At 53.7% G+C, this 57671-nt stretch carries 52 protein-coding genes and 1 pseudogene (1 of these 53 running past the window's edge); 47 read left to right on the forward strand and 6 right to left on the reverse strand.

The window, feature by feature from the left end:
• Positions 1-77 precede the first annotated feature (77 nt).
• From Q5911_RS01745 to Q5911_RS01775, 7 genes and pseudogenes are all read left to right on the forward strand, one after another.
• Complete coding sequence (locus Q5911_RS01745; RefSeq protein WP_303180512.1) at positions 78-1574, forward strand: Na+/H+ antiporter NhaC family protein; 1497 nt, start codon at positions 78-80, stop codon at positions 1572-1574.
• A gap of 436 nt (positions 1575-2010) precedes the next feature.
• On the forward strand, positions 2011-2544 hold the full coding sequence (locus Q5911_RS01750) for a helix-turn-helix domain-containing protein (RefSeq protein WP_087172956.1): 534 nt from the start codon (positions 2011-2013) through the stop codon (positions 2542-2544).
• Positions 2545-2571: 27 nt separating this feature from the next.
• Positions 2572-3651 (forward strand): annotated as a pseudogene (locus Q5911_RS01755) (ABC transporter ATP-binding protein); the annotation flags it as partial.
• 498 nt (positions 3652-4149) lie between these two features.
• Entirely contained in the window at positions 4150-4992 is an 843-nt protein-coding gene (locus tag Q5911_RS01760) for an ABC transporter permease (protein ID WP_303180515.1), read from the forward strand.
• Complete coding sequence (locus Q5911_RS01765; protein WP_303180516.1) at positions 4989-6884, forward strand: extracellular solute-binding protein; 1896 nt, start codon at positions 4989-4991, stop codon at positions 6882-6884. The genes Q5911_RS01760 and Q5911_RS01765 overlap by 4 nt, the downstream gene beginning before the upstream one ends.
• 30 nt (positions 6885-6914) lie before the next feature.
• Complete coding sequence (locus Q5911_RS01770; RefSeq protein ID WP_191384205.1) at positions 6915-7532, forward strand: flavodoxin family protein; 618 nt, start codon at positions 6915-6917, stop codon at positions 7530-7532.
• 174 nt (positions 7533-7706) lie between these two features.
• Complete coding sequence (locus tag Q5911_RS01775) at positions 7707-7829, forward strand: hypothetical protein (protein ID WP_303180519.1); 123 nt, start codon at positions 7707-7709, stop codon at positions 7827-7829.
• 27 nt (positions 7830-7856) lie between these two features.
• Here the strand turns inward: Q5911_RS01775 and Q5911_RS01780 are convergent, their stop codons facing one another.
• Positions 7857-9236, reverse strand: coding sequence for a vWA domain-containing protein (locus tag Q5911_RS01780; RefSeq protein ID WP_303180520.1), 1380 nt, complete (start codon positions 9234-9236; stop codon positions 7857-7859).
• Between the two features lie 188 nt (positions 9237-9424).
• On the opposite strand from Q5911_RS01780, the gene Q5911_RS01785 reads away from it, so the two are divergent.
• The 5 genes from Q5911_RS01785 to Q5911_RS01805 all read left to right on the forward strand — a co-directional run bounded on the left by Q5911_RS01785 (position 9425) and on the right by Q5911_RS01805 (position 17446).
• The gene (locus Q5911_RS01785) at positions 9425-10765 is read left to right on the forward strand and encodes a replication-associated recombination protein A (protein WP_303180521.1); all 1341 of its coding nucleotides are present in this window, start codon (positions 9425-9427) and stop codon (positions 10763-10765) included.
• Positions 10766-10791: 26 nt separating this feature from the next.
• Complete coding sequence (locus Q5911_RS01790) at positions 10792-11709, forward strand: YitT family protein (RefSeq protein WP_303180522.1); 918 nt, start codon at positions 10792-10794, stop codon at positions 11707-11709.
• Positions 11710-11919: 210 nt separating this feature from the next.
• Positions 11920-13677 carry a diguanylate cyclase gene (locus tag Q5911_RS01795; protein WP_303180523.1) on the forward strand — a complete coding sequence of 586 codons (1758 nt, stop codon included), beginning with the start codon at positions 11920-11922 and terminating at the stop codon, positions 13675-13677.
• 95 nt (positions 13678-13772) lie between these two features.
• The gene (locus tag Q5911_RS01800; RefSeq protein ID WP_303180525.1) at positions 13773-15158 is read left to right on the forward strand and encodes a diguanylate cyclase; all 1386 of its coding nucleotides are present in this window, start codon (positions 13773-13775) and stop codon (positions 15156-15158) included.
• Between the two features lie 23 nt (positions 15159-15181).
• On the forward strand, positions 15182-17446 hold the full coding sequence (locus tag Q5911_RS01805; protein WP_303180527.1) for a bifunctional diguanylate cyclase/phosphodiesterase: 2265 nt from the start codon (positions 15182-15184) through the stop codon (positions 17444-17446).
• 61 nt (positions 17447-17507) lie between these two features.
• Here Q5911_RS01805 and Q5911_RS01810 read toward each other — a convergent pair whose 3' ends face one another.
• A complete protein-coding gene (locus tag Q5911_RS01810) occupies positions 17508-18851 on the reverse strand; it encodes a uracil-xanthine permease family protein (RefSeq protein ID WP_303180530.1) in 1344 nt (447 codons plus the stop codon).
• 182 nt (positions 18852-19033) lie between these two features.
• Between Q5911_RS01810 and Q5911_RS01815 the strand changes: the two genes are divergently transcribed.
• The 4 genes from Q5911_RS01815 (at position 19034) to Q5911_RS01830 (ending at position 22335) form a co-directional block, all read left to right on the forward strand.
• Positions 19034-19906 carry a DegV family protein gene (locus Q5911_RS01815; RefSeq protein WP_303180533.1) on the forward strand — a complete coding sequence of 291 codons (873 nt, stop codon included), beginning with the start codon at positions 19034-19036 and terminating at the stop codon, positions 19904-19906.
• 100 nt (positions 19907-20006) lie between these two features.
• Entirely contained in the window at positions 20007-20138 is a 132-nt protein-coding gene (locus Q5911_RS01820; protein WP_264176825.1) for a hypothetical protein, read from the forward strand.
• Positions 20139-20248: 110 nt separating this feature from the next.
• On the forward strand, positions 20249-21160 hold the full coding sequence (locus Q5911_RS01825) for an EamA family transporter (RefSeq protein ID WP_303180536.1): 912 nt from the start codon (positions 20249-20251) through the stop codon (positions 21158-21160).
• A gap of 50 nt (positions 21161-21210) precedes the next feature.
• Positions 21211-22335 (forward strand): DUF362 domain-containing protein, encoded by a 1125-nt coding sequence (locus tag Q5911_RS01830; RefSeq protein WP_076780860.1) that lies wholly within the window; start codon positions 21211-21213, stop codon positions 22333-22335.
• Positions 22336-22395: 60 nt separating this feature from the next.
• On the opposite strand, the gene Q5911_RS01835 is transcribed toward Q5911_RS01830, so the two are convergent.
• On the reverse strand, positions 22396-24162 hold the full coding sequence (locus tag Q5911_RS01835; RefSeq protein WP_303180539.1) for a hypothetical protein: 1767 nt from the start codon (positions 24160-24162) through the stop codon (positions 22396-22398).
• A 23-nt stretch (positions 24163-24185) separates the two neighbouring features.
• The gene (locus Q5911_RS01840; protein WP_076777526.1) at positions 24186-25091 is read right to left on the reverse strand and encodes an AAA family ATPase; all 906 of its coding nucleotides are present in this window, start codon (positions 25089-25091) and stop codon (positions 24186-24188) included.
• A 208-nt stretch (positions 25092-25299) separates the two neighbouring features.
• On the opposite strand from Q5911_RS01840, the gene Q5911_RS01845 reads away from it, so the two are divergent.
• Positions 25300-26775, forward strand: a complete 1476-nt coding sequence (locus Q5911_RS01845; RefSeq protein ID WP_191384213.1) for a carbon starvation CstA family protein — start codon at positions 25300-25302, stop codon at positions 26773-26775.
• A gap of 159 nt (positions 26776-26934) precedes the next feature.
• Complete coding sequence (locus Q5911_RS01850; protein ID WP_331591400.1) at positions 26935-27135, forward strand: CrcB family protein; 201 nt, start codon at positions 26935-26937, stop codon at positions 27133-27135.
• Here the strand turns inward: Q5911_RS01850 and Q5911_RS01855 are convergent.
• Positions 27074-27955, reverse strand: coding sequence for a MerR family transcriptional regulator (locus tag Q5911_RS01855; protein WP_303180543.1), 882 nt, complete (start codon positions 27953-27955; stop codon positions 27074-27076). The two genes, Q5911_RS01850 and Q5911_RS01855, sit on opposite strands and share 62 nt — an antisense overlap.
• A gap of 219 nt (positions 27956-28174) precedes the next feature.
• Between Q5911_RS01855 and Q5911_RS01860 the strand changes: the two genes are divergently transcribed.
• From Q5911_RS01860 to Q5911_RS01875, 4 genes are all read left to right on the forward strand, one after another.
• Positions 28175-29965, forward strand: a complete 1791-nt coding sequence (locus tag Q5911_RS01860; protein ID WP_303180544.1) for an ABC-F family ATP-binding cassette domain-containing protein — start codon at positions 28175-28177, stop codon at positions 29963-29965.
• An 87-nt stretch (positions 29966-30052) separates the two neighbouring features.
• Positions 30053-30592, forward strand: coding sequence for an acetolactate synthase small subunit (ilvN, locus tag Q5911_RS01865; protein ID WP_076777522.1), 540 nt, complete (start codon positions 30053-30055; stop codon positions 30590-30592).
• Positions 30593-30657: 65 nt separating this feature from the next.
• Positions 30658-31677 carry a ketol-acid reductoisomerase gene (gene ilvC, locus Q5911_RS01870; protein WP_303180546.1) on the forward strand — a complete coding sequence of 340 codons (1020 nt, stop codon included), beginning with the start codon at positions 30658-30660 and terminating at the stop codon, positions 31675-31677.
• 191 nt (positions 31678-31868) lie between these two features.
• Positions 31869-32510: an orotate phosphoribosyltransferase gene (locus tag Q5911_RS01875; RefSeq protein WP_226393978.1), complete on the forward strand. Its 642-nt coding sequence runs from the start codon at positions 31869-31871 to the stop codon at positions 32508-32510.
• A 70-nt stretch (positions 32511-32580) separates the two neighbouring features.
• Here Q5911_RS01875 and rpsT read toward each other — a convergent pair whose 3' ends face one another.
• The gene (gene rpsT, locus Q5911_RS01880; RefSeq protein ID WP_076777518.1) at positions 32581-32844 is read right to left on the reverse strand and encodes a 30S ribosomal protein S20; all 264 of its coding nucleotides are present in this window, start codon (positions 32842-32844) and stop codon (positions 32581-32583) included.
• A 184-nt stretch (positions 32845-33028) separates the two neighbouring features.
• Between rpsT and gpr the strand changes: the two genes are divergently transcribed.
• The 25 genes from gpr to Q5911_RS02005 form a co-directional block, all read left to right on the forward strand.
• The gene (gene gpr, locus Q5911_RS01885; protein WP_281725616.1) at positions 33029-33985 is read left to right on the forward strand and encodes a GPR endopeptidase; all 957 of its coding nucleotides are present in this window, start codon (positions 33029-33031) and stop codon (positions 33983-33985) included.
• 76 nt (positions 33986-34061) lie between these two features.
• Positions 34062-35246, forward strand: a complete 1185-nt coding sequence (locus tag Q5911_RS01890; RefSeq protein WP_303180552.1) for a stage II sporulation protein P — start codon at positions 34062-34064, stop codon at positions 35244-35246.
• A 101-nt stretch (positions 35247-35347) separates the two neighbouring features.
• Positions 35348-37270: a DNA gyrase/topoisomerase IV subunit B gene (locus Q5911_RS01895; protein WP_303180554.1), complete on the forward strand. Its 1923-nt coding sequence runs from the start codon at positions 35348-35350 to the stop codon at positions 37268-37270.
• 16 nt (positions 37271-37286) lie between these two features.
• Positions 37287-39527 carry a DNA gyrase/topoisomerase IV subunit A gene (locus tag Q5911_RS01900; protein ID WP_303180556.1) on the forward strand — a complete coding sequence of 747 codons (2241 nt, stop codon included), beginning with the start codon at positions 37287-37289 and terminating at the stop codon, positions 39525-39527.
• A 218-nt stretch (positions 39528-39745) separates the two neighbouring features.
• Complete coding sequence (gene rimP / locus Q5911_RS01905) at positions 39746-40213, forward strand: ribosome maturation factor RimP (protein ID WP_076777513.1); 468 nt, start codon at positions 39746-39748, stop codon at positions 40211-40213.
• A 17-nt stretch (positions 40214-40230) separates the two neighbouring features.
• On the forward strand, positions 40231-41499 hold the full coding sequence (gene nusA / locus Q5911_RS01910; protein WP_303180557.1) for a transcription termination factor NusA: 1269 nt from the start codon (positions 40231-40233) through the stop codon (positions 41497-41499).
• Between the two features lie 32 nt (positions 41500-41531).
• The gene (gene rnpM, locus Q5911_RS01915; RefSeq protein ID WP_076780855.1) at positions 41532-41786 is read left to right on the forward strand and encodes an RNase P modulator RnpM; all 255 of its coding nucleotides are present in this window, start codon (positions 41532-41534) and stop codon (positions 41784-41786) included.
• Positions 41787-41796: 10 nt separating this feature from the next.
• Entirely contained in the window at positions 41797-42084 is a 288-nt protein-coding gene (locus tag Q5911_RS01920; protein WP_076777511.1) for a ribosomal L7Ae/L30e/S12e/Gadd45 family protein, read from the forward strand.
• A 26-nt stretch (positions 42085-42110) separates the two neighbouring features.
• A complete protein-coding gene (infB, locus tag Q5911_RS01925; protein WP_303180559.1) occupies positions 42111-44873 on the forward strand; it encodes a translation initiation factor IF-2 in 2763 nt (920 codons plus the stop codon).
• A 38-nt stretch (positions 44874-44911) separates the two neighbouring features.
• Positions 44912-45298 (forward strand): 30S ribosome-binding factor RbfA, encoded by a 387-nt coding sequence (rbfA, locus tag Q5911_RS01930; RefSeq protein WP_303180561.1) that lies wholly within the window; start codon positions 44912-44914, stop codon positions 45296-45298.
• A complete protein-coding gene (locus tag Q5911_RS01935) occupies positions 45279-46268 on the forward strand; it encodes a DHH family phosphoesterase (protein ID WP_442913466.1) in 990 nt (329 codons plus the stop codon). The genes rbfA and Q5911_RS01935 overlap by 20 nt, the downstream gene beginning before the upstream one ends.
• Positions 46269-46271: 3 nt before the next feature.
• Entirely contained in the window at positions 46272-47180 is a 909-nt protein-coding gene (truB, locus tag Q5911_RS01940) for a tRNA pseudouridine(55) synthase TruB (protein WP_303180564.1), read from the forward strand.
• A 31-nt stretch (positions 47181-47211) separates the two neighbouring features.
• Positions 47212-48138 carry a bifunctional riboflavin kinase/FAD synthetase gene (locus tag Q5911_RS01945; protein ID WP_281725608.1) on the forward strand — a complete coding sequence of 309 codons (927 nt, stop codon included), beginning with the start codon at positions 47212-47214 and terminating at the stop codon, positions 48136-48138.
• A gap of 132 nt (positions 48139-48270) precedes the next feature.
• The gene (gene rpsO, locus Q5911_RS01950; protein WP_033125523.1) at positions 48271-48537 is read left to right on the forward strand and encodes a 30S ribosomal protein S15; all 267 of its coding nucleotides are present in this window, start codon (positions 48271-48273) and stop codon (positions 48535-48537) included.
• Positions 48538-48741: 204 nt separating this feature from the next.
• Entirely contained in the window at positions 48742-50829 is a 2088-nt protein-coding gene (locus Q5911_RS01955) for a polyribonucleotide nucleotidyltransferase (RefSeq protein WP_303180565.1), read from the forward strand.
• 161 nt (positions 50830-50990) lie between these two features.
• Positions 50991-51908: a stage III sporulation protein AA gene (gene spoIIIAA, locus Q5911_RS01960; protein WP_303180566.1), complete on the forward strand. Its 918-nt coding sequence runs from the start codon at positions 50991-50993 to the stop codon at positions 51906-51908.
• Complete coding sequence (locus tag Q5911_RS01965) at positions 51905-52423, forward strand: stage III sporulation protein AB (protein WP_303180567.1); 519 nt, start codon at positions 51905-51907, stop codon at positions 52421-52423. The genes spoIIIAA and Q5911_RS01965 overlap by 4 nt, the downstream gene beginning before the upstream one ends.
• A 9-nt stretch (positions 52424-52432) precedes the next feature.
• Positions 52433-52627: a stage III sporulation protein AC gene (gene spoIIIAC / locus Q5911_RS01970; protein WP_033125527.1), complete on the forward strand. Its 195-nt coding sequence runs from the start codon at positions 52433-52435 to the stop codon at positions 52625-52627.
• A 53-nt stretch (positions 52628-52680) separates the two neighbouring features.
• The gene (locus Q5911_RS01975; RefSeq protein ID WP_303180570.1) at positions 52681-53067 is read left to right on the forward strand and encodes a SpoIIIAC/SpoIIIAD family protein; all 387 of its coding nucleotides are present in this window, start codon (positions 52681-52683) and stop codon (positions 53065-53067) included.
• Positions 53064-54308: a stage III sporulation protein AE gene (locus Q5911_RS01980; RefSeq protein WP_303180572.1), complete on the forward strand. Its 1245-nt coding sequence runs from the start codon at positions 53064-53066 to the stop codon at positions 54306-54308. The genes Q5911_RS01975 and Q5911_RS01980 overlap by 4 nt, the downstream gene beginning before the upstream one ends.
• A 40-nt stretch (positions 54309-54348) precedes the next feature.
• Positions 54349-54753 (forward strand): stage III sporulation protein AF, encoded by a 405-nt coding sequence (locus tag Q5911_RS01985; RefSeq protein WP_303180574.1) that lies wholly within the window; start codon positions 54349-54351, stop codon positions 54751-54753.
• Positions 54743-55366 (forward strand): stage III sporulation protein AG, encoded by a 624-nt coding sequence (locus tag Q5911_RS01990; RefSeq protein ID WP_303180576.1) that lies wholly within the window; start codon positions 54743-54745, stop codon positions 55364-55366. Before Q5911_RS01985 ends, Q5911_RS01990 begins: the two co-directional genes overlap by 11 nt.
• A gap of 12 nt (positions 55367-55378) precedes the next feature.
• The gene (locus tag Q5911_RS01995) at positions 55379-56035 is read left to right on the forward strand and encodes a SpoIIIAH-like family protein (protein ID WP_303180578.1); all 657 of its coding nucleotides are present in this window, start codon (positions 55379-55381) and stop codon (positions 56033-56035) included.
• 97 nt (positions 56036-56132) lie between these two features.
• Complete coding sequence (locus tag Q5911_RS02000; protein ID WP_303180580.1) at positions 56133-56903, forward strand: lamin tail domain-containing protein; 771 nt, start codon at positions 56133-56135, stop codon at positions 56901-56903.
• A 239-nt stretch (positions 56904-57142) separates the two neighbouring features.
• Positions 57143-57671: the beginning of an ABC transporter substrate-binding protein gene (locus Q5911_RS02005; protein ID WP_303180582.1), read on the forward strand. It continues 785 nt past the right edge of the window; the window shows 529 of its 1314 coding nt (coding positions 1-529); the start codon lies at positions 57143-57145; its stop codon lies beyond the right edge, outside the window.

A 57671-nucleotide genomic window follows, 5' to 3' on the forward strand; every position in this document is an offset into this window, starting at 1 on the left:
CAAGGTAAAACGTAACTTTAACCAATAAAAAGCATGGTAGTTTTGGACACTACCGAGTAAAAGAAGGAGGTATTTTTATGGAGCAGCAGAAGAACACGCAGACAAAAGAAAGACTGGAATTTCGCGGCGGATGGGCCATGGCTTTTCTTCCGGTTGCGATCTTTCTCTTTTTCTGCATCCTCTATTTTGTCGTCTTTAAGGCATTTGAGATGTATGCGCTGGCCATGGGAGCCTTTGTGGGGCTTCTCGCGGGGGCCATGTTTGTGAAAAAAGGACAGTATGACCGTTTCTGGGAGGCTGTCTATGAGGGGGCCAGGGAGGCGGTGCCCATCGGTATCCTCCTTCTCATCATCGGCATGTTTGCATCCATGATAAAGGCGGCTGATATCTCCTCCGGCTTTGTATGGCTGGCAGATTATTTCCATGTGAGCGGCGGGCTCTTTACGGCATTTACCTTTTTTGCCGTCTGCGTCATAGCCACTGCCACCGGCTCCTCCCTGGGGACTATGTTTACCTGCTTCCCCATCTTTTATCCGGCGGGCATCCTGCTGGGGAGCAACGCGCCGGTGCTGGCCGGGGCCATCGTGGGCGGCGCTGTCTTCGGAGACAATCTGGCGCCCATCTCGGACACCACTATCATCTCAGCCGGGACCCAGGAGTACAGGAACCGGCCGGGAACAGCGGATGTGGGAGGATGCGTGTCCACCCGCCTGAAATATTCCCTTGTAGCCGCGGCCTTTTCCTTTGTCCTGTTCTGGGTGTCCGGCGGAGGCGGGACCGCAGGGGCAGGAGGAGAGGAGATACTGGCAGGAAACAGGAACCCGTCTACCCTGATCATGCTCATACCTGTGGCAGTCATGCTGGTGCTTGCGGTGAAGACAAGGAACATCTACAAAGCCATCACAGCCGGCACCCTCCTGGGAACAGCGATCGGCCTGGGGTCCAGGCTCCTCACGTTTGCTGATGTGATCTCTATCCAGGACGGCGTTCCCGCAGGATTTCTGACAGACGGCATCAGCGGCATGATGGCCACGGTGGTGCTGGTGCTCTCCGTGTACGGCATCATGGGTGTGCTCACTGCGGCAGGCGTTCTGGACCGTATCGCGGAGGCAATCCTGTCGAGCCGCCTCGGAAAGAGCGCGAGGGGAGCGGAGGTGGCCATGATGCTTGGCATCTCCGTCACCACCCTTATCTTCGGCGGGGTGACAAGCGCCTCCATGGCGACTTTTGGAAAGATACAAAATGAGATCGGCAGGCGAGCCGGGCTCCATCCCTACCGCCGGGCCAACCTGCTGGACGGCTTCGCCAACGCCATTGTGCTGAATGTTCCCTTCCTCAGCGTGTTTGTATTTATAGGCACCTCCCTGACAGAGGGCTACGACATGGCAGCGCCCCTCACTGTCACACAGGTGGGAGGCAGCATGTTCTACAGCATGATGCTGTTCCTTGTCCTCCTCTTTTCTGTCATCACTGGATGGGGCAGAGATTATGAGGGAGAGAACGGCGAGCCTGTGAGGGGGAAGAAAGAGAGGAAAGAGAAGGCGGCCGGAAGGAAGAGCGTGCTGGAAGCTTAAGAAAGGAAAATGGCTGGACAGCGACAATTAGCCGGTAATCAGCCTGTGGTTTAAGCCGCCACAAAAACGGAATAGAAAACCCCGGAGGTCTGGCACACCTCCGGGGTTTTCGTTTTGCGTGTTCCTCTTGGAATACTTGTATCTTTTAGCCTAATGGCATTATAGTATATGCTTTCTGAGAATGCAATATACATATTGGAAGAGTATACATATGTGATATCTGATTTTGCTACATCTAAATCTACCGTATCCCCGTCAGAGTTGATGAGGGTACGCCCCGCCAGGTCAGGCAGATGGGAAAAATCCTTCACAGTGAGCAGACAGAAAAGATAAAAATTCGTCAAAAGCTATTGCATTTCTGACAGACCTATGTATAATAGAGAAGGTTCATTAATTTTTAACGAAAAGTATAGTATTAGAAAACAGGAGGTGCGGTGTGGATATTGGAAAGAAACTAAAGGAGCTGCGGCTGCAGAACGACCTGACTCTGGGAGACCTGGCCTCCAGGAGCGAGCTGACAAAGGGATTTCTGTCCCAGGTGGAGAGGAACCTGACGACCCCCAGCATTGCCACCCTGGAGGATATCCTGGAAGCCCTGGGCAGCAGTCTGTCTGAATTTTTCCGGGAGGAGGAAGAAAAGCAGATCGTCTTTCCGACAGAGGATTTCTTTGTGGATGAGCAGGAGGACTGCACCATCGAGTGGATCGTCCCCAATGCCCAGAAGAACCAGATGGAACCCATCATCCTGACGCTGCACCCGCGCAAAAAGAGCCAGGTCATGTCCGCCTACCAGGGGCAGGAATTCGGATATGTGCTCAAGGGGAGTGTGACCATTGTACAGGGAGGCAAGAAGTACAGGGTGAAGGCGAAGGAGACCTTCTACCTGGACGGGACCACAAGCCATTATCTGTACAACCACGGCAGCAGTGATGCCAGAGTGCTCTGGATCACTACGCCGCCCATGTTTTAGCATGTTCTTACAGGAAGGAGAAGTGAGATGGAAGAGAAAAAACTGATAGAGTTCCGCAATATTGTAAAGAATTTTGACGGACAGATCGTTCTGAAGGGGATCAACCTTGATATATACGAAAATGAATTTGTCACCCTGCTGGGGCCCAGCGGATGCGGAAAGACTACCCTGCTGCGGATCCTGGGAGGATTTCTGGATGCGGACGAGGGTTCTGTCATCTTTGACGGGGAGGAGATAAGCAAAAAGCCGCCCTACGAGAGGGAGCTGAACACCGTGTTCCAGAAATACGCCCTTTTCCCCCATCTGAGTGTGTATGAAAATATCGCCTTTGGGCTGAAGATCAAGAAGATGAGCAAGGACGTCATCGACCAGAAGGTGATGAAGATGTTGAAGCTCATCGGCCTGGAGGGCTTTGAGGACAAGAATACCACCCTTCTGTCCGGCGGGCAGCAGCAGAGGGTGGCCATCGCCAGGGCCCTTGTAAACGAGCCCAAGGTCCTGCTTCTTGACGAGCCACTGGCAGCCCTGGACTTAAAGCTCCGAAAGGAGATGCAGTACGAGCTGAAAAGGATCCAGCAGGAGGTGGGGATCACCTTCATCTTTGTTACCCACGACCAGGAGGAGGCCCTGACCATGTCTGACAAGATCGTGGTCATGAAGAACGGAGAGATCCAGCAGGTGGGCAGTCCCCAGGATATCTACAACGAGCCTGCCAACCGTTTTGTGGCCAACTTTATCGGGGAGAGCAACATCATCCCGGCAGTCATGCCGGAGGACTACAAGGTGCGCTTTGACGACATCACCTTTGACTGTGTGGATTTTGGCTTCAAGGAGAACGAGCCGGTGGACGTGGTCATCCGTCCCGAGGATATCGACATCGTGGATGTGAAGGACGGCAAGATGACAGGCGAGGTGTTGAGCGTGCTCTTCAAGGGAGTCCACTATGAGATCATGGTGGAGACCGTGCCCGGTACCAGTGTGACAGTCAACATGCGCGTCATAAGGAACCAGGATGTGAAGAGCGAGGACGGCAAGGAGATGATCAGCGCCAACGACTTCTATGTGGATATCGACGATGTGGAGGGACTGGACGACAAGGAGATCATCGCCCTGTCCAACGCCCAGGCCTGGGACCCGGAGACGGACGAGTACATTTCCATCGCAAAGGTGGAGTACAGCCTGGAGAAGGAGGAAGGAAAATATCCGGTCACCTTCACCACATCAGGCGGCACCAGCATCGAGAAGACCATCTACGTGGTGGACCAGCCCTTTGTCAAGAACGAGAAGGCAAACGAGGGCGTCATGGCCTTCAACTTCTTCAAGACTGTGGATGAGATCACAGAGTCCCAGGCTCTGGACACGGACCTGAAGACCTGGGCCGGCGCCCAGGGATGGAAGCTGAGCAACGAGGACGAGTCCGTGGACCTCAGCGTGGACTATGATTTCGAGCCGGAGAACGTGAAGGAGGGCGTCTACCAGATCACCTTCTCCACCACGGGCCGGGAGTTCAAGATACACACCACAGACTACACCCAGGAGGGACAGGAGGTGGGACTCACCTTCTTCCCGGAGGATATCCACGTTATGTCCAGGGAGGTATTTTAGATGAAAAGATTTTCAACACTGGCAGTGCCCTACATTGTGTGGGCCGCGCTGATGCTGGTGCTCCCCATGGCGCTGATCGCCATGTACTCCTTCATGGAACCGGGAAACAGCATCATATCTTTTTCCTTTACACTGGAACACTATGTGAAGTTCTTCACGGATCCGGATTTCCTCCTGATCCTGTGGCGCTCCCTTGTGATCGCTGTGAAGACCACCATCATCTGCCTGATCCTGGGCTATCCTGTGGCGTACTTTATCGCCAGGAGCCGGGAGAAGGTGCAGAACATACTGATCCTGTGCATCACCATTCCCATGTGGATCAACATGCTGGTGAGGACCTACGCCTGGATCGGACTTCTCAGCGAGGGGGGCATCATCCAGCGGATACTGGGCCTCTTCGGCCTCGGGGATGTGGAGCTTCTCTACACGGAAGGGTCCGTGCTCCTTGGCATGGTCTACAATTTTCTGCCCTTTATGATCCTGCAGATCCAGACGTCCCTGTCCAAGATGGACTACTCCCTTCTGGAGGCCAGCGCGGACCTGGGAGCCAGCCCGGTGCAGACCTTCAGGAGGGTGACATTCCCGCTGTCCCTGCCGGGCGTCATCAACGGCATCACCCTGGTGTTCCTGCCGGCGGTCAGCTCCTTCTTTATCCCGAAGCTGCTGGGCGGCGGACAGTATTTCCTCATCGGAAATATGATCGAGAACCAGTTTATCACCGTCGGTGAGTGGAACTTCGGAAGCGCTATCTCCATGATCATGGCCGTGATCATGATGCTGCTCATGATGGCGGTGCGCAAGATAGAGATACACAACCAGGGAGGAAAGGGGGAGAGAGCATGAAAAAGAACAGACGCCCATTTGGGAAGATACTGATGGTCCTCATGATCGCGTTTTTTTATCTCCCCATCCTCTACATGATCGTCTTCTCCTTCAATGAGGGGAAATCGCTGACCAGCTTTACAGGCTTTTCCCTGCGCTGGTATCAGCACATGATGGAATCCAGCGATATGATGACGGCCCTCTACACCACCTTCAGCGTGGCCATCATTGCCACGCTTGTCTCCACGGTGGTGGGCACAGTGGCGGCCATCGGACTTTCCAGCTCAAGGAAGATCGTGCGAAATATCATGGAGCAGGTGAACAACCTGCCCATGATGAACCCGGAGATCGTGACAGCCATCGGTTTCATGCTCCTCTTTATCACCTTTAATGTGGAGAAGGGCTACATGACCATGCTGCTGGCCCACATCGCCTTCTGTATCCCCTATGTCATGCTGTCCGTTATGCCAAAGATCCGGTCTCTGGACCCGAACCTGGCGGACGCGGCCATGGACCTGGGGGCTACCCCATTCAGGGCTCTGACGAAGGTCATCGTGCCTCAGATCACCCCGGGCATCCTTTCCGGCGCCCTCATCGCCTTTACCATGTCTGTGGATGATTTTATCATCTCCTACTTTGTGACCGGCCGGGGCGTGAAGAACCTGAGCATTGTGGTCTACACCATGAGCAAGCGGGTCAATCCAAGCATCAATGCCGTGTCCACCCTTGTGGTGGTGATCATCACCATCGTGCTCATCGTCATCAACGTGGCCCCCGTCCTGGCGGCCAGGAGGAGCAGGAAGGCGGAGCTGGGAAGGCGCAGGAGGTTTGTTCCGGCTGTGGCCGTGTGCTGCGCCCTTGTGATCGGCCTCTTTGCCTTCCGCGCAGGAGGGGGAGCCGGCGGGGATCGGCCCTTTGAGGGACAGACCCTCCACATCTACAACTGGGGAGAGTACACCGGCGAGAATATCATCGGCGATTTTGAGGAGGAGACCGGAGCCACGGTGGTCATGGAGAACTTTGACTCCAATGAGCAGATGTACATCAAGGTGGCAAACGGAGAGTCCTACGATATCCTTGTCCCCAGCGACTACATGATCCAGCGCCTGATACAGGAGGACTACCTGCAGAAGCTGGACAAATCCAAGCTGGACTGCTTTGACAAGCTTTCCGATGAGGTGCTGGGGCTGCCCTATGATCCGAACAATGACTACTCTGTCCCCTATTTCTGGGGTACGGTGGGAATCGTGTACGATAAGACAAAGGTGGATATCGAGGACCTGGAACAGGAGGGATACAACATCTTCCTGGACGAGAAGTACAAGGGAGATGTGTACCTGTACGACTCAGAGAGGGACTCCTTCATGATGGCCCTCAAGGCTCTGGGCTACTCCATGAACACGGAGAACGAGGCGGAGCTGCAGGAGGCCTATGACTGGCTGGTGCAGTGCGTGGAGACCATGGACACGGAGATCGTCACAGATGAGATCATCGACAACATGGCACAGGGAAGGAAGGCACTTGGGCTGATCTACTCCGGAGACGCCACCTATGTCATGGCGGAAAATGAGGACATGGGCTACTACATGCCGGAGACCGGCACAAACCTCTGGTCCGACGCCATGGTCATCCCGAAGAACGCGAAAAATCCGGATCTGGCCCACGCGTTCATCAACTTTGCCAGTGACTACGATGGCGCCTACGACAACTCCAGCTACGTGGGCTACACCTCCGCCAACCAGGAGGTCATGGAGGTGCTGTCCGGGGAGGGCGGGGACTACGAGGGCATCAACGCCTACATCCCCAGAGCGGACAATGAAAACGATGAGGTGTTTGTCTACAACGAGAGCACAAAGAAGATCATCAGCGACCTGTGGAGCCGTGTGAAGATCGCGGCCAGCAACGCGGATTAGCATATGTGGAAAGCGGAGGAAGAGAAGAATATGAAGGTTTTAATGATCAACGGAAGTCCTCACGCCAAGGGCAACACGGCTGCTGCCCTGGAGGAGATGAAGAAGGTATTTGACGCAGAAGGGATGGAGGCGGAGATCCTCCATATCGGAAACAAGGATATAAGAGGCTGCATCGCCTGCCGCTCCTGCCACAACACAGGAAAATGTGTCTTTGACGACTTTGTCAATGAGACGGCGGCGAAATTCGAGGCGTGCGACGGCCTTGTGGTGGGAAGCCCGGTGTACTACGCTTCCGCCAACGCCACCCTCATCGCCTTCCTGGACCGTCTGTTCTACAGCACGCATTTTGACAAGACCATGAAGGTGGGAGCCAGCGTGGTGGTGGCAAGACGGGGAGGCCTGTCCGCCACCTTTGACGAGCTGAACAAGTATTTTACTATCTGCGGCATGCCGGTGGCCTCCAGCCAGTACTGGAACAGCGTCCACGGCCAGATGCCCGGGGAGGCGCTGGAAGATGCAGAGGGATTGCAGACCATGCGGACCCTGGCCAGGAACATGTCCTTCCTCATGAAGAGCATTGCCCTGGGCAAAAAAGAGTACGGGCTGCCGGAGAAGGAAGAGGGACTGCACACCAATTTTGTGCGGTGACAGATTTCCTGCGGCAGCAGAGCAGAAGAACTGTATAGGAATAGAAAACGCCCGGGAGAGGAGAGCGCCTTTCCCGGGCGTTCCTTATGCCTTCCAGGCATTGGAAGGTATGAAGAGCAGGTATTCGACAGGGAAAAGGCAAGGAGGCTATAATGGAGGGCGGGGTGAAATGCTTTGAAACAATTTCTGATGAAGATAACAGAACCAAAGGCCGGCCTTCCGGAAGAGCGAAAGCTTTTCTCCAACCGGGACCTGAAGATACTGATCCTGCCCCTTTTTCTGGCACAGGTTCTGTAAGGGAAGGTGGAAGGAGTTCCAGGTCATCTAGGAGACCACAGAGCCGCAGCACTGGAAGTCTGTGTCGATATTGTGTGCGATGACCCGCACCTTCAGGTTCCTCTGGCTGCAGAGGGAGCCGGGGCAGCCTCCGGAGACGTTCAGATCCTCCGGCAGGACGAATCTGACGCACTTGACTGTCACGTCCCGGCAGGTGGGAGCGTAGTGGGCGGGAATCGTGATGGCCTTCATGCCCCGTGAGTGTTCCTGCCCGTTCGTGTCTGTCTCGGTCAGGATGATGCCGAGGGCCACCCGCTTTCCGGGGCAGACATTTTTGACAGTCACATCCAGCTGGAGGATGCGCCCCTGGGACTCCAGCCAGGTATCTCCCAGGTCCACGGTCAGGGAGTCCTGACAGCTCTCGAAGGCAATGTCTGCCGGCTCGGGACAGGGCTCCGGGTCCACGATGATGCCGCAGCTTACCTCCACAGACGGGTCCGGGAAGGTGACCGCATTCTGCTCTGTGTCCTCGTAGATGATGGACTGGTTCACCAGCTTTGTTCCGGCGCTCAGTGCTGTGTGACGGATATAGAATTCAAGGGAAGCCCCCTCGTTTCCCGCTGCCCCCAGGGCCGGGATCTCCCAGCGCAGGGAAGTCTGGCTGAGCACTGTGGCGGTTCCCTTGGTGGGAAGGCCGATGCTCACAATGGTGAAGTCCGGGTTGACCGTCTCGTTGATGACGATGCTGGTGGCGCCAGGCCTGGAAATGTTGGCGGCCAGGTCGGCAAAAAGGTCCTCCAGGTCCGCGTCATCCGGGGTGACAGCCACGTGGGAGGCGTCCGGGTCAGTGGCCCAGTCATTGAGGACGCTGACGTCGATCCCGTCCGCGCCGATGAGGCCGATGCAGTAGATGATGACTCCCGCGGCCCTGGCGGCAGCGGCCACAGGGGCAGGCGGGGCCCCGGCCGTGGTCTTGCCGTCTGTGAACATGACGATCACCTTGGCGTTCGCGGACAGAGGGTCAAAGAGCGACACCGCCGTTGTGAAGGCGTCCGCGTGGTTGGTGGAGCCTCCGGCTGTCAGGCCGGCCACCGCGTCCTTTAGGTCTGCCACAGAGGTGATGAGCTGCGTGTCCGCTGTGGCCGTGCTGGCGAAGCTGACGATCCCGATCCGGCTTCCGGAGCCGATGGTCCCGTCCCCCGCGCCGTCGGTGGCCTCGTCGATGATATCGATAAATGTGTCCGCCCCTGCCTTCATGTTCTCGAGAGGGCTTCCGGCCATGCTGCCGGACCGGTCCAGCACCAGGACGATATCCGCCGGGTTGGCGGAGATATCCGGGGCCGCCGAGAGGGCCAGAGTGACCTTCAGTGTGCCGTCACAGTCAATCTGTGACAGATTGATCTCTTTGTTGGAATTTGTGATACCCATAGTTGTTCTCCGTTTCTTGTGATGTTGGAAAATCCCCTTCTCTACATCATATGTGCCGGGATGGAGAAAGTGCGCATTTTGTCGAAGGAGAATAAGTCACTGTTGAAACACGAACACATGTTTGATATGATGTGTATAGAGAAGCATCCAAAAAGACAGATGAGAAGATTGGGGTGACAGTTTGTAATATGGAACAGATGACATTGTTTGACCAGAGGGAGGAGATGACGCCTCTGGCCAACCGGCTGCGGCCGGATACGCTGGCTGATTTTGTGGGACAGGAGCACCTGCTTGGACCGGGGAGGATGCTCCGGCAGATCATAGAGAGGGACCAGATCTCCTCCATGATATTCTGGGGCCCTCCGGGTGTGGGAAAGACGACCCTGGCCAGTATCATAGCCGGACGGACCAATGCGGAGTTCATCAATTTCAGCGCAGTCACCAGTGGAATAAAGGAGATACGCTCGGTGATGGAGGCGGCGGAGATGAGCCGCAGGGCAGGCAGGAGGACCCTTCTCTTTGTGGATGAGATCCACAGGTTCAACAAGGCCCAGCAGGACGCCTTCCTCCCCTATGTGGAGAAGGGCAGCATCATCCTCATAGGGGCCACCACGGAAAACCCGTCCTTTGAGATCAACGCCGCTCTTCTGTCCAGATGCCGGGTATTCGTGCTGAAGGCTTTGGAGGAGAAGGACCTGCTGCGGCTCCTTGAAAACGCCCTGAAAAGCCCCAGGGGCTTTGGCGGGCAGAACGTGCAGATCACGACCGGACAGCTCCGGGCCATCGCCGCCTTTGCCGGGGGCGACGCCAGGACGGCGCTGAACACCCTGGAGATGGCGGTATTAAACGGAGAGATAAGAAAGGACGGCATCCTGGTCACCCGGGAGGGGATGGAGCAGTGCATCAGCAGGAAGTCCCTCCTCTACGACAAGACAGGGGAGGAGCACTACAACCTGATCTCCGCCCTCCACAAGTCCATGCGCAACAGTGACCCGGACGCGGCCATTTACTGGATGTGCCGGATGCTGGAGGGAGGGGAAAATCCCCTGTACATTGCAAGGAGACTGATACGCTTTGCCAGCGAGGATGTGGGGATGGCGGACAGCCAGGCCCTGCAGGTGGCGGTAGCCGCCTACCAGGCCTGTCATTTCCTGGGAATGCCGGAGTGTGATGTGCACCTGACCCATGCGGCGGTGTATCTGGCCATGGCACCCAAGTCCAACGCCCTCTATACAGCCTGCGAGGCCTGCAAGAGGGACGTGCGGACGGGGAGGGCGGAGCCGGTGCCCCTGCAGCTCCGCAATGCGCCCACATCCCTCATGAGGGAGCTGGATTACGGGAAGGGCTACGAGTACGCCCACGACAGAGAGGAGAAGCTGACTTCCATGGAGTGCTTCCCTGCGTCCATGAGGGGGACCACCTACTATCATCCCACCGGGGAGGGCCGGGAGAGGCAGGTGGCAGAAAGGCTGGAAAATATCAGGAAATGGAAAAGCGCCCATCTTGACAAAGAGAATGGTTCAGCATAACATGGAAGAAAGGTATATCATTACAGATGAGGAGGAAGGCAGGATGCGGGGGTCCTGCTCAGAGCACCATGAGAAAATCACCGGTTTTTAAAGCGTTTCTTCTGATACTGGGCTGTCTGTGCTGCAGTATCTCTACCAACTGGATCATGATACCCAACGGCCTGGCAGCTCCCGGGATCACAGGTATTTCCATGACCATTGAACATTTCACGGGTATTAACTATGCGCTTATCTACTACGCCATCACCATTATCATCCTGGTCATCACCTGGCTGACCCTGGGAAAGAAGGATGCGTCCAACATTGTCATCCTTTCCATCTTATATCCCATGGTCCTGTGGGTGCTGAGCTTTGTGGACGTGCAGATCATCTTCGAGGAGAAGCTCATCGCCCTGGCGGCGTTCGGGATCCTCTACGGCGTGGGCATCGGCATTCCCTACCGCATCGGATTTTCCTACGGCGGGGACGACACAGTGGCGAAGATACTGAAGAAGACCATATGGAAGTCCACAGAGCTGAAGAAGATCTACTCCTTTGAGGAGGTCATCATCCTTCTTTTCATGACCCTGGCCTTCAGCCTGGACCAGCTGGCCTACGCCTTCGCGGGGCAGCTCATCTATGTGAACAGCATGAACTACGTGGTGTTCAACCTGGGGCCCAAGCTGTACGATGTGCAGATGATCGGAAAGAATATGGAGAAGATAGAGGATTTTGTCATCCATACCATCCACAAGAGCGTGACCATCTACCACGACGCCATGGGGGGCTACTCCAAGGAGCCCAAGGTGCAGATGAGCTGCGTTTGCAATTCCAGGGAGTACGTGCAGCTTCGGGAGTTCATCAAGGAGGGGAACTACGACTGCTTTATCAAGGTCATCCCCCTGATCCACGTGTTTGGGAACAACCGGGATTTCCACAGGCTGGATGACGAGAATATTGAATAAAGTATGAAAGCTAATATGAGCCTTGCGGCCGGGAGGGATCCCGGCCTTTTCTATTGTTTCATCCCGGGAGGAACAAAATGGTCTCTCCTGTCACAATTTTACATTGAAACTCCGCAGGATAAAACTTATAATGAGATAGAGGAATAGGAGCCTGCGGGATAAAAAAGACAGATTTTGTTCCCAAAGAAATGACAACAGGAGGAACCTGGGATGCGGGGGGAAGACAGGGCAATGGAGCTGCTGGACGGAGAGGCGGCCCAAAGGTATATTTCGCAGCATTTAAGGAGTATGGAGGAAAATGACAAGTGTGTCATTTTCCTGATCGATATAGACAATACTGCGGAAATCGTGGAACATTATGGAGAGAAAGAGAAGGAGTGCGTCACACAGCATATGGGCCATATGCTCTCCTCTGTGTTCAGGGCTTCAGATATTGTCAGTCAGGTTGGAAACGATGAATTTATTGTATTTCTCTCCGGCGATTTCACGGAGGAGGAAATTGTCAGGCAGGCGGAAGCGCTGTGTGAAAGCGTACAGTATAGGCCGGAGGAGGCTCCCAAGATCCGGGTGACGGCCTGCATAGGTGTGTATATTGCATACGGAAGGCGGATCAGCTTTGAAAGGCTGTTTGGGCAGGCGGCTGCCGCTCTCTATAAAGCGAAAAAGAGCGGGCGTGGAAGCTTCTATATCCTGACCAACCGGAAAGAGCTTCGGATACAGACCGGCGGATCGGAGGAGGATATTTCCGGGATCTCGGTAAACACTCTCATGGAATATATGGACAGTGGGATCGGACTGCTGGAGATAGGGACTGAGATCCGGCTCATCTATGCCAGCCACGGGCTGTATCAAATGCTGGGAAGGGACAGGGACTCCCTTCCGGTCCCCTGCAGTATCAGAGAGATCGGCATTCACCCGGATTATGAAGCTGACTATGAGGAGGCGCTTCGGGAAGGAGCAAAAAAGGAGGGAGCTACAGACCATATTCATCGGATCTGTGTCGATGGTGATAAATGGGTATGGCGCCATGTGAGGGCTGCGAGGGTGGCCTATCCCGGCAGAGAAAATCCGGTCATGCTGGAGCTGTCCACGGATATCTCGGAGCTGATAAGAACAGAGCGGCAGCTCCGGGTGAGCAATGAACGGCTGCGGGTAGCATTCCGGCAGACCCCCCATGTCCTGTGGGAGGTGGATATAGGAGGACGCACCTTTAATATCTACAATGTGGACGAGCAAAAATGCCAGCAGGATACAGTAGTGACAGATTTTCCACGCTCCTTTCTGGAGAGGAGGATCGTTCATCCCGATTCGGCGGAGGATTTCCGGAAATTTGCCGAGGAGATGATAAGTGGAAGAACGGCGGGGAAGGGGAATTTTATGATGCGGGACTCTGCCAGCCACAGCTATGGATGGGGTTCCATGTCCTACCGTATGACCTACGACGAAGAGGGACGGCCGCTGAAGGCGGTGGGGGTCCAGGCAAAGCTTCCAGGGCTGGCGGGGATTGGCAGCAGCGTGATGAGACGGCGGCCGCTTCCGGAGATCGTCCGGCGGCATCTGCTGATACGCACAAAGGTAAACCTGACAAAGGACGCGGTTGAGGAAATCTGGCTTGGAGGGATTGACCAGACGGCGTGGACATGGGGGAAAACCTACTCACATATTCTGGAAGTTGAAAAACGATATTTGTTTGCCCGGAAGGATGAAAGGAGTTTTCAGGAAAGGTTTTTGAGGGAGAAGCTGATCAGGGAGTATGAAAATGGCGTGCTCTGGTCTGCGGAGGAGTACAGGAATGTGGATGAGGCAGGGCATATCGGGTGGCTCAGAGCTGTCGTAAATCTGGTAAGGAATGTCAATACCGGCGATGTACACATGTATACACTCCGCATCGCTCCCTACAGGACAACAGAGAACAGTATACGCGGGCTTGTTATCACGATCATTGACAGCCTCGGAGCACAGGACTGACCCTGCTAATGGAGACCTGAAGGGTGGATGCCTGCTGTACGACACAGAAAAAATGACAGACAGTCATCAGAACAGGTGTGAAGGAGAGAGAGCGCATGAAAGACATTTTGACAGTCAAAGAGTTGCCGGCGTTTCAGAAGCCGGAGCTGTACCCGGTCCTGGATGAATTTTTTCGTTCCTACTTAGTGGAAAGAGATATAGAGAAGACGCTGGCGTTCGTAACAGAGGATGTGTACAGCATCGGGACCGGAGAGAATGAGGTCGCCGTGGGAAGGGAGCAGCTGGAGGGCCTGCTAAGGATGGAGATTGAAGCAATGCCAGAGCCTATCGCCTATCAGATACTGGAGTACAGAGAGAAGCCTGAGGGTGAGGATGCGGGGACCTGTTTCTGCCAGGTCAGGACTACACCGGAAAAGGGACTTGGAGAGCTGGTATTTTATCAGACTCGTTTTTCTGCCTCCTTCCGGAGAGTGGAGGGCAGATGGCTGGCGAGTGCCATGCACATGTCGGAGGCCAGCAGGTCGCAGGAAAGAGAGGAGTTCTTCCCCCTGCGCTTCCTGTCCAGGCAGGCGGCCAGGTTCAACGAGCGAACCCAGAAGCTTCTCCTGGACATTATGTGTGGAATGATCCCCGGAGGTGTGATTGGCAGATACCTTGAGGAAGGCTTCCCGCTGTATGTTATCAACGATACAATGCTGGAAATGATGGGATATACTTATGAAGAGTTTGTGAATGCCGTGAACAGCAGGGTGGCCAATGCGATCTATGAGGAGGATGCGGACAGAGTTGCGGAGCTCATCCGCAGCAGGATGGAGACAGACGGTGAGTATGTCATGGAATACAGGATCAAAAAGAAAACGGGCGGCTACCTGTGGGTGCAGGATGTAGGGAGGAGGATTGTTACCGAGGACGGCAGGGAGGCAGTCATCAGCGTTCTTGTGGATATTTCGGAGGATGTCCAGAACCGGATCCGCCTTATGGAGGAGTCCTCCCGGGATTTCCTGACAGAGGTCTATAACCGGCGCGGCGGGGAAATACAGATTGCCGAGAGAATGAAAATCCCCATGCCTTACGCCTTCTTCATGATCGACCTGGACAATTTCAAAAAAGTCAATGATCTGTACAGCCACGAGGAGGGAGACCGGATGCTTCATTTTACCGGGAGGATACTCAAGCAGATCTTCCGACAGACAGACGTGGTGATACGCGTGGGAGGGGATGAATTTGCCGTGCTGGCTTATCCCTGTAAGGACATGCAGGCGATCAGGAGAAAGGCCGATGAGGTGATCCGCATGTACGGTGAGGAGGCAGAAAAAAAATATCCCTTGAGCGGCACCTCGGTGTCCATAGGCGGCATATATGGGAGCCGGCCGAGAAGCTTTCTGGAATTATACAAGATGGCAGATCAGGTTCTGTACAGGGTCAAAAAGAAAAAAGGGTACTGTGAAATCTGGGAAGCGGATCAGAAAAACGGCATGTAAAGCATCTGATACAGGAGAGAGACATGAATGAAAGGACTTTAAGAAAACGCCTGAACCGGATGACAGTTGTGGTCATTGCGGTGAGTATTATGATCATTGCAGGGGGAAGTGTAGTGTCCTTCCACCTGCGAGGTATACTGCAAAATGCGCTGACCAGACAGATGGAAAGTAATACTGAACAGTACAAGATTAATATCCAGAGGCAGATCGAGGGGGATCTCCAGACACTGAACACGCTGGCCTGCTTCCTCCAGTTTGGGAAAATGGATACAGATGGATTTATGAGAGGGCTTCTCGCTTCAAAGCAATATACGGAATTTGACCGTATGGGATATTTTGATACCTCCGGGAGGGGGATTAATGTGACGGTGGACTCGATGATCGAAGATGAGCTTTCACTGGAAGACATGGATGAAAATGTGCAGGCTGTGGTGAAGGACGCATGGTGTGGAGAGAATGGGATCTCTAAAATATATCATCCACGGGGCACAGAGAAAAATGTGTTTGCCTATGCGGTCCCGGTATATTCGGGGGAGGAGATTGCGGGGGCTCTTGTTGCCGGAGTAGGTGCGGAGACCTTTGAGGAGCTCCTGCAGGACAGGACAATCCTGAAAGGACAGGGATATATCCATTTGATTTCAGACAACGGCACGATCCTCGTGCGCTCGGAGGACGGAGTGGTCGAGGAGAAAACAGAGAATATTTATGAGGGGGACTATATAGCGCCACAGGAGCAGGAGCGGATCAGGAAGGCTATGGCTGCGGGAGAAGCCTGCGCATCAGAATTCACGTACAGAGACATGACCTATCAGATCCTATTGGAGCCGCTTGAGATAAATGGATGGTATCTGTTCAGCGTACAGATGGCACAGAGCGTGAACAGCAGCATCTATCAGTTTATGACAAGCATGAGGAGTCTGACCGTGGCTGTTCTGCTGGCTCTCCTGCTGTTCATTTTCTATGGCTACCGGCAGATATACCGGAGTAACCACAGACTGATCCGAAGTGCCTGGTATGACCCTGTGACAGGCGCCTGCAATATGGCGAGGTTCGAGCAGGATGCCTCGGAGATCATCGAAGGAACTCAGGAATACAGTCTGATAGCCATGAATGTGCGCCAGTTCAAGTTCTTCAATGAGATTTTTGGGAGCCGGAAAGGGGACCAGCTGCTGTGCCGCATTAAAGAAGCAATAGAGTCTCATATAAAGGACGGAGAATATTTCTGCCGGAGCACAGATGACTTGTTCTACATCCTCCTCCGGGATACGGACAGGAAAGTGATACGTGGAAGACTGGAAGAGATGACAGCCGAGATAAGCGGGTACGTAGTGAGCAATAACGGCAGCTATCAGATCATGCTTTACTGTGGTGGGGTGATCGGAACAGATGTAAAGGATGAGGAGCCCTCTGTGCAGAAAAGCATGACTCATGTGAAATTTGCTTTAAATACTGCCAGACAGTCATTAAAGAAGAGCATATGGTTTTACGACACCAGACTCCACGAGGACGAGATACTGGAAAACTACGTGGAGAGCCACATGGCGACAGCCCTGGAAAGGGAAGAGTTCCACATGTATCTTCAGCCCAAGGTGGATCTGGGCACGGGAAAGGTCTGTGGTGCGGAGGCGCTGGTGAGGTGGATCCCGGAGGACGGGAAGATGATCTATCCCGGCCAGTTTATTCCCGTATTTGAGAGCAATGGCTTCTGCGCCGAGCTGGACATGTATATGGTAGAGAAGGTATGTGCGCAGATCCGGTCCTGGATCGAACAGGGCAAGAAGCCGCTGCCCCTGTCTGTCAATCAGTCAAAGCTTCTGTTTTATGAGGCGGATTATATTGACAAGCTGAAGGCGCTTCTGGAAAAGTACCGAGTTCCGGCCAGCCTCATTACGCTGGAGATACTGGAGGGGCTGGCTATGGAGAATATCGAGGAGCTGAACGAGAGGATCTTCAGGCTGACCAGGATGGGCTTCCGGATTTCCATGGACGATTTTGGAAGTGGATATTCCTCTCTCAACACGCTGGCCAGCCTGAAGATAAACGAGCTGAAGATAGATCGTGAATTTCTGCTGCGGCTGCAGAATCCGAAGGAGGATTACAGGCGTCAGCTTATCATCATGAATAAGGTGGTGGAGCTGACGAAGGATCTGCAGATACAGACCGTGGTAGAGGGGGTGGAGACAGAGGAGGATGAAGGACTGGTGCGGGAGATGGGCTGTGATCAGGGCCAGGGATACTACTACAGCAGGCCCGTGAGTGCGGAGAAATTCTCGGAGATCTATGTGTGAGAGGAGAAAACGCAGGACAGGAAAAGGAGGACACCTTTTGGGAATCCTCCTTCTCTTTTTACTATTCCTTTTTCTCCTCCTTCGGGAGTATGACATTCAGAAGAATGGCCATCAGCGTGGCAACGACAACCGGTGAGCTTCCGAATACAGTGGTCACCCACCCGGGGAAGGCGGCCAGCGACCCGGAGGCCTGGGTGATGCCCATACCGAGGGCAACGGAGAGCCCCACGATGGAGGTGTTGCGGAAGTTCATCTCCTGCTGGAAGATAAGCTTGATGCCGGTCATGGCGATGGAGGCGAACACGGAGATGGTGGCGCCGCCCAGCACGCACTGCGGGATGGTGGTCAGAAGTCCGGAGAACTTGGGCACAAAGCCGGCGATCATAAGGATGATGGCGGCCAGGCCCAGCACGCACCGGTTGATGACCTTCGTGGTGGTGACGATACCTACGTTCTGGCTGTAGGTGGCTGTGGGCAGTCCTCCCAGGAAGGCGCACAGGATGTTGCTGACGCCGTACATGACGATGCCGCCCTGGAGCTCCTTGTTCTCCGGCATCCGGTTCATGCTGCCGGATGTGGTGGCGGAGAAGTCTCCGATGGCCTGAATGGAGTTGATGGCGAACAGAAGTCCGATGGCCACGCAGGCGGAGGGTTCAAAGCTCATGGAGAAATGCATGGGCTGGGGGAGCTGGAAGAGGCCGGCAGACTGAACGCCGGACAGATCCACAAGTCCGAAGGGGATGGCCAGGATGTAGCCCGCCACGATACCCACAAGGATGGAGGCCAGCTTTAAGAAGCCTTTGGCAAAGTGGTTGAGGCCTGTCACAACGGCCAGCGTGAAGAAGGCAACCAGCCAGTTCTGCCAGGAGCCGTAGGAGTCGCTGGAGGTACCGCCCGCCATGTAGTTGACAGCGGTGGGGTACAGGGAAAGGCCGATGGTGAAGACCACGGTCCCCGTCACAAGGGGCGGGAACAGGATGCGGATCTTCCTTATGCAGAAGCCCACGATGATGGCGATGACGCCGCCCACTACCTGGGCTCCCAGGATGGTGGCGATGTCGTAGGTGCCCGCGATGGCCTGCATGCTGGGCACGTAGGCGAAGCTGATGCCCATGATGACAGGCAGGGCGCTCCCGAGCTGGAAATTCCCAAACTTAATAAACGGAAAAAGCTGGAGCAGTGTGCTGATGGCAGAGCAGAACAGGGCTGCCTGTATGAGGATGACCCTGTCGCTGTCACTGATCCCGGCTACACCTGCAACAATGATGGACGGCGTGACACATCCCACGATCATGGCGACTACGTGCTGGAGAGCCAGGGGCAGGGCCTGGCCGAAGGCCGGCACGCCGTTCAGTTCAAATACAGACGCGTGATTTTTTTTGACAGATGGATTTGGACCAGACATAATTTCCTCCTATGTGATGATAGATTTACCTTTTGTCCCTGTACGTCAGCGCGGACAGGAAACTACCATACTACTTTATCACTAAACAGGCAAATTGCAAAGAAGAAAATCAAATCACTGGTAAATTTACCGGCAATGCGATATAATGGGCAAAGCGGTGTTTCGCAAGGAGGTTTTTTACTATGGCAGATTTTGTGATCACAACAGACTCCAATTCAGACGTGCCGGAAGAGCTCCTGGCACAGTATGGCATCCCTGTTATCCCCCAGTATTATATGTTCGGGGAGACGGTGTACGGGGATGAGATCAAGATGGAGCCGTCGGAATTTTACGAGACCATGAGAAAGGGAGAGCTTCCCAAGTCCATGGCAAACAATCCGGAGGTGATCCGTGAGAAATTCACAGAGATCTTGAAGGAGGGAAAGGATATACTCCACATTGCCTTCTCCAGCGCCCTCAGCGGAAGCTGTCAGAATGTCCAGGTGGCGGCCAGGGACCTGATGGAGGAGTATCCGGAGAGAAAAATCCTCGTTTTCGACTCCCTCAACGCATCCCTGGGGGAGGGGGTGTCTGTCATGGGGGCGGCGCGTCTCAAAGAGGAGGGCTGCTCCATGGAGGAAATCTATGACACGCTGGAAGGTGAGAGGGACCACATCAATGTGTATTTTACAGTGGATGACCTTCATCATCTCCAGAGAGGCGGGCGTGTCTCAAAGACAACGGCTGTGGTGGGCAGCATGATCAACATCAAGCCTCTTCTTACGGTGACATCCACCGGGGAACTGAAGTCTGACGGCACTGTGCGGGGCAGAAAAAAGGCTCTCAAAACCCTTGTGACCAGAATGGAGCAGTGTCTGGACACAGAACATTTCGGAAAGGACCGGCCTGTGGCCATTGTCCACGGTGACTGTATAGACGATGCCCTTGCCGTGCAGGAGCATGTAAAAGAACTTGGATTTGAAAATGTAGTGATCAACGACGTGAGCCCCAGTATCGGCACCCACGCGGGTCCCGGGGTAGTCGGGCTGATCTTTTATGGGAAAACTGTAAAATAAAGAAAGCTTTACTTTGATTTGACAAAGGCTTAATCCTTTTGTGACAAAGATGTGCTACTCTTCTTATAGCAACAATTTTAAGACAGCGAGGTTGATAAAGATGCGTAAAGAGAGAAGAAGCCGCAAGAGGATCAAAGCGGATCTGATGAGATCCTACTATACCATGGAGTCAAAAGTGGACCCCAGGGCAAAGGAAGTTTTCAAAAGAAAACCTTACGCTGCGGTGCACTAGAACAGTTGCCGCAATAGCAGACAGGAAAGCATTCCCATATCAGTCCCCGAAAAAAGGGAGATATGGGAATTTTTCTGTTCTGAAAAAATACAGATGAAGAGGCAGATATTATGACGAACATGGAGCGAAGAGAAGCGCTGCGGGGCATGGCTATCGCCCTGATCGGCGGCATTTTCTGGGGACTGGCAGGCGTCTTCGGGCAGTTTCTATTTGAATACAAGGGGACCAATGCCAGGTGGCTTGTCAGCGTGCGTCTTGTGCTGGCGGGCATCCTGCTTCTGTCCACCGTGGTTGTGAAACAGCGGGCTACATTCTGGAAGATCTGGACAGACAGAAAAGACGCCGTCACTCAGATTCTTTTTGGCATTCTGGGTATGGCGGGGTGTCAGCTTTCCTACTATACGGCGGTGGAACTGTCCAACGCGGGGACTGCCACTGTGCTGCAGTACACAGCGCCTGTTCTGATTCTCGGGTATGAGGCTGTCAGGATGAGGCGACGTCCCAGGGGCTTTGAGATCGCGGCTCTCGTCCTGGCACTGGCAGGGACGTTTCTTCTGGCGACTCACGGAAATCCGGGATCCATGTCCCTTTCCGGAAAGGCCCTTGCCTGGGGACTTATGTCGGCGGTGATGATGGCGGTATACAACCTGCTTCCTGCAAAGCTGATGAAAAAGTACGGGACATTCTGCGTCATAGGCTGGGGAATGCTGGTGGGAGGCATTGTCCTGTCCGCGTTCACTCATCCCTGGTATGTTGTGGGGCACTGGGATCTGGAGGCAGTGGGAGCGATGGCCGTGGTGGTCGTGCTGGGGACTGTGCTGTCCTTTTCCTTCTATATGGAGGGCGTGCGCATGATCGGGGCGGCAAAGGCCAGTCTGCTGGCCTCGGTGGAGCCTGTGACAGCCACCATAGCCTCAGCCCTTATAATGCACGTGATGTTTGCCGGGATGGATGTGCTGGGCATCGTCTGTATCCTGGGAGCCGTGCTGCTTCTGTCTGTGCCGGGTCTTAAAAAGGCCTGACCTTAGCTGAAAAGATATAAATAAAAATGATAAATAAAAAGGAGAAAGACATGGAAAAAGCAAAAGTGTATTTCACGGACCTTCGGGCTCTTCCCGGAACGAACCTTCCCGGAAAGCTCCAGAAACTTATCAGAAAGGCGGGCATCGGGGACATTGATTTCGAGAAGAAAATGACGGCCATCAAGATCCATTTTGGCGAGCCGGGCAATCTGTCCTACCTGCGTCCCAACTATGCCAAGGCTGTGGCGGATGTCATCAAAGAGCTGGGAGGGCGCCCCTTCCTTACAGACTGCAACACGCTGTACGTGGGCAGAAGAAAGGATGCCCTGGAGCATTTGAGTGCAGCCTTTGAGAACGGGTTCAACATGCTCTCCACAGGCTGTCACATCATCATTGCAGACGGTCTGAAAGGAACAGACGAGGCCTATGTACCCGTGAAAGGCGGGGAACTTGTGAAGGAGGCCAAGATCGGCCGGGCCATCATGGACGCGGACGTCTTTATCAGTCTGAACCACTTCAAAGGGCACGAGGCCACCGGATTTGGCGGCGCGCTGAAGAATATCGGTATGGGCTGCGGCAGCCGGGCCGGAAAGATGGAGCAGCACAACAGCGGAAAACCTACCGTGGACCAGGAACATTGCGTGGGCTGCACTGTCTGTTCAAAGAATTGCGCCCACGGCGCCATCTCCTTCCACGAGAAGAAGGCCAGCATTGACCACAGTAAATGTGTGGGCTGCGGACGGTGTCTGGGGGCCTGCAACTTTGACGCTATCTACAATGAAAACAGCTCAGCTGTGAAAGATCTGGACATGAAGATCGCCGAGTACTCCAAGGCGGTGCTGGACGGAAGACCCAGCTTCCACATCAATCTTGTCATCGATGTGTCTCCGTACTGTGACTGCCATGCGGAGAATGATCTTCCCATCCTGCCGGATGTGGGCATGTTCGCAAGCTTTGATCCGGTGGCCCTAGACCAGGCCTGCGCGGACGCCTGCAATGCACAGCAGCCCATCCCGGGCAGCCTTCTTGACGACCGGATGCACGAGCATGATTTCTGCGATCACCACGACCACTTTGTCAACACCACGCCGGAGAGCGAGTGGGAGACCTGCCTGGCTCACGCGGAGAAGATCGGCATCGGCACACGGGAATATGAACTAATTGAAGTAAAATAAAGAGTCTGGAACAAGAGTTTCAGCATGAAAAAAAGCTGGCCATGTCCGGGATCCCATTCCCTAGTGCATGGTCAGCTTTTGTATCTGTCTTTGTATGAGCACGCCGGCGGCCTCGCTGAAGCGCTCCATCTTTTCTATGCGGACAAACTCGGTGCCGAAGATTTCCCTGGCGGCTTTTGTGTCTCCGTCTGTCCCTGTCAGTATCCCGCACACGTGCACGCCCTTTTTGCGGAGAGCACGGACTTCGGCGGCGGTATCCTTCACGCCGGCGCGGCCGGAGTAATCCTGGCTGACAAGCCTTCTGGCGGCCGGATCCGGGGGAATGCGGCGGTCATCGTTGGGGCTGGCGTCCGTCAGAATGATAAGAAGCCGGTTCTTTGCCGGGGAACCCTCCATAAGATGGCCGGCGCCTCGAAGGGCAAGTCCGTCCCTGTTCCAGCCAGCGGCGAAATATCGGAAAATCTGCTCCGCACAGCCTTCGCCTGTCCCGTCATAGTCCACAAACCTCTGCATAACCGTGCATCCCCGGACGCTTAAAAAGGAAAAGACCTGCACCGGGATCCGGTTGAGCTGCAGGCTTCTGGCTATGACGTAGCCCTGGGCGGCGATGATCTCCTGGCTTTCCAGTCTCGACGCGGAGGCATCCAGCATCAGATCCACGGAAAAGTCTGCCTCCGCCTCGTTCAGCGTGTCCATGAAGACCCGGGGATCATGCAGATACAGCCCTCTCCAAATCTGGGAGGGATAGAGCCTTCCGGAGCGGCTGCGGACACGGATGGGCTGGGGGTAGACAAGGAGACAGTTCCGGATCCGCTGGGAAAGCCGGGTGATGCTTCCCTTGTAGAGCCGGTATCCGCCCTGGAAGTGGGCTTTGTTTTTGTGCATCTGCTCCCTGGCGTCCCGGCGCACTTTCTGGATGGCCGGATCCGGAGAGGGGGCAGGGCTCTGCTTTCCGTCTGTAAAATAGAGGTGGGAGTCCGCGTGGGCGCCTGTACAGAGCAGATCTTCCACCAGATGATGCTCTTCATCAGACAGGAGCGGCCTGCCAAAGCATCCTTCAATATAGAGCCGGTCAGCCCTCTGTGCCGCGGGACTGCGGCGCCTGGCATCCAGGCCCCGGCGTCCTTCCGCCACCCGGCCATTTGCGGCGGCGGTTCCGGTCATGAGAAGGGTGTCTGTGCGCACCAGGCGGGAGGGCAGTTTTTTCAGAAGGAACTGGTGCATTTTATTTCGCATTTTCCCGAGAATGGAAAGGCGGCCAGGTCCGGAGGAGAAGCCGGCGTGGAAGAAACGGCGGAATACCTGGATGGTCCTGTCCGCGATCTCCCGGGAGGTCAGGGAACCGTCGTACTGAAGAGCCAGAAAAAGGCTGCGCTCCCAGGGATTGGCAAGGCCCATGTCCTTTCCCAGCACGAGGCGGCACCGGGCAGCCTGCAGCGCGTAGACAAGGCTGTTCTGGGCCATCCACTGCTGACGGGAACGTGTCAGCTCGCAGGCGAAGAATTCTTCTGCGTGACGGCGCCGCAGCTCCGTCAGGACCGGGCGGTCTGCCACCTCCTTTTCGTAGACGCAGTTTTCCAGAGCCACCCACAAAAGGCCGTCCAGCGTCTCGCTGAAAGCGGAGCCGCTGATGCGGTCAAAGAGATCATTCATAATGTCCGGGTCATACCATTTATGCACATATCCGATGATGGAATTCATGTAGAAATCCGGCTCTCCGTCCTGGGTGAAAGCTGTAAAGGCGGGCGTGAAAGAGTAGTCGCCGGCGGCGGTCCAGATAATGTTCAGCGCCCTCCTTTCCGGGCGGGGCAGCTTCTTTGTTTCCATGATATATGTATCCTGCCTTCCTTTTACACTGTGAAGATGGTATCCCTGTCGGCCTTTCTGGAGATCCGGGAGGAGATGATGTCCCGCACAAGAGACTGCTCGTAATCATCGGCAGTTTTGTTTGTGATGCCCATGTCCAGCGCCTGGCAGGGGGCAAGGCCGCCCTCCATCATCCGCAGGGCTCCGGTGAGTCCCCGCAGATCCAGGACTTTCTCCGTCAGCTCCCCGCTTCTGCATTTATCCCTTATATCAATGAACAGGGAAGTGAACTGCTTTACATACTCCGGCTTCATGGATGGAAATTCTTTTTCCAGAAGCCGGGACAGATCCTCCTTTGCAATCTCCGGCATGGCAAGGACCATGAAGCGGGAGGAGAGTGCCTCGTTGAGCTCCCTCGTGCCCGCATATCCGTAGTTCATGGTGGCGATGAAGCGGGAAGCCGGATGTATCCGGATCTTCTGATAGCCGGGGATCTGGATGCTGCGGCGGAAGTCCAGGACAGAGTGGAGCACGGCCAGGGCTTCGTTTCTGGCCATGTTGATCTCGTCCAGCACGCAGAAACCACCCTCCGTGGCAGCTTCGCAGACCGGGCCGGGGCGGAAACTCACCTCCCCGTCTTTAAATGTGTCAGTTCCCAGCATGGAGGCGGCGTCGGCGTTGATATGAAGAGACACATTGTACACCGGGCGGCCGAAAGCGGCGGCCAGATTTTCTGCCAGTACGTTTTTTCCTGTGGCTTTGGCCCCTGCAAGAAGCAGGTTTTCCCCTGCAAGAAGAGCCTGGGCAGCCTGTTCCCAGACTTCTTTTCCGTAATAAAAATAGCGGGGCAGCACAGTGTCGTCTGCCTCCGGTACAAACCTGCGGCGGAATTCTCTGATCCCTTCAATGACCCGCGGATCGATCTGTTCTTCCTCTAAAAATTTCAGCACATTGGTTCCTCGCTTCCTCGTAAAATGACAGATACATTATAGCACCCGGCACGGAAAATGAGAAGATAAGTCAGAATATTGCGAAAAAGATTAAAAAAGATCAAGGTATGTTGATTAAAATAGTTCATTTACATTTGAAATTCACGCTGTTACACTAAAGTGGTGCATAAAAGTGTAACATATGGAATGAGAAAAAGGAGGGAAACATATGGCAACTTTTATTATCGGTCTCGCCATTTTGTTCGTCGGCGCTGCGCTGTACGGCAAATTTTGCGAGCATGTTTTTGGTCCTGATGACAGGAAGACTCCTGCCTACACAAAACAGGACGGTCTTGATTACGTTCCCATGAGAGAGTGGAAGAACAGTCTGATCAACCTGCTGAACATTGCAGGTACTGGTCCTATCCTTGGACCTATCCAGGGTATTCTGTTCGGACCTATCGCGTTTATTACGATTCCTATCGGAAATATTATCGGCGGTGCCATGCACGATTATTTTTCCGGTATGATCTGTCTGCGTGACGGCGGAACACAGATGCCGGATATGATCCGCAGGTACAGCAATAAGGGTGTGTACACGTTCTACCAGATTTTCTGCAGCCTGCTGCTTCTCCTGGTAGGAGCTGTTTTTATCTATACACCTGGCGATATCGCAGCTACACAGGTATTCGGATTTGATGGATCAGCTACATCCGTATCCACATGGGTGATCTACGGTGTGATCTTTGTTTACTATCTGGTGGCTACTGTATTCCCTATTGACAAGATCATTGGACGCATCTACCCGATTTTCGGAGCAATCCTTCTGTTCTCTGCTATCGGTGTGTTTATCGGCCTCTTCGTGAAGGGCTATCCGCTGATCAACCTCTGGGACAGCTGGAACGGCGCGCTTGTATCCTACGGTGACTACTTCAGCGCGAACCACTTTATCCCGATCTTCTTCATCACGGTTGCGTGCGGTATCCTGTCTGGATTCCATTCCACCCAGACAGCCATCATCTCCCGTACAATGAAGAGTGAGCGTCAGGGACGCATGACATTCTACAACATGATGGTCCTGGAGGGCTTCATCGCTATGGTGTGGGCTGCCGGCGCCATGGGTGTCTACAACCTGGGCCTGCAGGCTGCTGACGCGGGACTGGCTACAGCTACCATTGGCGTTGTCTGCAAGGATATCCTTGGACCTGTGGGCGGCGTTATCGCCCTTCTGGGTGTTATCGTGCTTCCCATCACATCCGGCGACACGGCGCTCCGCTCCCTTCGTATGGCGGTTTCTGATGCCCTTCATATTGACCAGAAGAATGTGAAGAAACGTCTGGGACTGGCTGCTGTCATCTTTATCCTTGTGGCTGTGATCCTCGTGTTCGCGAAGAGCAACGCGGAAGGATTCAACATCCTGTGGAGATACTTTGCATGGTCCAACCAGACCCTGTCCCTGTTCGCGTTCATCGCCATCTCTGTCTGGATGTTTGAGAACGGAAAAGCGAGATTTGTCTGGATGCCTCTGATCCCGGGCGCATGGTATGCGTTTGTCACCATCACATACATTGTCAATGCCAAGATTGGCTTCAATGTACCGTGGGGCGCAGCCTACGTGATTGGTATCGTAGCGGCGGCTGTCTATGTGGGCCTCATTCTCTGGTACGGCAAAAAGCGTGCGGCGCGCAAAGCACAGAAAGCGTAAATTCTAACAAAACCATATACACTTTAAGACTTATAAAGGACAGGAACCTGTTTTGGGCCCTGTCCTTTGGTGTGTTATAATGGTATGGTGCGCACTGTAAATACGCATTGTAAAATTGTAAGAAGAGGTTAAAGAATATGCAGATGACAGGTTTTGTTTTTGTGGGACTTGGAGGGGCTGATCCTGTTTCTGAAGACAGGTGTGTGCGGTGGATTTACGACCTTTTCCACCTTTTCCCTGGAGGCCTGGCGGCTTCTGGAGAAGGGTGAGACGGTGCTTTCCGCGCTGTATGTGCTCCTCAGCGTTGTGTTCTGTCTTGCAGGCGTGGCTGCCGGGATGTGGGCTGCTTCCCGGTGGTAAATTCTGCCTGGGTCCGCATGGCTGAAGTGAAAGGCAGAACAACCATAGTCAGATCCAGCGCTGCGTAGAGGAGCAGGCACAGGCCCTGGAGAAGAATGACTGCGGTCATGGACGGGCTGCCGTCCATCTGTGCCAGCGCCCTGTGGATCAGCCAGATCCGGCTCAGCACCATCTGGCCGGCCACGGCAAAGGTAAAGGCGCACAGCAGAAACATCATGGCTGCTTCCGCGGGCATGATCATTCGAAGAAAGACGCCTCTTTCAAGAGCCTTCGACTTGAGCCGGGTTTTCCAGAGTCCCAGAACGACAGTGAGAAAGCACTGTAGAAAGAGAATCGGTGGCGGCAGAGTGAAGGCAGGGCTGTGTGCCGCCTGAAAAATGAGGATGCCCGTGATGACCAGAAAGGAGCACAGGTTGGCAAGGGCGAACAGAAGATTGCCGGATAGAATGCGCTGTATCCGATCCAGTGTGTCCCCAAGAAGGGGACCTTCTACATCCAGATGCGCCAGATCCGCGCCGTTCTTCAGCTTTTGGAGAAGGCGGAGGGACTGCCTTGTCCTGGACAGTTCTTTTTGTTTGCACTGGATTTTTTCTTCCAGAATGGAGGAGGGAGCGCCGCCGCTCAGATAAAGGCGGACTTCGGTGACGGAAAAATCCAGCAGGCGCAGCTTTTTTATGATCAGGAGGCGCTGGATCGTTGCGCTGTCGTAATCTTTATATCCATTTTCTTTTTGGGTCGGGTGGATCAGCCCGTTTTCTTCATAGTACCGGATGGCCTTGCGGGTCAGCCCGGTCCGTTCCTCAGCTTCCTTGATTTTCATGCTGTCATCCTCCGGTTTCATACGTTTCTGTGCTTCCTTTATAGCATGTTCCCCCGGGGAACAGTCAATAGGAAACACAAAAATCTATACGGCCGGCAGCCTTTTTTGCGGATACTTGCAGGGAGAAGGGAAATTAGATAAAATAGCGTCGGGTGCAGTGTTTTTTGTGCGCCTTAAGATGCCCTGCAGAGGCAGGAAATATATGGAGAGGTTTTACTTATGAATATCATCAACATAGAACACATCAGCAAAATATTTGGCGGGAAAACAATCTTTGAGGACGCTTCTTGTGGTGTGCAGGAGGGGGAGAAGGCAGGCATTATCGGACTGAACGGAACCGGTAAGACCACCCTTTTAAGACTTGTGGCAGGTCTTGAGACGCCGGATGAGGGACAGATCATTACACAGAACGGCATCCGCATGGCGTACCTTTCCCAGACGCCGCAGTTCGGAGAGGAGGAGACTGTGTCCTCCTGGGCCTTCACCGGGGATCCGAATGTGGATTGGAAAGTGCAGAGTAACTTAAATGAACTGGGCATCACAGACTGGGAGGCCCGCATCGATACCCTGTCCGGGGGACAGAAGAAGAGGACGGCCATGGCAAAGGTGTTGGCCGATTCCTTTGACGTGCTTCTTCTGGATGAGCCTACCAACCATCTGGACCAGGAGATGATAGGCTGGCTGGAGGAGTATCTGAAAGCCTTCCGGGGGACCATCCTGATGGTGACCCACGACCGGTATTTCCTTGATAAGGTGACAAACCGGATCCTGGAGATCGATGACGGAAAGATCTTCAGCTACGAGGCCGGCTATTCCGGTTTCCTTGAGCAGAAAGCGGCCCGTGAGGAGATGGAGCTTGCCTCTGAGAGAAAGCGCCGGAGCGTGCTGCGCATGGAGCTGGAGTGGGCAAAGAGAGGGTGCCGCGCCAGAACCACCAAGCAGAAAGCCAGACTGGAGAGACTGGAAGCGCTGAAAAATCAGACAGGACCTGTGGCGGAAGAGACGGCACGGATTGATTCCGTGGAGACAAGAATGGGAAAGAAAACTGTGGAACTCCACCATGTAAGCAAGGCATACGGAGAGCAGATCCTCATCCGTGATTTTGACTATATTTTTCTCAAGAACCAGAAAGTGGGGATCGTAGGACCTAACGGCTGCGGAAAATCTACGCTTCTTAAGATCATTGCCGGGCAGACGGAGCCGGATGAGGGCCAGGTGGAAGTGGGAGAGACCGTGCGCATTGCCTATTTTTCCCAGGAGCTGCCCCAGATGGATATAAAACAGCGGGTCATTGACTATGTGAAAGATATCGGTGAATATGTGCAGACAAAAGAGGGCAGGATCACTGCATCCCAGATGCTGGAGCGCTTCCTTTTCACACCGGAAATGCAGTATTCCCCGGTTGAAAAGCTGTCCGGCGGGGAGAAAAAGAGGCTGTATCTGCTGGGGATTCTGCAGTCTAATCCCAATTTCCTTGTGCTGGATGAGTGTACCAATGATCTGGATATTCCTACTATGACGATCCTGGAAGACTATCTTTCCTCTTTTACGGGGATTGTGGTGACCGTCTCCCATGATCGGTATTTCCTGGACAATGTGGCGGATCGGATTTTTGAGTTCTCCGGCAATGGAACGCTTACACAGTATGAAGGCGGATATACTGACTATATCCAGGCCAGGGGCCAGGCCGTCCCGGATGTGAAAGCAGGGGCCGGAAGCGACAGAAAAGCTGAGGCTGGAAAGGAGAAAGACTGGAAAAAGCCGCGGAGTACAAAGCTGAAATTCTCCTACAAAGAACAGAGAGAATATGAGACCATCGATGAAGATATCGCGGCGCTGGAAGAAAAGATTGAGAAGCTGGATGCAGATATCATGGCCAATGCCACAAACTCTGTGAAGCTGAAAGAGCTGATGGAGGAAAAGGACAGGGTGCAGGAAGAGCTGGATGAAAAAATGGAAAGATGGGTCTATCTGACAGAGCTGGCAGAAAAAATTGCGGAACAGGGGTAAACCGCTTGACAAAAGTGTGGATCCTTGTTATTATTAAAAAACAGAACGCACTCTGTTTTTGAAAATCAAGAGAGAAGAGGTGCAGGTATGAAAAGAGTATATTCATTGCTCGTAGATAATAATCCAGGTGTACTGAGCCGTATTTCCGGCCTGTTCAGCCGAAGGGGATACAGTATCGACAGCATCACGGCAGGCGTGACGGCGGATCCCAGATTTACGCGGATCACCATCGTGGCCAGCGGAGATGAGCTGATCCTCTCCCAGATCGAGAAGCAGGTACGCAAGCTGGAGGACGTGATCGAGATCAAGGTGCTGAAGGAAGGAGAGTCCGTTTACCGTGAACTGATCATGGTGAAAGTGAGGGCCAACGCAGCCCAGAGAGCGGAGATCATCTCTGTGGCGGACATTTTCCGGGCCAAAGTCGTGGATGTTGAGAAAGGTTCTCTGATGCTGGAGCTTACCGGAAACCAGTCAAAGCTGGAGGCGTTTTTAAATCTGCTGGACGGATATGAGATCCTGGAGCTGGCAAGAACAGGTATCACCGGGCTGTCCCGCGGAATGAAAGATATTACATTTATCGACGAGGACGGACAGAAGAAGACATGGTCTGCGGACGATGAGGCATAGTTGACCGCTAAAGGACAATATCCTTTAACAATATAAAATCATCATATTTTAGGAGGAATGTTAAAATGGCAGCAAGAATTTTTTATCAGGAAGACTGTAATCTGGCAGCACTGGAAGGACAGAAGATCGCGATCATCGGATACGGAAGCCAGGGACATGCACACGCACTGAACCTTAAGGAGTCAGGATGTGACGTTATCGTAGGACTTTATGAGGGAAGCAAATCATGGGCAAAGGCAGAGGCACAGGGCTTCCAGGTTTATACAGCAGCAGAGGCTGCAAAGCAGGCAGACGTGATCATGATCCTGATCAATGACGAGCTGCAGGCTGATATGTACAAAAAAGACATTGAGCCGAACCTTGAGGAAGGCAACATGCTGATGTTTGCACATGGCTTCAACATCCATTTCGGATGCATCAAACCGCCGAAGAATGTTGACGTTACCATGATCGCTCCAAAGGCTCCCGGCCATACAGTAAGAAGCGAGTACCAGGCTGGAAAAGGAACTCCGTGTCTGATCGCTGTTGAGCAGGATGCTACAGGAAAGGCATGGGACCGCGCACTTGCATACGGTCTTGCCATCGGCGGAGCAAGAGCCGGACTTCTTGAGACTACATACCGCGTAGAGACAGAGACAGACCTCTTTGGTGAGCAGGCTGTTCTTTGCGGCGGTGTATGTGCTCTGATGCAGGCTGGATTTGAGACTCTGACAGAGGCTGGATATGATCCGAGAAACGCATACTTTGAGTGTATCCATGAGATGAAGCTCATCGTGGACCTTATTTATCAGAGCGGTTTCGCCGGCATGAGATACTCCATCTCCAACACAGCTGAGTACGGCGACTACATTACAGGACCGAAGATCATCACAGAGGATACAAAGAAGGCTATGAAGAAGATCCTGGCCGACATCCAGGACGGTACATTTGCAAAAGACTTCCTTACAGATATGTCTGATGCAGGACGCCAGGTACACTTCAAGGCTATGAGAAAACTGGCTGCAGAGCATCCGGCAGAGAAAGTCGGCGAAGAGATCAGAAAGCTTTACAGCTGGAACGGCGAGGACAAACTGATCAACAACTAATCCGTGGTACAGATTTATAAGAGTTTAAGAGAGGTATCTTCCGGGGCAGAACACTCCGGGGGATGCCTTTTTTGTTAAGAGATGTACAAAAATATATCTGACAATATTCCAATTTCTGTTAATTTGTGATAAAATACGAATTAGCAGAAAAAAGGAAAAATAAGTTGCAGCAGAAGGGAGGAATTGGGAATATGGATGTGCATTTTGAGGATCTACGCTCCTGGAAAAACCCGAAAGCAAGGGTGAAAGTTATGAGAGGTCATTTTGTGACGACGCATTCCCACGTCAACACATACATTGACCTGTCTACCATGAAGTCCAGGTGCAACAATGCGAGAGAGACAGCCAAAGTAATGGCAGAGCCGTATCTGGCCACGACAGAGGTAGATACTGTTGTGTGCCTTGACGGCATGGAAGTTGTCGGGACTTTTATCGCAGACATTCTCTCCAGACCGGGAACGGTGTCCATCAACACGGGAAAGAATATTTCCGTTGTGTCGCCCGAGACGGACAAAGCCGGACAGATGATCTTTCGTGACAACACAAGAAGGATGATCGAGGGACAGAATATCCTGATCGTGGCAGGGCTTATCACAACAGGCAAGACTATGATGCAGGCCATTGAGAGCACTCTGTATTACGGCGGAAGAGTGAACGGAATCTGCGCCGCGTTCAGTCTTGTCTCAAAAGTGGCTGGGATGGATATCAATGCAGTGTTTACGCAGAAGGATGTGCCTGGTTACGAGAAATATTCGGATGGAAACTGTCCCATGTGCACGGCGGGGCAGAAAGTAGATGCTTTCGTGAACAGCTATGGACACTCGGCGCTGTAAAGAGAGTAGTGCGGATAATAAAAAAGACAACCACTGACGGTATGGTTGTCTTTTTTTAATCTCTTTATTCTTAAGCAATTCCGTTAACAGCTTTTGCTAAACGGGAAATCTTTCTTGCGCAGGTATTCTTGTGATAAACACCCTTGCTTCCTGCTTTGTTGATCTCGATTGTAGCAACTCTAAGAGCTTCTGCAGCAGCAGCGGCATCTTTGTTTGCAACGGCTGTCTCAACTTTTTTCACGCAGGTCTTAACTTTAGATTTGATTGCCTTATTTCTAGCAGCCTTTGTTTCGTTTACTAAAATCCTTTTTTTAGCAGATTTGATGTTAGCCAACTTGTCCACCTCCATAAAACTATTTCGAAATTAATCGATGACCGTTCGTTAGAGCCGGACACGGACGTTCTAACGAAACATACTAGTTTATTTTATGCCAAGGTTTCCGGGATGTCAATACATATTTCTTAAAATATTGCAAAAACTATCAATAAAAACAGAGACTGAAGTGAGGGTATCAGACATGATTGAGAAGTACAGTATCCGGACAGACCTGGCACTGGAACAAAAAGAACGATTTGAGGCGGACAATGTGGAGATCCCCGGAGTGGTGCTGGAAGAAAACAACGATGAGGGAAGGAATATCAAAGTGACAACGGTCAGGATCGAGACTGAAAATGGCGCAAAGATCATGGGAAAACCAGTGGGAACGTATATCACCCTGGAGGCCCCGGAGCTGACCGTGCCGGATGAGGGATATCACAGAGAAGTCTCGGCAGAGATCCTGCAATTCCTCAGACAGCTCCTGGATATAGGAAAAGAAGATTTCTCCGTCCTGGTGGCGGGACTGGGAAACCGCCAGGTGACGCCGGATGCACTTGGACCGTACGTGGCGGACAATCTGAATATTACAAGGCACATTGTAAAAGAATACGGGAAATATGCCATGGGAAAAGATCGGGTATGTCTTTTGAGTGCCATTGTGCCCGGAGTCATGGGACAGACCGGCATGGAGACGGTAGAGATCATCAGGGGTGTGGTGGAGGAGACCAGGCCGGATGCGGTCATCGCCATAGACGCCCTGGCTGCCAGAAACTCCAAAAGGCTGAACCGCACCGTCCAGATCACAGACACAGGGATCAGCCCGGGGTCGGGGGTGGGAAACCAGAGAAATGCGATCACAGAAGAGACTGTAGGAGTTCCTGTCATTGCCATTGGTGTGCCCACAGTGGTGGACGCAGCTACGATCGTCAATGACGCCATGGAAAATCTGATCGCACAGATGGAACAGTCGGAGGCGCTGAAAGGGGTGGGGGTGGTCCTGCAGGGATACAATGGTGCCGAAAAATATGAACTTGTCAAGGAGCTGATCGCCCCGCATCTGAACGGCATGTTTGTCACGCCGAAAGATGTGGATGAGACGGTAAAGAGGATCAGCTATACCATATCAGAGGCGCTGAACCAGCTATGCTGCTCATAATGCTGACAGAAGCCTCATATAGTGTAAAAGCGGCAGAACGGACCGAATAATATGAGACGAGCAGGTGGGAGAGCTGTTGGGAAAAAGATGGAGATTAAACAGAATAGCAATGGGAGTGATCCTGCTTGTACTGGCCCTCTACGGGACCGTGCAGGCGGGATTTCATCCGCTGGATCATATAGGAGGGCAGATGGCAGAGATCCTGCTGGGGCAGTCGGAGAAGATGTACCTGCCCGGGGCATCCTGCGCAGAAAGCAAGATGGACATTTCTGTCCAGAGTCTGCTGGCAGGCGGCATCCGCCTGCTGGCGCCTATTGGAAGTTACGTGGACAGCCAGGAAACGGAGGAGACAGATGTGGAGGACGACGCCACATATCGGCTGATCCTGGCCCAGCAGGCAGGGGATGAGAATGAAGTGGGAGCGGACGGCACGCTGGTCAGCGGAACAGACGACTCCGCCCAGACCACCATACATACTTCCGGCACGCCGATAGATACTTCTATCGAAAAGATGAGCAACTTCGATTACCTGCTGGGCAATTTCTACACAGTGGACAGCACCACCATGATACGGCCGGATGAACTGAACGGAGCGGATCTTCTGAGTAAAAACATGAAGATCGACCAGAGCACAGAGGGGCCGAAGATTCTGATCTACCACACCCACTCCCAGGAGATGTTTGCAGACTCAGTGGAGGGAGATCCGTCTACTTCCATTGTCGGGATCGGGGATTATCTTACCACGCTTTTAAATGATACCTACCATATCCCTACCATGCATCACACAGGCGTCTACGACCTGATAGACGGAAAGCTGGACCGGAGTCTTGCCTATGATCTGGCAAAGCCGGATCTGCAGAAAATCCTGGAGGAAAATCCAAGCATTGAAGTGGTCATTGACCTGCACAGAGACGGTGTGAACGAAGGAACGCACCTGGTGACCGAGGTGAATGGGAAACCCACGGCACAGATCATGTTCTTTAACGGCCTGAGCAAGACGCGGGCCAACGGGGAGATCGACTATCTGGCCAATCCCTATATCCAGGATAATCTTGCATTCTCTCTGCAGATGCAGGTGGCGGCGAACAATGCATACCCGGGATTTACAAGGCGGATCTATCTGAGGGGCTACCGCTATAACATGCATTTCATGCCTAAAACCCTTCTGGTGGAGGCTGGCGCCCAGACCAACACCGTGGAGGAGATGCGAAATGCTATGGAGGTGCTGGCTGATCTGCTCCACACGGTACTGGTGGGCTAGAAACACGCGCTGTTTTATTTGCAAGGCCCTACATTTTGTGCTAATATTGAAACAGTGTGTAGAAAAATACCAGAAATGGGAGAGAAAGGATCGGAAGGAACATGGCAAATAAGAACACATATGATGCAGACAGTATTTCTATACTGGAAGGCCTGGAGGCTGTCCGCAAGCGGCCGGGCATGTATATAGGAAGTGTCTCCACGAAAGGACTGAATCACCTGATCTATGAGATGGTGGACAATTCGGTGGATGAGCATCTGGCAGGCTACTGCAGCGAGATCCGGGTGACGCTGGAGAAGGACGGTTCCTGCACGGTCAGCGACAATGGCCGCGGCGTCCCTGTGGGCATGCATGCAAAGGGACTGCCGGCAGCCCGCATCGTCTATACCACACTGCATGCCGGCGGAAAATTTGATGACTCTGCCTACAAGACCAGCGGAGGACTTCACGGTGTGGGTTCCTCTGTCGTGAACGCCCTCTCGACCTACATGGATGTGGAGATCAGCAGGGAGGGGTATATCCACCACGACCGGTATGAGCGGGGCGTGCCTGTAGTGGAGCTGGAGGACGGACTCCTTCCCAAGATCGGAAAGACAAAGAAGACCGGAACCAAGGTGAACTTCCTGCCTGATGACACCATTTTTGAGAAGACAAAGTTCCGGGGGGAAGAAGTCAAGAGCCGCATGCACGAGACGGCTTATCTCAATCCTTCGCTTACTATTATATATGAAGACAAAAGGGGACCGGAGCCGGAGAAGATTACCTACCATGAGCCGGACGGGATCCTGGGCTTTATCCGGGAACTGAACGAGAAAAAAGAGACGGTCCATGAGCCGGTCTATTTTAAAGGTGAAGCGGACGGCATCGAGGTGGAAGCCGCTTTTCAGTATGTCAATGAATTTCACGAGAATGTGCTGGGCTTCTGCAACAATATCTACAATGCGGAGGGCGGAACCCATCTCACCGGTTTCAAGACAACTTTCACGACAGCTATGAATCAGTATGCCAGAGAGCTGGGTATCCTGAAGGAGAAAGACGCCAACTTTACCGGAGCGGATATCCGCAACGGCATGACTGCCATCGTCTCCATCAAACATCCGGATCCGAGATTTGAGGGGCAGACCAAGACCAAGCTGGATAACCCGGACGCGGCCAAGGCGGTCAGCAAGGTGACAGGAGACGAGATCGTCCGGTACTTTGACCGGAATCTGGACAACCTGAAAAAAGTCCTGTCCTGCGCGGAGAAAGCGGCCAAGATAAGGAAGACGGAGGAGCGCGCCAAGACCAACCTTCTCACAAAACAGAAATATTCTTTTGACAGCAACGGGAAGCTGGCTAACTGCGAGAGCCGGGACGCCTCTAAGTGTGAGATCTTTATCGTGGAGGGAGACTCTGCGGGAGGCTCCGCAAAGACGGCAAGAGACCGCATGTTCCAGGCCATCCTTCCAATCCGTGGAAAGATCCTGAACGTGGAGAAGGCCAGCATTGACAAGATCCTGGCCAACGCGGAGATCAAGACCATGATAAACGCCTTTGGCTGCGGCTTCTCGGAAGGGTATGGAAACGACTTTGACATTTCCAAATTAAGATATGACAAGATCATCATCATGGCGGATGCAGATGTGGACGGAGCTCATATTTCCACCCTGCTCCTGACGCTTTTTTACCGCTTTATGCCGGAGCTGATCTACGAGGGACATGTCTACATCGCCATGCCGCCTCTCTATAAAGCCATGCCCAAGAAGGGGGAAGAGGAGTATCTCTACGACGATAAAGCGCTGGAAAAGTACAGGAAGACTCACGACGGTCCCTTCGCGCTCCAGAGATACAAAGGTCTGGGCGAGATGGACGCGGAGCAGCTCTGGGAGACCACGCTGAACCCGGAGACCCGCATCCTGAAGCTTGTGGAGATCGAGGACGCCCGCATGGCTTCCAGTGTGACAGAGATGCTCATGGGCAACGAGGTTCCGCCGAGGCGTGCGTTTATCTACGACAATGCCACAGAGGCTGAACTTGACATATAGAAGGGAGTAAAGAGATATGCCGGAAGAACAGATCATACGGACAGAATACTCTGATCTGATGAAAAAATCATATATCGACTACGCCATGAGCGTAATCATTGCCAGGGCTCTCCCGGATGTGCGGGACGGGCTGAAGCCTGTCCAGAGACGTACTCTCTACGATATGCATGAGCTGGGCATCCGCTGGGACAGGCCCTACAGAAAATGCGCCCGTATCGTGGGAGATACCATGGGTAAATACCACCCTCACGGGGACAGCTCCATCTACGAGGCCCTGGTGGTCATGGCCCAGGACTTCAAGAAGGGCATGGTGCTTGTGGACGGCCACGGCAACTTTGGCTCCATAGAAGGAGACGGGGCGGCTGCCATGAGGTACACTGAGGCAAGACTTGCCAAATTTACCCAGATGGCGTTCCTCCAGGATCTGGACAAGGACGTTATCAATTTTGTCCCCAACTTTGATGAGACGGAGAAAGAGCCGGAAGTGCTGCCGGTGCGTGTTCCCAACCTTCTGGTCAATGGGGCGGAGGGAATTGCCGTCGGCATGGCTACCAGCATCCCCACCCACAATCTGGGCGAGGTCATCGATGCGGTGAAAGCCTATATGAAAAACGATGATATCAGCACAAGACAGCTGATGAAATATGTGAAAGGTCCGGATTTCCCCACAGGGGGCATCGTGGTAAACAAAGACGACCTTCTGAATATCTACGAGACTGGTGTGGGCAAGATCAAGATCCGGGGCAAAGTGGAAGTGGAGGACATGAAAGGCGGCAAGCAGCGCCTTGTCATCACAGAGATCCCCTACACCATGATTGGCGCCGGCATCGGAAAGTTCCTCAATGATGTGTGCGCCCTTGTGGAGACGAAGAAGACGGGGGATATTGTGGACATCTCCAACCAGTCTTCCAAGGAAGGTATCCGCATTGTTATTGAGCTGAAGAAGGGCGCGGATGTCAAAAACCTGACCAACATGCTCTACAAGAAGACCAGGCTGGAAGACACCTTCGGCGTCAACATGCTGGCTGTGGCGGACGGGCGCCCGGAGACCATGGGCCTTAAGAAGATCATCGAGCACCACGTGGATTTCCAGTTTGAGCTGGCCACCAGAAAATATAAGACTCTCCTGGCAAAAGAGCTGGAGAAAAAAGAGATCCAGGAAGGTCTCATAAAAGCCTGCGATGTTATTGACCTGATCATCGAGATCCTTAGGGGCAGCCGCAGCGTCCAGGATGCGAAGGCCTGTCTCACCCAGGGCATTACGGAAAACATTACATTCAAGTCAAAGATCTCAAAGAAGATGGCATCCATGCTGCGGTTCACAGAGCGCCAGGCGGACGCCATCCTGCAGATGCGCCTGTACCGTCTCATCGGACTGGAGATAGACGCCCTGATGAAGGAGCATGAGGAGACGCTTGCCAATATTGCCCGGTATGAGGATATCCTGAACAATTATGACTCCATGGCGGACGTCATCATAGAGGAGCTGGACGCCTTTAAAAAGGAATTCGCTGTTCCAAGAAAAACCGTGGTGGAGAATGCGGAAGAGGCGGTCTTCGAGGAGAAGAAGCTCGAGGAGCAGGAAGTGGTGTTCCTGATGGACCGTTTCGGCTACGCAAGGTGCGTGGACACGTCCACCTATGAGAGAAACAGGGAGGCAGCGGACAGCGAGAACAAGTTTGTCCTGACCTGTCTCAACACAGGAAAGATCTGTATTTTCACCGACACAGGAAAAATGCACCAGGTAAAGGTGCTGGATGTGCCCTACGGAAAATTCCGGGACAAAGGCCAGCCCATAGACAATATGAGTAACTTTGACAGCACTTCCGAGGAGATTGTCTACATGTGCGACGCGGAGCAGATGCGCTTTGCCATGCTGTTCTTTGCCACCAGGCAGGGAATGGTGAAGAAAGTGGCAGGAACAGAGTTCCAGGTATCCAAGAGAACCATAGCGGCCACCAAGCTGCAGGAGGGCGACTCTCTTACTGCAGTGGCAGTGATCAATGACAATCAGTACGTGGTACTGCAGACCCGGGACGGCTATTTCCTTCGCTTCCCGGCAGAAGAAGTGTCCGAGAAGAAGAAAGGGGCTGTGGGCGTCCGGGGGATCCGCCTGAAAAAGAACGACGAGCTGGAAGCAGCTTACCTGTTTGAGGACGGCGAAGATCCGAAGGCTGTCTACAAGGAGAAGGAAGTGGCGCTGAACCGCCTGCGGATCGGAAAGAGAGATACCCAGGGAGTGAAGAACCGGGGATAAATAAGAAATATTGGCAAAATCTATGTAAAACCCCTTGATTTCCGAAAAAAGGAGTGCTATACTAAATGCCAGTTACATAAGCATGCGGCAGAAGAGTGGACGAAAGTTCACTCTTCTTTATATGATAGGGAGCTTTTCCATTTTTCATATATTTTCCGCTGAATCTATGTCTTTATCAGCGCCTGCCTGGCGCGCAAGGTACGATAGGAGGTTTTACATTGGCGAAGAGAGAAACGTATGAACAGAAGACCGAGGAGATCCTTCTTCCTATTATAGAGAGGAACGGATTTGAACTGGTGGACGTAGAGTATGTCAAGGAGGGCGGTAACTGGTATCTGAGGGCCTACATTGACAAGCCGGGCGGCATCAATGTGGATGACTGTGAGATGGTCAGCAGGGAACTGTCTGACATACTGGATGAGAAGGATTTCATTGACGAGGCCTACATCCTGGAGGTCAGCTCCCCGGGGCTTGGTCGTCCCCTGAAAAAGGAGAAGGATTTTAAGAGAAGCCTTGGACAGGAAGTGGAGATCCGCACGTACCGCATGGTGGACAGGAAAAAAGAATTCACCGGGATCCTTAAGGATTATGATAAGGACACTGTAACAATAGAAATGGAAGATGGAAGCTTAAAAACATTTGAGAAAGGCGATATCGCGCTTATTCGTCTGGCATTCGATTTTTAGTTTAGGAGGAAAGTCACATGAACACAGAATTACTGGAAGCGTTGAATATTTTGGAAAAGGAGAAGGATATCAGCAAAGATACGCTGATGGATGCCATTGAGAATTCTCTCATCAATGCCTGCAAGAACCATTTTGGAAAGGCAGACAACATCAAGGTCATCATGGACAGAGAGACCTGCGATTACAAACTTCTCCAGGAGAAGACGGTTGTTGAGGAAGTGGAAGACAAGGTAGAAGAGATCAGCCTTGAGGACGCAAAGAACATTGACAGCAAATATGAGCTGGGCGATGTGGTTCAGATTCCGGTGGAGTCCAAATCTTTTGGCCGTATCGCAACGCAGAATGCCAAGAACCTGATCCTCCAGAAGATCCGCGAGGAAGAGAGACAGGTGATCTACGACCAGTATTTTGAAAAAGAGAAAGATATCGTGACCGGTATCGTGCAGCGCTATGTAGGAAAGAACATCAGCATCAACCTGGGCAAGGCGGATGCTATGCTGACAGAGAACGAGCAGGTAAAAGGCGAGGTGTTCAAGCCCACAGAGCGTATCAAGCTGTACGTTGTGGAGGTTAAGAATACGACGAAAGGACCGAAGATCCTGGTGTCCCGTACCCATCCTGAGCTGGTGAAGCGTCTCTTTGAGGCTGAAGTTACCGAGGTGAAGGACGGCATCGTGGAGATCAAGAGCATCGCACGTGAGGCGGGAAGCCGTACAAAAATCGCTGTCTGGTCCAATGATCCGGATGTGGATCCGGTGGGCGCCTGCGTCGGCATGAACGGAGCCAGAGTAAACGCTATTGTCAATGAGCTGAGAGGTGAGAAGATCGACATCATCAACTGGGATGAGAACCCGGGTATCCTGATCGAGAATGCCCTGAGCCCGGCAAAGGTTATCTCTGTTATGGCTGATCCCGATGAGAAGACAGCAAGCGTCATCGTGCCGGATTATCAGCTCTCCCTGGCCATCGGCAAAGAGGGACAGAACGCAAGGCTGGCAGCACGACTGACAGGCTACAAGATCGATATCAAGAGCGAGACACAGGCCATCGAGTCCGGCGAGCTTCCGGAGAACTACATGGAGCTTGGCGAGGGCGTATACGAGGAAGAAGTGTACGAGGAAGGCTACGACGAGGACTACGATGACAGCTACGGCGAGAACTATGAAGATGATTACGGGTATGAAGAAGAAGGCTACGGTGAGGAGAGCTACGATGAAGGCAGCTACGACGAGGAGCCGTACGGAGACGACCCGGATGAAATAGAGTTCCATGAGACGGAAGAATAGGTGATCATTTGAACAGTAATAAAAAGATCCCCATGCGCAAATGTGTGGGATGCCAGGAAATGAAGAGTAAAAAAGAGATGCTGCGTGTTATCAGGACCCAGGAAGGAGAATTCCTTTTGGACGCCACCGGGAAAAAGAACGGAAGAGGCGCTTATCTGTGCCCCTCCTCCGACTGTCTGGCGAAAGCGATCAGGCAGAAAGGACTGGAGCGGTCGTTCAAACAGGCGATCCCCCAGGACGTCTATGAGATGCTGGAAAGGGAGATGAGAGAGATTGAGTCAAAATAAAGCCCTGTCCATGATCGGACTTGCGACAAAGGCGGGAAAGACGGCAAGCGGAGAGTTCTGTACAGAAAAGGAAATAAAGACAGGCAGAGCTGCCCTTGTGATCGTCGCCGGAGATGCATCGGATAATACAAAGAAAAAATTTCGGAATATGTGCGAGTATTACGAAGTGCCCATCCGTTTTTACGCAGATAAAGATACGCTGGGCCATGCCATGGGAAAAGAATTCCGGGCATCCCTGGCAGTCCTGGATACCGGGTTTGCAAAAGGGATCATGAAACATCTTGATACGGAAAGATAATGATGCTGCATAGAGGAGGTAATTGCATGTCGAAAATTAAAGTGTATGAGCTTGCAAAGGAGCTTGACAGATCCAGCAAAGATCTGATGGAGTTTCTGGCAGACAAGAATATAGAAGTAAAAAGCCACATGAGTTCTCTGGAAGATGATGACGCCCAGATGCTCAGAAAGGCTTTTGGCAAGAAAAAGGAGGAGGCTCCGAAAAAAGAGGAAGCCCCGAAGAAAAAGAATATTGTCCATGTCTTCAGGCCACAGAACAGCCGGGATGGGAAAAATCTGATGCGTCAGGGAAGACCCCAGCAGGGGCAGCGTGGAGCAGGATCCCGCCCGGGAGCACCGTCCGATAGACCGCAGGGCGGCCGCCCGGGAGCAAGACCCCAGGGAGAGAGACCCCAGGGGAGCGCCCGCCCGGCAGGCACAGCTGAGAGAGCGCAGGGAGGTCCCCGTCCGGCAGGTGCAGCCGAGAGAGCGCAGGGTGGTGCCCGCCCGGCAGGACGTCCGGGAGCGACCTCTGAGAAGCCGCAGACAGAGAGAACCCATAGTGACAGACCGAGGACAGAGGGACGTCCGGCAGGCCGCCAGGAGAGACCCCAGGGACAGCGTCCCGGCAGAGGGTTTGACGGCGAGAGAGGTGACAGAAGAGATGGCCGTGCACAGGGAAGACCAGGGCAGGAAAGAAGAGATGACAGACGCGAAAACGGCGAGAGAGGCGACAGAAGGCCCGGACAGCGCTCCGGCAGGCCGTTTGACAGTGACAGAGGCGACAGAAGGGACGACAGGCGTGACAGCCGTGAGAATCGGGGCGGCCGCTTTGGAGACGGCAAGGACCGCCAGTCCAGAAAGAACACATCCATTCCCGCACCTGCTCTGGAGGGACAGAAACCCCAGAGAGCCAAAGGAAAAGGAAAGGATGACTACAAGAAGAAAGATTACCGCGGCGATGAAGACGAGAGGATGACAAAGGGCAAAGGAAAGAAACAGGAGCCCAAGAACCAGCTTCAGAAGCCCCAGCACAAAGAGCAGAAACAGGAGGAGCAGATCAAGTCCATCATTATTCCTGAAGTGCTGACCATCCAGGAGCTGGCTGACAAGATGAAAGTTGTTCCTTCCGCTATCATCAAGAAACTGTTCATGCAGGGCAAGATCGTCACAGTAAATCAGGAGATCGACTACGATACAGCGGAAGAGATCGCTCTTGAATTTGAGATCCTCTGTGAGAAGGAAGAGGTTGTGGACGTGATCGAGGAACTCCTCAAGGAAGAGGAGGAGGACGAGAAGAAGATGAAGAAACGTCCGCCGGTGGTCTGCGTTATGGGCCATGTTGACCACGGAAAGACCTCTCTTCTGGATGCCATCCGCCACACTAACGTAACCGACAGAGAGGCAGGCGGTATCACACAGCATATCGGTGCCTACGTGGTGGAAGTCAACGGAGAGAAGATCACCTTCCTTGATACACCGGGACATGAAGCTTTCACAGCCATGCGTATGCGCGGAGCCAATTCCACGGACATTGCCATCCTCGTTGTGGCTGCGGATGACGGCGTGATGCCTCAGACAGTGGAGGCCATCAACCACGCGAAAGCAGCCGGCGTTGAGATCATCGTGGCTATCAACAAGATCGATAAGCCAAGCGCCAACATTGACCGTGTGAAGCAGGAGCTGGCAGAGCATGAGCTGATCCCCGAGGACTGGGGCGGAAGCACCGTGTTTGTTCCTGTATCCGCCAAGACGGGCGATGGACTTTCCGATCTGATGGAGATGATCGTCCTGACAGCGGAGATGATGGAGCTGAAGGCCAACCCCAACCGCCGCGCAAGAGGTCTTGTGATCGAGGCCCAGCTGGACAAAGGAAGAGGTCCGGTTGCCACGGTTCTGGTACAGAAAGGAACCCTGCGGGTGGGCGATCCGGTGGCTGCCGGAAGTTCATTCGGAAAAGTAAGAGCCATGATGGACGACAAGGGAAGGCGCGTCAAAGAGGCAGGTCCTTCCATGCCGGTGGAGATCCTGGGTCTCAACGATGTCCCCAACGCAGGAGAAGTGCTTGTGGGATGCAAGAACGAGAAAGAAGCAAGAAGCTTTGCAGATACATTTATCTCCCAGAACAAGGCAAAACTTCTGGAGGAGACAAAATCCAAGCTGTCTCTTGACGATCTGTTTACCCAGATCAAGGAGGGCAATCTGAAAGAGCTTGGCATTGTCGTGAAAGCCGACGTGCAGGGATCTGTGGAGGCCCTGAAGCAGAGCCTGCTGAAACTGTCCAACGACGAAGTGGTCGTAAAAGTCATCCACGGCGGCGTGGGCGCTATCAACGAGTCGGATGTCAGCCTTGCCTCTGCGTCCAATGCCATCATCATTGGATTCAATGTGCGCCCGGATGCTGTGGCCAAGGAGACTGCTGACAGAGAAGGCGTGGATATCCGTCTGTACCGCGTCATCTACAATGCCATCGAGGATGTGGAGGCTGCCATGAAGGGGATGCTGGATCCTGTCTTCGAAGAGAAGGTGCTGGGTCATGCGGAGATCCGTCAGACATTCAAGGCTTCCGGCGTTGGCACTATCGGAGGAGCCTATGTACTGGACGGCACATTTGAGAGAGACTGCCAGGCAAGGATCATCCGTGACGGCGTGGTCATCTACGACGGGAAACTTGCATCACTGAAGAGATTTAAGGATGATGTCAAAGAGGTGAGATCCGGCTATGAGTGCGGATTTGTCTTTGAAAACTATAATGATATCAAAGAGGGAGACCAGGTGGAAGCCTACAAGATGGTAGAGATCCCCAGATAGGCTTTTTTGCCTGGCTGCCGCGAAAAGGAGAGAGATCTATGAAAAAGAACAGCATTAAAAATACAAGAGTCAACACAGAAGTGCAAAGGGAACTCTCCAATATCCTTCGCGGCGGCATAAAGGATCCGCGGGTTGCACCGTGGACCTCTGTTGTCGCTGTGGAGGTGGCTCCGGACTTGAAGACCTGCAAGGCGTACATCAGTGTGCTGGGCGATGAGAAAGCCCAGACGGATACCCTCGCCGGTCTGAAAAGTGCAGAAGGGTATATCCGGAGAGAAATGGCACACAGACTAAACATGAGAAACACGCCGGAGATCCGGTTCATCCTGGACCAGTCCATTGAGTACGGCGTCAATATGTCCAGGAAGATAGCAGATGTAACCAAAGGCATGGATCAAAAAGGAGATGCGGAGGATGCAGAATAAACTGGCAGAACTTCTTGAGGGTAAGACCTCTGTTGCGATAGGAGGACACGTGCGGCCCGACGGCGACTGCGTCGGCGCCTGCATGGGACTTTACCAGTATTTGAAGGAGAACTATAGAGACATAGAGACTGAAGTATATTTGGAGGAGATCCCCTCTCATTTCTCCTTTATCCGGGGGACGGAGGAGATCCGACATGAGGTACAGCCGGAGCAGACATGTGACCTGTTTATCTGTCTGGACTGCGGGGACGCTGAGCGTCTGGGTTTTTCCAGGCCTCTGTTCGAGCGTGCGGGCCAGACATTCTGTGTGGATCACCATATCAGCAACCAGGCATTTGCAGACGAAAACTATATTGTGCCGGATGCAAGCTCCACCTCGGAGCTGATCTTCCGTCTTCTCGACAAGGAGAAGATCACAAAGGAAATGGCGGAGGCACTGTATATAGGGATCGTCCACGATACCGGCGTGTTCCAGTATTCCTGCGCAGGTCCGGAGACCTTCCGGATCGCAGCGGAGCTGCTGGAGAAGGGAGTGGATGCCCCCTCCATCATTGAGCGCACTTACTATGAGAAGAGCTATGCGCAGAACCAGATCCTGGGAAGAGCCCTTCTCGAAAGTATTGTCTTCATGCATGGGCAGTGTATCTTTTCCTCAGTGTCCCAGTCTGTCATGAAGTTTTACGGTGTGACGCCAAAAGAGCTGGACGGCATTGTCAGCCAGCTGCGGGTCACAAGAGGCGTGGAGGTTGCCATTTTCCTCTACGAGCTGGAGCCCAATGTCTACAAAGTCAGCCTGCGCTCCAAAGAGAAGGTGGATGTGAGCAAAGTGGCGAAATATTTCGGCGGAGGCGGCCACGTGAAGGCGGCCGGCTGTACCATGCCCGGGACGGTGCACGATGTGATCAATAACCTGGCAGGGCAGATCGTCCGCCAGCTGGAACAGGAAGAAACGAAGACTGAAGAGGCATAATACATGTTGGACGGCATTTTCAATGTTTACAAAGAGAAAGGCTACACATCACACGATGTGGTGGCAAAACTGCGGGGGATCGCAGGTCAGAGGAAGATCGGGCATACAGGGACGCTGGATCCGGATGCGGAGGGCGTCCTTCCTGTATGTTTGGGAAAAGCAACCAAGGTGTGCGGCGTACTGACAGATAAAAGCAAGACATACCGGGCTGTGCTGCTGCTTGGGCGAAGGACAGATACGCAGGATATCTCCGGCGCCTGTCTGGAAGAAAGAGATGCCTCCGGCCTCACCCCGGAGGATGTGGAAAGAGCAGTGAAGAGCTTCCTCGGAGACTACATGCAGACGCCTCCCATGTACTCTGCCCTGAAAGTGGGCGGAAAGAAGCTCTATGAGCTGGCAAGGGAAGGAAAGACTGTGGAGCGCAAAGCCCGGAAAGTGCAGATCCACAGGATAGAGATACAGAAGATGGAACTTCCCCGCGTCTGGCTGGAAGTGGAGTGCTCCAAAGGCACGTATATCCGCACGCTCTGTGATGACATCGGGGAGATGCTGGGCGTGGGCGGATGCATGGAGGAGCTGCTGCGTACCAGAGTGGGGAATTTCAGGATAGAGGACAGCCTGAAGCTCTCCGATCTGCAGCAGTACCGGGATACGGGCGCTCTTGCAGAACACCTGATACCGGTGGACAGAGTGTTTGAGACCTGTCCCAGAGTGGATGTGCCGAGATATCTGGAGGCGCTTTTGTACAACGGCAATCCGCTGCGCCTGCAGGGACAGACAGGAGAAGCGACGCAGATAAAGGACGGGGACGTGGTGCGCATGTACGACTGCTCGGGCCGTTTTATCGCCCTGTACCGCTATCAGCAGAAAAGTAATCTATACAAGAATGAAAAAATGTTTTTCAGCCCTTAGGGGCAGGACTGACGACAAAGAAGGGATCGCAATGCAGTATATAAATGGACTGGAGGCTTTCAGCGGAACAGGCAGGAGCGCCGTGACGCTTGGAAAGTTTGATGGCCTGCACAGAGGACACCAGAAATTGGTGGAGCGGGTAACAGAATATAGCAGGATGGACGGTATCAACAGCATTGTCTGCTCTTTTGACATGGAGCCTCTGTACCGTCGTCTGGAGCGCCCCTACCAGGTGTTGATGACGAAAGCGGAGCGGCAGATGCATCTGGAGGACCAGGTGGACTATCTGGTGGACTGCCCCTTTACAGAGACTTTCAGCCAGATGAGTGCAGAGGACTTTATCCGGGATGTGCTGGCCGGGCTTTTCCACGCGGACTATGTTGTGGTGGGCACGGACTTTCACTTTGGACATCAAAAGAGAGGAGACATCCACATGCTTGCCGCATACCAGGACCAGTACAACTACCAGCTGGAAGTGGTGGACAAGGAGCGCTATGAAGGACGGGAGATCAGCAGCACCTTTGTGAAGGAGGCGCTGGCAGCCGGCAAAATGGATCTCGTGGAGACGCTTCTGGGATACCCCTACGGGGTGGAAGGTACCGTGGAGCACGGGAAAAAGCTGGGCCGAACGCTGGGCTTTCCTACGTTTAACGTGGAGCCGCCCAAAGAGAAGCTGCTCCCTCCCAACGGTGTCTATCTGGAGCAGGTGGAAGTGGATGGAAAATGGTACAATGCCATCGGAAACCTGGGAGTCAAGCCAACGGTGACAGACAGCGGCAGGATGCTCATTGAGAGCTATCTTCTGGACTACAGTGACAATGCCTATGGGAAACAGGTAAAGATCCGCTTTAAGTCCTTCCGTCGGCCGGAACAGAAGTTCCGGGATGTGGCGGAGATGAAACGGCATGTGGAGCAGGATATCGCCTGCGGCAGAGAATTTTTCGCCCGCTTAAAATAAAAAAGTGTTTACTTTCCCATCTGCGTATGCTATACTACGCAAGTGGTAAAGAACAGCCGGTGTTCGGTAAGAGGAAGACTCCGACCATTACTTAATACCTGGCCATGTATAAGAAAAAGGAGGAAATGAAACATGATTTCAAAAGAGCAGAAAGCACAGATCATCGCTGAGTATGGAAGAGGAGAGGGAGACACAGGTTCTCCGGAGGTACAGATCGCTATCCTGACAGCAAGGATCAACGACCTGACAGACCACTTCAAGGCTAACCCGAAGGATCATCACTCAAGAAGAGGACTTCTGAAGATGGTTGGACAGAGAAGAGGACTTCTTGCATACCTGAAAAAGAAGGATATCGAGAGATATCGTGCACTGATCGAGAGACTTGGCCTGAGAAAATAATCTGGCCGGAAGATAGAAGGGAACACCCAAAATGGGTGTTCCTTTTTCTTGCCTGCCGGTCGTTTCTATGATATAATATCTTAGATTGTGGGCAGGGATAAATTCCGAGACCACTGAAAAGCACAGTTGCGGCGGCAAATATGTTTTTCAGTAGTTTCGGTTTTGCCTGCCCCGGCTGAATAATATTTTTTAAAGGAGAACGCCATGTATAAGAAGTATGAAATGGAATTAGCCGGAAGAACACTCCGTGTCGATGTGGACAGAGTGGCAAAGCAGGCCAACGGCGCGGTGCTCATGCACTACGGCGACACAACAGTCCTGTGTACGGCAACTGCATCTGAGAAACCGAGAGAGGGGATCGATTTCTTCCCTCTGAGTGTTGAGTATAATGAGAGAATGTACGCTGTGGGAAAGATCCCGGGCGGATTTAACAAGCGTGAGGGAAAGGCTTCTGAAAACGCCATCCTGACATGCCGTGTCATTGACCGTCCCATGCGTCCTCTCTTCCCGAAAGACTACAGAAACGACGTGACACTGGAGAACCTGGTCCTGTCCGTGGATCAGGACTGCTCACCAGAGCTGACAGCCATGCTGGGAGCTGCCATTGCAACATGCATTTCCGACGTCCCCTTTGACGGCCCTATCTCCGCTACACAGGTAGGACTTGTGGACGGAGAGTTCGTGTTCAACCCGACAGCAGCGCAGAAAGAGGTCTCTGACATGGCCCTGACTGTTGCCTCCACAAAAGAGAAAGTGATCATGATCGAAGCAGGGGCCAACGAAGTGCCGGAGGCACAGATGATCGAGGCTATCTTCGCAGCTCACGAGCTGAACCAGAAAGTCATTGCTTTCATCGAGACCATCGTTGCAGAGTGCGGCAAGCCGAAGCACGCGTACGAGAGTTTCGCTGTTCCCCAGGAACTGTTTGATGACATCCAGAAGATCGTTACTCCTGAAGAGATGGAGGGAGCGGTATTTACAGACGATAAACAGACAAGAGAAGAGAATATCCGCCAGGTGACAGAAAAGCTGGAGGAGGCTTTCGCAGAGAACGAAGAGTATCTGGCAAAGCTGCCTGAGGCGGTATATCAGTATCAGAAGAAGACTGTGCGCAAGATGATCCTGAAAGATCACAAGCGTCCGGACGGCAGAGCCATCGACCAGATCCGTCCGCTTTCCGCGGAAGTGGATCTGATCCCGAGAGTACACGGATCTGCCATGTTTACAAGAGGACAGACACAGATCTGTACACTGACAACTCTGGCGCCGCTGTCCGAGGCACAGCGTCTGGACGGACTGGATGAACATGAGACATCCAAGCGCTACATGCACCACTATAATTTCCCGTCCTACTCTGTAGGTGAGACAAGACCTTCCAGAGGACCGGGACGCCGTGAGATCGGTCATGGAGCTCTGGCTGAGAGAGCCCTCATACCTGTGCTTCCCAGCGAGAGTGAGTTTCCCTACGCGATCCGTACTGTGTCCGAGACGTTTGAGTCCAACGGATCCACATCCCAGGCCAGCGTATGTGCATCCTCCATGTCCCTGATGGCGGCAGGCGTGCCCATCAAGGCGGCTGTGGCTGGTATCTCAGCAGGTCTTGTGACAGGCGAGACAGATGATGACTACCTGGTGCTGACAGATATCCAGGGTCTGGAAGACTTCTTCGGAGACATGGACTTCAAGGTGGCCGGTACACACAAAGGTATCACAGCGATTCAGATGGATATTAAGATCCACGGTCTGACAAGACCTATCATTGAGGAGGCTATTGCGGCCACAAAGAAGGCAAGGACCTACATCCTTGACGAGGTGATGTCAAAGACTATCGCTGAGCCGAGACCGGAAGTGGGACCGTACGCGCCGAAGATCATCCAGATGCAGATCGATCCGCAGAAGATCGGCGATGTGGTTGGTCAGAGAGGAAAGACCATCAACGCCATCATCGAGGAGACCGGCGTGAAGATCGATATTGAGGACGACGGATCCGTATCCATCTGTGGAACAGAGAGCGATGCTATGGAGCGGGCAAGACGCCTCATCGAGATCATTGTCACAGAGTTCGAGGCAGGCCAGGTGCTGGAAGGAAAAGTTGTCAGCATCAAAGAGTTCGGCGCCTTCCTTGAGTTTGCTCCGGGAAAAGAGGGAATGGTCCACATTTCCAAGATTTCCAAACAGCACATCAAACAGGTGGAGGACGTGCTCACCCTGGGCGATGTTGTGAAGGTCGTATGCCTTGGAAAAGACAAGATGGGACGCTTCTCCTTCAGCATGAAGGACGTGGCGGAGTAGAGACAGACCGCACAGGATATAAAAGAATACAGAAAGCGATCAATGCAAAAGGCATGCTTCATCCCTTTTATGGGCTCTGGGGCATGTCTTTTTATTTTTACAGGCTGACAGGAATAAATGATTGTCCACAACATATATATGGGTTAAAGAGGTGGACAACAATGCAGAAAGAAAGAGTGTGGAGCATCCTCCCTGAGAGGGTGCGGCAGGTGCTGGATAAAGAGATTACAGACTATGATGAGCTACAGGAGATCAAGCTCCGTACCGGTCAGCCGCTGCTGATCCGGTGCCGGGGTGAGGAGAAGATCCCAGGCAGGGGCCACCCCTATGTGGTGACGGCCAGAGACGTGAGGGAGGCGGTGGATTACACGAGCAGCTACTCCCTCTACGCCTACGAGGATGAGATGCGGCAGGGATTTATCACGATAGAGGGAGGACACAGGGTGGGCATGACAGGGCAGGTCATACTGGACGGAGGACATGTGAAAAATCTGAAGTACATCTCCTCGGTCAACATCCGCATTTCCCACGAGATAGAAGGGTGCGCGGACAAGATCATGCCCTATGTGGTCCGGGGCGGCAGGGTGGCGCACACCCTGATCCTCTCGCCGCCGGGATGCGGAAAGACCACGCTTCTGCGGGACATGGTCCGGCAGATCTCTGACGGCAATCAGCTGGTAAAGGGCATGACAGTGGGGGTGGTGGACGAGCGGTCGGAGATCGCAGGCTGCTGGAGGGGCGTGGCCCAAAACCATCTGGGGATACGCACAGATGTGCTGGACGGGTGCCCCAAAGCGGAGGGCATGATCATGCTGATCCGCTCCATGGCGCCCCAGGTGATCGCTGTGGATGAGATAGGCGCCCAGGAGGATGTGCACGCCATAGAGTATGCCATGCACTGCGGATGCAAGCTGATCGCCACCATGCACGGCTCCTCCATCGAGGAGCTGAAAAAGAAGCCGGTGTCCAGAAAAATGATCGACGAGAAGCGCTTTGAGCGGTACATCGTCCTGAAGGGAAGAGGACAGGTGGAGGGCATATACGACGAGTACGGGCGGCCCGTGAGGAGGGAGGGATGATCCGGCTGGCCGGCGGCCTTCTTGTCATCGGCGCGGCCTCCCTGTTCGGCTTTCGGGCGGCGGACACGCTGGAGGAGGAGTACCGGCAGATGCAGGACATCCGCAGGATCGTGTACATGCTCCAGGGGGAGATCCGGTACGCCAGATCCTTTCTCTCGGAGGCCTTCCTCGCCATTGCTGCAAACCAGGAGGAGCCTTACCGCTCCTGGCTCCTTAGCATGCAAGAGAAAATGGATCTGCGGGAGGAGGGCTCTCTGCCCTGCATCTGGGAGGAGACAGCAAGGAAGCACCTTGCCAGGCTTGCCCTGAAGGAGGGGGAGAAGAGGAGACTCTACGCCCTGGGGCGGTATCTGGGGACTGCGGATGTGAAGATGCAGATCTCCCACCTGCAGATGTACGCGGAGCACCTGGAGACACGGATGGAGGAAATGCAGCAGACCATGCAGACGCAGAAAAAGCTTTACAGGGTCCTTGGCATGTCCGGCGGCATCCTGCTGGCGATCCTGCTCATATAGGAGGAGAAGATGGAAGTAGATCTGATATTTAAAATTGCGGCAGTTGGCATCCTTGTCTCTGTGCTGAGCCAGGTGCTGAAGCACAGCGGCAGGGAAGAGCAGGCCTTTCTCACAAGCCTGGCGGGCCTCCTCCTTGTGCTGTTCTGGATCGTGCCCTACATTTATGATCTGTTTGCTGCCATACAGGGCCTGTTTTCGCTGTAGAGCCCTCTGTTCTGACAGCGTGGCGGGCGCCGGGGAAGACAAGGTGATGGAAGATGGACATTTTGCAGATTGCCCTGCTGGGGGTGGCGGGAACGCTCCTGGCCATTCAGTTCAAGGGCGAAAAAACAGAATACGGGATATACATCTGCGCCGGCATCAGCCTTCTCATCTTTTTTGCCGTTCTCGACAGAATCGCGGCGGTGGTGGCCCGCCTGGACGAGATCACAGCCTACATTGACCTGGCTCCGGCCTACATAGAGATGCTGCTGAAAATGCTGGGCATTACCTTTGTGGCCGAATTTTCCTCGGCTCTGTGCAGGGACGCGGGCTATCAGACCATTGCCCAGCAGATCGAAGTGTTCGCCAAGCTGGCGGTCCTCATGCTGGGCCTCCCGGTGGTCTTCTCCCTGTTGGAGCTGATAGGGGAGTTCCTGTCATGAGCCGCGTAAGAAGGAGGGGGAGCCGCCTGCCACTACAGGGCCTGGCCCTTCTGCTGTCAGGCCTTGCCTGCTGCCTTTTCACCTGCTGCCTCCTTGCACCGGTCAGGAGCCTGGCGGCGGACACGGAGGGGGAGGAGCAGGTGCAGGCGTCAGAGCAGGAGTCAGACCAGGCACAGGAGTCAGACCGGGCAGAGGAGCTGCTTCAGGAGGAGCTGGACCTGGAGCAGATCAACGAGACGCTGGAGGAGATCTTTCCGGATGAGAAGCTGGACTTTGGGGAGACTGTCAGGGCCATCATCACAGGGGACCTGTCCGTCTCAGTGGACCTTCTTGGGCAGCTCATATCGGATCAGCTCTTTCACGCCCTGGAGGTAAACCGGGAGAGTCTGATCCACATGATCCTCATCGCGGTGATCGCGGCTGTGTTCGCCAATTTCGCGGAGGTCTTTCAGGCGCGCCAGATATCGGAGATCAGCTTTTACGTGCTCTACATGCTCATGATCGCCCTCTGTCTGGGAGCCTTCCAGAGCGCGGCGGCCTGGGTGGAGGACGGGATCCGTCTTTTGACAGAATTTATGAAGGCCCTCTGTCCGGTCTATTTTATCGCCGTCTCTCTGGCAAAAGGGAGCATGACAGCTGCGGCGTTCTACAATCTGGCACTCCTTGTCATCCTGCTGGTGGAGGTGTTCATGGTGAAGCTTCTGCTGCCAGCTCTCCACGTGTACATGATGATCAAGGTGCTGAACTATCTGTCCCAGGAGGAGTACCTGTCCAGATTTATCGAGCTGATCGAGACGGTCGTGTCCTGGACCTTGAAGACTCTGCTGGCTCTTGTCATCGGGCTGAACACCATACAGGGGCTTATCGCTCCGGCCATAGACAGCGTGAAGCGAAGCGTGCTGACCCGGGGCGTGGAGGCTATCCCGGGCGTGGGGGACGCCATCGGCGGCACGGCGGAGGTCATCCTGGGGACGGCGGTGGTGGTCAAAAACGGCATCGGCATAGCCGGGGTGATCATCTGCTTTGCGCTCTGCGCAGTGCCCCTTGTGCAGGCCGGTCTCATGGCGCTCATGTATAAGCTGGCCGCCGCGGTCCTGGAGCCTGTGTCGGACAAACGGCTCATCGGATGCATCGGGGGAATGGCGGACGCCTGCCAGCTCCTCATGCGGCTGATCTTCACTGCCGGCATGCTCTTTCTTCTGACTGTGGCCATTGTGGCGGCCACCACAAACAGCGGATAGAGAGCAGGCAGATCATGATCGCGGGAAAAGGAGGTGGGATATGCTGGAGCAGCTCTATGAATGGATCAGGAGCATCGCTTATTTTATGGTGTTCTCCGCTGTGCTCAGCCATGTGATCCCGGGCCAGGCCTACAAAAAATATATCCGCTTTTTCACAGGGCTCCTGCTGGTCATCCTCCTCCTGACGCCGGTCATGAAGCTGATGGGCATGGGGCGGGAGTTCTCTGCCATCTATAAGGGCGCTGCCTATGAGGAGGAGCTGCGGCAGATCCAGGAGGCGGGGGCCTACCTGGAGGATATCGGGTCAGGGGAGGGCCTGCCGGCGAATGGCGGAAAGCTGGACAGCGCGGAGCCGGGCCCAGAAGAGCCGGGTACTAAAGAGCCGGAGGCAGAGGAGACGGAGGACAACAGGATCAGTGTGGAGGAGATCAGAATTGGACAGTAAAAAAATCAAAGAATGGCTTGGAAAGCTGGGGGCCGGAGGAGGCGTAAGGACCTGGCTCAGGAAGGACCGTCTGCTGATCCTTCTCCTGTCAGGGGTGCTGCTGCTGGTGATCACCCTCCCGGTCTCAGACAAAAGCGGGGAGGAGGACTCCTCCCTGTCCCAGGGCGAGCAGGCGGCGGGCACCGGGCTTTCCGGAGGTGAGGACTATGCGCAGTACATGGAGAAAAGGTTGGAGGAGGCCCTGTCAGAGGTGTCCGGCGTGGGGAAGGTGAAGGTCATGGTGACCCTCCGCTCCACCTCCGAGAAGGTGGTGGAGAAGGATGAGGAGCAGGAGAGCGAGACAGTGACAGAGCAGGACAGCCAGGGCGGAACCCGCACCACAGCAAGGAGCAGCTCCAGCGGTACCACCGTCTACGGGGAGTCAGACAGCGGCGCTTCCGCCGGGCAGGAGCCCTACGTGACAAAGGAGCTGACCCCTTCCGTGGAGGGGGTGGTGGTGATCGCTCAGGGCGGGGACCAGCCCGTCACCGTGCAGAACATAACCGAGGCGGTGCAGGCATTATTTAATGTAGACACGCATAAAATTAAGGTGATGAAGCTGAATGAAAAATAAGGAGGTAGCAGAGTGAAAAAAATATTCAGGAAAAACCAGATCATCATTGCAGCTCTTGCGGTCATGATCGCTGCGGCCGGGTATCTGAACTACTCGGGGCGGCTCTTCGGGGAGAAGGACGACGCGGCTCAGACGAGCGGGGATCTGGCCAGCCAGGAGCTTCTGGACATATCCGAGGAGGACGTGTCTGCCAGCTCAGACGACATTGAGAGCCAGGATGTGGACGGGGACGCTGCAGGGACAGACGGGGAGGCAGACGATGGAAGCGTGGACGGCACACCTGGCGAGGCTGTGCTGACAAGCGGCGATGCCAGCGCGGTGGTGGCAGAGGCAAAGGTGACAAGAGAGCAGGTGCGGGCAAAGAACAAGGAGGATCTCCTCTCCATCATTGACAACCAGAATTTGAGCGACGAGCAGAAGCAGGACGCGGTCAACCAGATGGTCCAGATGACCGATCTTGCGGAGAAGGAGGCGGCGTCCGAGACCCTGCTGGCCTCCAAGGGATTTACTGACGCGGTAGTCAGCCTGACAGCGGACAGCGCCGATGTGGTGGTTAGCGCCTCGGAGCTGTCGGACGCAAACCGGGCGCAGATCGAGGACATCATCACGAGGAAAACCGGGATTGCGGCTCAGAATATCGTCATCACTCCCATCAACACAGCGGAGTAGCTTTACAAAGATTTAACGGAAAGCAAAGATGAATTTGAACTGGGGCTGTTAAGATAAGAACAAAGAAAGATACCAGGGTCAGAAAGGGAATGTGAGGATGACAGGAAGAGAGAAGAGGGCGCTTCGGGATGCATGTATCAAACTTTTGTCCGCTGCGGTGATGGCAGCCGGGCTGGCCGGCATGTACGGCATGAGAGCAGGAGCGGTGCAGACTCCGGCGGAGAGGACAGCTTTCCAGGCGGAGGAAGGAGAGGCGGAGAAAACAGAGACAGGGCAGCAGGCAGGACAGCAGGGGAAGGTGGTCATCTCCCAGTTCTACGGAGCCGGAGGCGGGGAGGGCGTCTTCTCCAACGACTTTGTGGAGATCTACAACCCAGGAGACGAGGCCGTTCGCCTGGACGATTACATACTGAGCTACAGCTCGGGAGCTATGGAGGACGAGGCCGGATCCACTGTGGACAGCGACGGCGTGCGGACGGAACAGACAGTCGGGCTGGCCGGCTCTATACCGGCTCACGGCTACTATCTCGTGTGCGGCGCAGGCAATGTGCAGGGAGACGGCGCCTACCAGATCGAGAGCTTTAACAGGATGTGGCAGGATCTTGTGATCGACGACCAGCCCACAGTCACACTGAAGCTCTACAGGGGATCGGACCTTGTGGATATGGTCTCCACAGAGGGGAGCAGCTGCCAGTATCTTGTATCAGCCAGCACATCTGTAGTCAACGGCGAGGCGGTAAGAGGAGAGAGTGGGGGAAGCGGCAGAGGGCTTCGGACCTTCTACTGGGACGGCAGGGTGACGCCGGAGTATGAAAACCTCTACGAGCCCCACAGCTCCTACGGGGCAGCGGACGGAGAAGGAAGATAAGGAAGAGAGATAGCGGGTACGGACGGGTACAGCGGGACAGCTTTGGCTGCCCCGCTGTTTTGCGCTGTCAGTTTGACTTTTTTTAAGAGAAGGATTCCTTTTTTATATGTTTCCGTAATGTAAGTTTTTGCATATAGATATAGTAAATAAGTAAAGGTTATATATCTAAATTAACGATTAGACGTAAACCATAGAAGAAGAGTATACTCGAACTATAACAAGCTACTAAGGAGGAAAAAATGAAAAGGAAAATTGTAAGCATTTTATTATGCGGAGTAATGACAGCAGGACTGGCCGCAGGGTGTTCTTCTCAGGAGAGCACAGACAGCGAGGGATCTTCCGGGGAAAAGGAGACCTTGGACGTATGGCTCCCTGCAAAGCTGAACGGGGAAGACGAAGCGATCTGGGAAGAGATTTCACAGCCCTTTGCTGAGGAAAACAACGTGGATATTCATTTCCAGTTCATTTCCTGGAAGGATTATGAGGCGAAATACTCATCGGCGATTTCCACAAATACAGGCCCGGATGTCGGATATATGTATGTGGAGATGTTTCCAACTTACATTGATGCCGGTGCTGTGGAGGATCTGACTGACTATCTGACAGAAGAAGATTATGAGACATACACGGTTTTAGACGACCGTTATAAGATTTTTGGGAAAAATTACGGCATTGCACAGGGAGGACCGGAAGCAGTCCTGACAATGTTCTATAATATGGATATTATCAATGAAATTGGTGAAACGGCTCCTGAGACCTGGGATGATG

This window comes from Lachnoclostridium phocaeense (genome assembly GCF_959599685.1).
In the GTDB taxonomy this organism is placed as follows: domain Bacteria; phylum Bacillota; class Clostridia; order Lachnospirales; family Lachnospiraceae; genus Claveliimonas; species Claveliimonas monacensis.

Excerpts from the sequence above, each read along its gene's own strand:
- Q5911_RS01945 (WP_281725608.1), top strand. The coding sequence starts at position 47,212 with ATGCAGTATATAAATGGACTGGAGGCTTTCAGCGGAACAGGCAGGAGC.
- Q5911_RS01810 (WP_303180530.1), bottom strand. The coding sequence starts at position 18,851 with ATGTCTGGTCCAAATCCATCTGTCAAAAAAAATCACGCGTCTGTATTT.
- Q5911_RS01860 (WP_303180544.1), top strand. The coding sequence starts at position 28,175 with ATGAATATCATCAACATAGAACACATCAGCAAAATATTTGGCGGGAAA.
- Q5911_RS01790 (WP_303180522.1), top strand. The coding sequence starts at position 10,792 with ATGAGGAGGAAGGCAGGATGCGGGGGTCCTGCTCAGAGCACCATGAGA.
- Q5911_RS01785 (WP_303180521.1), top strand. The coding sequence starts at position 9,425 with ATGGAACAGATGACATTGTTTGACCAGAGGGAGGAGATGACGCCTCTG.
- Q5911_RS01855 (WP_303180543.1), bottom strand. The coding sequence starts at position 27,955 with ATGAAAATCAAGGAAGCTGAGGAACGGACCGGGCTGACCCGCAAGGCC.
- Q5911_RS01835 (WP_303180539.1), bottom strand. The coding sequence starts at position 24,162 with ATGGAAACAAAGAAGCTGCCCCGCCCGGAAAGGAGGGCGCTGAACATT.
- nusA (WP_303180557.1), top strand. The coding sequence starts at position 40,231 with ATGAACACAGAATTACTGGAAGCGTTGAATATTTTGGAAAAGGAGAAG.
- Q5911_RS01800 (WP_303180525.1), top strand. The coding sequence starts at position 13,773 with ATGAAAGACATTTTGACAGTCAAAGAGTTGCCGGCGTTTCAGAAGCCG.
- Q5911_RS01965 (WP_303180567.1), top strand. The coding sequence starts at position 51,905 with ATGATCCGGCTGGCCGGCGGCCTTCTTGTCATCGGCGCGGCCTCCCTG.
- Q5911_RS01780 (WP_303180520.1), bottom strand. The coding sequence starts at position 9,236 with ATGGGTATCACAAATTCCAACAAAGAGATCAATCTGTCACAGATTGAC.
- Q5911_RS01815 (WP_303180533.1), top strand. The coding sequence starts at position 19,034 with ATGGCAGATTTTGTGATCACAACAGACTCCAATTCAGACGTGCCGGAA.
- Q5911_RS01830 (WP_076780860.1), top strand. The coding sequence starts at position 21,211 with ATGGAAAAAGCAAAAGTGTATTTCACGGACCTTCGGGCTCTTCCCGGA.
- Q5911_RS02000 (WP_303180580.1), top strand. The coding sequence starts at position 56,133 with ATGACAGGAAGAGAGAAGAGGGCGCTTCGGGATGCATGTATCAAACTT.
- spoIIIAC (WP_033125527.1), top strand. The coding sequence starts at position 52,433 with ATGGAAGTAGATCTGATATTTAAAATTGCGGCAGTTGGCATCCTTGTC.
- Q5911_RS01895 (WP_303180554.1), top strand. The coding sequence starts at position 35,348 with ATGGCAAATAAGAACACATATGATGCAGACAGTATTTCTATACTGGAA.
- Q5911_RS01760 (WP_303180515.1), top strand. The coding sequence starts at position 4,150 with ATGAAAAGATTTTCAACACTGGCAGTGCCCTACATTGTGTGGGCCGCG.
- Q5911_RS01795 (WP_303180523.1), top strand. The coding sequence starts at position 11,920 with ATGCGGGGGGAAGACAGGGCAATGGAGCTGCTGGACGGAGAGGCGGCC.
- truB (WP_303180564.1), top strand. The coding sequence starts at position 46,272 with ATGTTGGACGGCATTTTCAATGTTTACAAAGAGAAAGGCTACACATCA.
- Q5911_RS01975 (WP_303180570.1), top strand. The coding sequence starts at position 52,681 with ATGGACATTTTGCAGATTGCCCTGCTGGGGGTGGCGGGAACGCTCCTG.
- Q5911_RS01875 (WP_226393978.1), top strand. The coding sequence starts at position 31,869 with ATGGATGTGCATTTTGAGGATCTACGCTCCTGGAAAAACCCGAAAGCA.
- Q5911_RS01985 (WP_303180574.1), top strand. The coding sequence starts at position 54,349 with ATGCTGGAGCAGCTCTATGAATGGATCAGGAGCATCGCTTATTTTATG.
- Q5911_RS01935 (WP_442913466.1), top strand. The coding sequence starts at position 45,279 with ATGCGGAGGATGCAGAATAAACTGGCAGAACTTCTTGAGGGTAAGACC.
- rpsO (WP_033125523.1), top strand. The coding sequence starts at position 48,271 with ATGATTTCAAAAGAGCAGAAAGCACAGATCATCGCTGAGTATGGAAGA.
- Q5911_RS01770 (WP_191384205.1), top strand. The coding sequence starts at position 6,915 with ATGAAGGTTTTAATGATCAACGGAAGTCCTCACGCCAAGGGCAACACG.
- ilvN (WP_076777522.1), top strand. The coding sequence starts at position 30,053 with ATGAAAAGAGTATATTCATTGCTCGTAGATAATAATCCAGGTGTACTG.
- Q5911_RS01805 (WP_303180527.1), top strand. The coding sequence starts at position 15,182 with ATGAATGAAAGGACTTTAAGAAAACGCCTGAACCGGATGACAGTTGTG.
- Q5911_RS01825 (WP_303180536.1), top strand. The coding sequence starts at position 20,249 with ATGACGAACATGGAGCGAAGAGAAGCGCTGCGGGGCATGGCTATCGCC.
- rnpM (WP_076780855.1), top strand. The coding sequence starts at position 41,532 with ATGCGCAAATGTGTGGGATGCCAGGAAATGAAGAGTAAAAAAGAGATG.
- ilvC (WP_303180546.1), top strand. The coding sequence starts at position 30,658 with ATGGCAGCAAGAATTTTTTATCAGGAAGACTGTAATCTGGCAGCACTG.
- Q5911_RS01920 (WP_076777511.1), top strand. The coding sequence starts at position 41,797 with ATGATCGGACTTGCGACAAAGGCGGGAAAGACGGCAAGCGGAGAGTTC.
- gpr (WP_281725616.1), top strand. The coding sequence starts at position 33,029 with ATGATTGAGAAGTACAGTATCCGGACAGACCTGGCACTGGAACAAAAA.
- Q5911_RS01980 (WP_303180572.1), top strand. The coding sequence starts at position 53,064 with ATGAGCCGCGTAAGAAGGAGGGGGAGCCGCCTGCCACTACAGGGCCTG.
- Q5911_RS01765 (WP_303180516.1), top strand. The coding sequence starts at position 4,989 with ATGAAAAAGAACAGACGCCCATTTGGGAAGATACTGATGGTCCTCATG.
- Q5911_RS01900 (WP_303180556.1), top strand. The coding sequence starts at position 37,287 with ATGCCGGAAGAACAGATCATACGGACAGAATACTCTGATCTGATGAAA.
- Q5911_RS01745 (WP_303180512.1), top strand. The coding sequence starts at position 78 with ATGGAGCAGCAGAAGAACACGCAGACAAAAGAAAGACTGGAATTTCGC.
- spoIIIAA (WP_303180566.1), top strand. The coding sequence starts at position 50,991 with ATGCAGAAAGAAAGAGTGTGGAGCATCCTCCCTGAGAGGGTGCGGCAG.
- rbfA (WP_303180561.1), top strand. The coding sequence starts at position 44,912 with ATGAAAAAGAACAGCATTAAAAATACAAGAGTCAACACAGAAGTGCAA.
- Q5911_RS01845 (WP_191384213.1), top strand. The coding sequence starts at position 25,300 with ATGGCAACTTTTATTATCGGTCTCGCCATTTTGTTCGTCGGCGCTGCG.
- infB (WP_303180559.1), top strand. The coding sequence starts at position 42,111 with ATGTCGAAAATTAAAGTGTATGAGCTTGCAAAGGAGCTTGACAGATCC.
- Q5911_RS01820 (WP_264176825.1), top strand. The coding sequence starts at position 20,007 with ATGCGTAAAGAGAGAAGAAGCCGCAAGAGGATCAAAGCGGATCTGATG.
- Q5911_RS01955 (WP_303180565.1), top strand. The coding sequence starts at position 48,742 with ATGTATAAGAAGTATGAAATGGAATTAGCCGGAAGAACACTCCGTGTC.